At 65.9% G+C, this 55,761-nt stretch carries 55 protein-coding genes, 2 pseudogenes and 1 riboswitch (1 of these 58 only partly in view); of the genes and pseudogenes, 47 read left to right on the forward strand and 10 right to left on the reverse strand.

The genetic code is table 11. The features are described from left to right. The 3 genes from ccsA to msrQ form a co-directional block, all read left to right on the forward strand. A partial coding sequence (ccsA, locus tag U5A58_RS37225; protein WP_321965082.1) for a cytochrome c biogenesis protein CcsA occupies nucleotides 1-187 on the forward strand: 187 nt, incomplete at its 5' end. A gap of 208 nt (nucleotides 188-395) precedes the next feature. Beyond that, nucleotides 396-1,397, forward strand: a complete 1,002-nt coding sequence (msrP, locus tag U5A58_RS37230) for a protein-methionine-sulfoxide reductase catalytic subunit MsrP (RefSeq protein ID WP_321965083.1) — start codon at nucleotides 396-398, stop codon at nucleotides 1,395-1,397. A 12-nt stretch (nucleotides 1,398-1,409) separates the two neighbouring features. Continuing rightward, on the forward strand, nucleotides 1,410-2,135 hold the full coding sequence (gene msrQ / locus U5A58_RS37235; RefSeq protein ID WP_321965084.1) for a protein-methionine-sulfoxide reductase heme-binding subunit MsrQ: 726 nt from the start codon (nucleotides 1,410-1,412) through the stop codon (nucleotides 2,133-2,135). Nucleotides 2,136-2,212: 77 nt separating this feature from the next. Here the strand turns inward: msrQ and lysA are convergent, their stop codons facing one another. Continuing rightward, nucleotides 2,213-3,484, reverse strand: a complete 1,272-nt coding sequence (gene lysA, locus U5A58_RS37240) for a diaminopimelate decarboxylase (protein ID WP_321965085.1) — start codon at nucleotides 3,482-3,484, stop codon at nucleotides 2,213-2,215. On the opposite strand from lysA, the gene U5A58_RS37245 reads away from it, so the two are divergent. Beyond that, entirely contained in the window at nucleotides 3,483-3,722 is a 240-nt protein-coding gene (locus tag U5A58_RS37245) for a hypothetical protein (RefSeq protein ID WP_321949182.1), read from the forward strand. The two genes, lysA and U5A58_RS37245, sit on opposite strands and share 2 nt — an antisense overlap. A gap of 20 nt (nucleotides 3,723-3,742) precedes the next feature. Here U5A58_RS37245 and U5A58_RS40915 read toward each other — a convergent pair. Continuing rightward, a pseudogene (locus U5A58_RS40915) lies at nucleotides 3,743-3,841 on the reverse strand (hypothetical protein); the annotation flags it as partial. Between the two features lie 35 nt (nucleotides 3,842-3,876). Here U5A58_RS40915 and cyaY point away from each other — a divergent pair. Next, complete coding sequence (cyaY, locus tag U5A58_RS37250) at nucleotides 3,877-4,194, forward strand: iron donor protein CyaY (RefSeq protein WP_321915918.1); 318 nt, start codon at nucleotides 3,877-3,879, stop codon at nucleotides 4,192-4,194. 85 nt (nucleotides 4,195-4,279) lie between these two features. On the opposite strand, the gene U5A58_RS37255 is transcribed toward cyaY, so the two are convergent. Beyond that, entirely contained in the window at nucleotides 4,280-6,724 is a 2,445-nt protein-coding gene (locus U5A58_RS37255) for a penicillin-binding protein 1A (protein WP_321965086.1), read from the reverse strand. Nucleotides 6,725-6,997: 273 nt separating this feature from the next. Here U5A58_RS37255 and pilM point away from each other — a divergent pair, with 273 nt between their 5' ends. The 8 genes from pilM to ugpQ all read left to right on the forward strand — a co-directional run bounded on the left by pilM (nucleotide 6,998) and on the right by ugpQ (nucleotide 15,074). Then, on the forward strand, nucleotides 6,998-7,978 hold the full coding sequence (pilM, locus tag U5A58_RS37260) for a type IV pilus biogenesis protein PilM (protein WP_321915916.1): 981 nt from the start codon (nucleotides 6,998-7,000) through the stop codon (nucleotides 7,976-7,978). Then, nucleotides 7,975-8,664 (forward strand): PilN domain-containing protein, encoded by a 690-nt coding sequence (locus U5A58_RS37265; RefSeq protein ID WP_321965087.1) that lies wholly within the window; start codon nucleotides 7,975-7,977, stop codon nucleotides 8,662-8,664. Before pilM ends, U5A58_RS37265 begins: the two co-directional genes overlap by 4 nt. After that, nucleotides 8,661-9,551 (forward strand): hypothetical protein, encoded by an 891-nt coding sequence (locus U5A58_RS37270; protein ID WP_321965088.1) that lies wholly within the window; start codon nucleotides 8,661-8,663, stop codon nucleotides 9,549-9,551. Before U5A58_RS37265 ends, U5A58_RS37270 begins: the two co-directional genes overlap by 4 nt. Further along, on the forward strand, nucleotides 9,548-11,173 hold the full coding sequence (gene pilQ / locus U5A58_RS37275; protein ID WP_321965089.1) for a type IV pilus secretin PilQ: 1,626 nt from the start codon (nucleotides 9,548-9,550) through the stop codon (nucleotides 11,171-11,173). Before U5A58_RS37270 ends, pilQ begins: the two co-directional genes overlap by 4 nt. 131 nt (nucleotides 11,174-11,304) lie before the next feature. Continuing rightward, nucleotides 11,305-11,859: a shikimate kinase AroK gene (gene aroK, locus U5A58_RS37280; protein WP_321965106.1), complete on the forward strand. Its 555-nt coding sequence runs from the start codon at nucleotides 11,305-11,307 to the stop codon at nucleotides 11,857-11,859. 63 nt (nucleotides 11,860-11,922) lie between these two features. Next, nucleotides 11,923-13,005, forward strand: a complete 1,083-nt coding sequence (aroB, locus tag U5A58_RS37285) for a 3-dehydroquinate synthase (RefSeq protein WP_321915912.1) — start codon at nucleotides 11,923-11,925, stop codon at nucleotides 13,003-13,005. Between the two features lie 34 nt (nucleotides 13,006-13,039). Beyond that, entirely contained in the window at nucleotides 13,040-14,257 is a 1,218-nt protein-coding gene (locus U5A58_RS37290) for a deoxyguanosinetriphosphate triphosphohydrolase (protein WP_415774347.1), read from the forward strand. Nucleotides 14,258-14,309: 52 nt separating this feature from the next. After that, nucleotides 14,310-15,074: a glycerophosphodiester phosphodiesterase gene (ugpQ, locus tag U5A58_RS37295; protein WP_415774348.1), complete on the forward strand. Its 765-nt coding sequence runs from the start codon at nucleotides 14,310-14,312 to the stop codon at nucleotides 15,072-15,074. Between the two features lie 47 nt (nucleotides 15,075-15,121). Here the strand turns inward: ugpQ and U5A58_RS37300 are convergent, their stop codons facing one another. After that, complete coding sequence (locus U5A58_RS37300; RefSeq protein ID WP_321915910.1) at nucleotides 15,122-15,499, reverse strand: glycine zipper domain-containing protein; 378 nt, start codon at nucleotides 15,497-15,499, stop codon at nucleotides 15,122-15,124. Between the two features lie 375 nt (nucleotides 15,500-15,874). After that, nucleotides 15,875-16,594 carry an OmpW/AlkL family protein gene (locus U5A58_RS37305; protein ID WP_321915909.1) on the reverse strand — a complete coding sequence of 240 codons (720 nt, stop codon included), beginning with the start codon at nucleotides 16,592-16,594 and terminating at the stop codon, nucleotides 15,875-15,877. A 188-nt stretch (nucleotides 16,595-16,782) separates the two neighbouring features. Here U5A58_RS37305 and U5A58_RS37310 point away from each other — a divergent pair. From U5A58_RS37310 to thpR, 4 genes and pseudogenes are all read left to right on the forward strand, one after another. Continuing rightward, nucleotides 16,783-17,484, forward strand: a pseudogene (locus U5A58_RS37310) (transposase); the annotation flags it as partial. 613 nt (nucleotides 17,485-18,097) lie between these two features. Continuing rightward, nucleotides 18,098-22,798: a glutamate synthase-related protein gene (locus U5A58_RS37315; protein WP_321965091.1), complete on the forward strand. Its 4,701-nt coding sequence runs from the start codon at nucleotides 18,098-18,100 to the stop codon at nucleotides 22,796-22,798. 106 nt (nucleotides 22,799-22,904) lie between these two features. Next, on the forward strand, nucleotides 22,905-24,371 hold the full coding sequence (locus U5A58_RS37320) for a glutamate synthase subunit beta (RefSeq protein ID WP_321965092.1): 1,467 nt from the start codon (nucleotides 22,905-22,907) through the stop codon (nucleotides 24,369-24,371). Nucleotides 24,372-24,538: 167 nt separating this feature from the next. Further along, entirely contained in the window at nucleotides 24,539-25,099 is a 561-nt protein-coding gene (gene thpR / locus U5A58_RS37325; RefSeq protein WP_321965093.1) for an RNA 2',3'-cyclic phosphodiesterase, read from the forward strand. A 45-nt stretch (nucleotides 25,100-25,144) separates the two neighbouring features. Here the strand turns inward: thpR and U5A58_RS37330 are convergent, their stop codons facing one another. The 4 genes from U5A58_RS37330 to U5A58_RS37345 all read right to left on the reverse strand — a co-directional run bounded on the left by U5A58_RS37330 (nucleotide 25,145) and on the right by U5A58_RS37345 (nucleotide 30,650). Next, a complete protein-coding gene (locus U5A58_RS37330) occupies nucleotides 25,145-26,509 on the reverse strand; it encodes a D-amino acid dehydrogenase (RefSeq protein WP_321965094.1) in 1,365 nt (454 codons plus the stop codon). 49 nt (nucleotides 26,510-26,558) lie between these two features. Continuing rightward, on the reverse strand, nucleotides 26,559-27,854 hold the full coding sequence (locus U5A58_RS37335) for an MFS transporter (protein WP_321965095.1): 1,296 nt from the start codon (nucleotides 27,852-27,854) through the stop codon (nucleotides 26,559-26,561). A 274-nt stretch (nucleotides 27,855-28,128) separates the two neighbouring features. Continuing rightward, complete coding sequence (locus tag U5A58_RS37340; protein ID WP_321965096.1) at nucleotides 28,129-28,896, reverse strand: SDR family NAD(P)-dependent oxidoreductase; 768 nt, start codon at nucleotides 28,894-28,896, stop codon at nucleotides 28,129-28,131. Next, on the reverse strand, nucleotides 28,893-30,650 hold the full coding sequence (locus tag U5A58_RS37345; protein ID WP_321965097.1) for an ABC transporter ATP-binding protein/permease: 1,758 nt from the start codon (nucleotides 30,648-30,650) through the stop codon (nucleotides 28,893-28,895). The genes U5A58_RS37340 and U5A58_RS37345 overlap by 4 nt, the downstream gene beginning before the upstream one ends. A gap of 286 nt (nucleotides 30,651-30,936) precedes the next feature. Next, a riboswitch (TPP riboswitch) is annotated at nucleotides 30,937-31,050 on the forward strand. 248 nt (nucleotides 31,051-31,298) lie between these two features. On the opposite strand from U5A58_RS37345, the gene U5A58_RS37350 reads away from it, so the two are divergent. The 28 genes from U5A58_RS37350 (at nucleotide 31,299) to tatC (ending at nucleotide 53,240) form a co-directional block, all read left to right on the forward strand. Beyond that, nucleotides 31,299-32,447, forward strand: coding sequence for an FAD-dependent oxidoreductase (locus tag U5A58_RS37350; RefSeq protein ID WP_321915901.1), 1,149 nt, complete (start codon nucleotides 31,299-31,301; stop codon nucleotides 32,445-32,447). A 42-nt stretch (nucleotides 32,448-32,489) separates the two neighbouring features. Next, complete coding sequence (gene thiS / locus U5A58_RS37355) at nucleotides 32,490-32,687, forward strand: sulfur carrier protein ThiS (protein WP_158758760.1); 198 nt, start codon at nucleotides 32,490-32,492, stop codon at nucleotides 32,685-32,687. An 81-nt stretch (nucleotides 32,688-32,768) separates the two neighbouring features. Beyond that, complete coding sequence (locus U5A58_RS37360; protein WP_321965098.1) at nucleotides 32,769-33,584, forward strand: thiazole synthase; 816 nt, start codon at nucleotides 32,769-32,771, stop codon at nucleotides 33,582-33,584. Then, nucleotides 33,581-34,693, forward strand: coding sequence for a thiamine phosphate synthase (gene thiE / locus U5A58_RS37365; protein WP_321965099.1), 1,113 nt, complete (start codon nucleotides 33,581-33,583; stop codon nucleotides 34,691-34,693). The genes U5A58_RS37360 and thiE overlap by 4 nt, the downstream gene beginning before the upstream one ends. Before the next feature lie 168 nt (nucleotides 34,694-34,861). Then, entirely contained in the window at nucleotides 34,862-35,683 is an 822-nt protein-coding gene (locus tag U5A58_RS37370) for an ABC transporter ATP-binding protein (RefSeq protein ID WP_321965100.1), read from the forward strand. Continuing rightward, nucleotides 35,680-36,456 (forward strand): lipid asymmetry maintenance ABC transporter permease subunit MlaE, encoded by a 777-nt coding sequence (mlaE, locus tag U5A58_RS37375; protein ID WP_321915897.1) that lies wholly within the window; start codon nucleotides 35,680-35,682, stop codon nucleotides 36,454-36,456. The genes U5A58_RS37370 and mlaE overlap by 4 nt, the downstream gene beginning before the upstream one ends. A 73-nt stretch (nucleotides 36,457-36,529) precedes the next feature. Beyond that, nucleotides 36,530-37,099 carry an outer membrane lipid asymmetry maintenance protein MlaD gene (gene mlaD / locus U5A58_RS37380; protein WP_321965101.1) on the forward strand — a complete coding sequence of 190 codons (570 nt, stop codon included), beginning with the start codon at nucleotides 36,530-36,532 and terminating at the stop codon, nucleotides 37,097-37,099. 14 nt (nucleotides 37,100-37,113) lie between these two features. Continuing rightward, a complete protein-coding gene (locus U5A58_RS37385) occupies nucleotides 37,114-38,127 on the forward strand; it encodes a VacJ family lipoprotein (protein ID WP_321965102.1) in 1,014 nt (337 codons plus the stop codon). A gap of 188 nt (nucleotides 38,128-38,315) precedes the next feature. Continuing rightward, complete coding sequence (locus U5A58_RS37390; RefSeq protein WP_321965103.1) at nucleotides 38,316-38,948, forward strand: phospholipid-binding protein MlaC; 633 nt, start codon at nucleotides 38,316-38,318, stop codon at nucleotides 38,946-38,948. Then, nucleotides 38,945-39,217 (forward strand): lipid asymmetry maintenance protein MlaB, encoded by a 273-nt coding sequence (locus U5A58_RS37395; RefSeq protein WP_321915893.1) that lies wholly within the window; start codon nucleotides 38,945-38,947, stop codon nucleotides 39,215-39,217. Before U5A58_RS37390 ends, U5A58_RS37395 begins: the two co-directional genes overlap by 4 nt. A 289-nt stretch (nucleotides 39,218-39,506) precedes the next feature. After that, nucleotides 39,507-40,433, forward strand: a complete 927-nt coding sequence (locus U5A58_RS37400) for an ABC transporter ATP-binding protein (RefSeq protein WP_321915892.1) — start codon at nucleotides 39,507-39,509, stop codon at nucleotides 40,431-40,433. Then, the gene (locus U5A58_RS37405) at nucleotides 40,430-41,185 is read left to right on the forward strand and encodes an ABC transporter permease (protein ID WP_321915891.1); all 756 of its coding nucleotides are present in this window, start codon (nucleotides 40,430-40,432) and stop codon (nucleotides 41,183-41,185) included. Before U5A58_RS37400 ends, U5A58_RS37405 begins: the two co-directional genes overlap by 4 nt. Before the next feature lie 15 nt (nucleotides 41,186-41,200). Further along, a complete protein-coding gene (locus tag U5A58_RS37410) occupies nucleotides 41,201-41,440 on the forward strand; it encodes a BolA family protein (RefSeq protein WP_028206568.1) in 240 nt (79 codons plus the stop codon). Nucleotides 41,441-41,548: 108 nt separating this feature from the next. Then, nucleotides 41,549-42,811 carry a UDP-N-acetylglucosamine 1-carboxyvinyltransferase gene (murA, locus tag U5A58_RS37415; RefSeq protein WP_321915890.1) on the forward strand — a complete coding sequence of 421 codons (1,263 nt, stop codon included), beginning with the start codon at nucleotides 41,549-41,551 and terminating at the stop codon, nucleotides 42,809-42,811. After that, a complete protein-coding gene (hisG, locus tag U5A58_RS37420) occupies nucleotides 42,808-43,506 on the forward strand; it encodes an ATP phosphoribosyltransferase (protein ID WP_321915889.1) in 699 nt (232 codons plus the stop codon). The genes murA and hisG overlap by 4 nt, the downstream gene beginning before the upstream one ends. Before the next feature lie 116 nt (nucleotides 43,507-43,622). Beyond that, complete coding sequence (gene hisD / locus U5A58_RS37425; protein ID WP_321938269.1) at nucleotides 43,623-44,942, forward strand: histidinol dehydrogenase; 1,320 nt, start codon at nucleotides 43,623-43,625, stop codon at nucleotides 44,940-44,942. 221 nt (nucleotides 44,943-45,163) lie between these two features. Beyond that, on the forward strand, nucleotides 45,164-46,240 hold the full coding sequence (hisC, locus tag U5A58_RS37430; RefSeq protein WP_321965104.1) for a histidinol-phosphate transaminase: 1,077 nt from the start codon (nucleotides 45,164-45,166) through the stop codon (nucleotides 46,238-46,240). A 54-nt stretch (nucleotides 46,241-46,294) separates the two neighbouring features. Continuing rightward, nucleotides 46,295-46,882, forward strand: a complete 588-nt coding sequence (gene hisB, locus U5A58_RS37435; protein ID WP_133186218.1) for an imidazoleglycerol-phosphate dehydratase HisB — start codon at nucleotides 46,295-46,297, stop codon at nucleotides 46,880-46,882. A gap of 209 nt (nucleotides 46,883-47,091) precedes the next feature. Further along, nucleotides 47,092-47,733 (forward strand): imidazole glycerol phosphate synthase subunit HisH, encoded by a 642-nt coding sequence (gene hisH / locus U5A58_RS37440; RefSeq protein WP_158758746.1) that lies wholly within the window; start codon nucleotides 47,092-47,094, stop codon nucleotides 47,731-47,733. A 174-nt stretch (nucleotides 47,734-47,907) separates the two neighbouring features. After that, on the forward strand, nucleotides 47,908-48,660 hold the full coding sequence (gene hisA / locus U5A58_RS37445) for a 1-(5-phosphoribosyl)-5-[(5-phosphoribosylamino)methylideneamino]imidazole-4-carboxamide isomerase (protein WP_069268257.1): 753 nt from the start codon (nucleotides 47,908-47,910) through the stop codon (nucleotides 48,658-48,660). Nucleotides 48,661-48,882: 222 nt separating this feature from the next. Beyond that, entirely contained in the window at nucleotides 48,883-49,656 is a 774-nt protein-coding gene (hisF, locus tag U5A58_RS37450; RefSeq protein WP_321915886.1) for an imidazole glycerol phosphate synthase subunit HisF, read from the forward strand. Nucleotides 49,657-49,660: 4 nt separating this feature from the next. Then, nucleotides 49,661-50,086 carry a phosphoribosyl-AMP cyclohydrolase gene (gene hisI / locus U5A58_RS37455; protein WP_321965105.1) on the forward strand — a complete coding sequence of 142 codons (426 nt, stop codon included), beginning with the start codon at nucleotides 49,661-49,663 and terminating at the stop codon, nucleotides 50,084-50,086. Next, entirely contained in the window at nucleotides 50,083-50,451 is a 369-nt protein-coding gene (locus U5A58_RS37460; protein WP_110388464.1) for a phosphoribosyl-ATP diphosphatase, read from the forward strand. The genes hisI and U5A58_RS37460 overlap by 4 nt, the downstream gene beginning before the upstream one ends. A gap of 91 nt (nucleotides 50,452-50,542) precedes the next feature. Then, nucleotides 50,543-50,935 (forward strand): DUF4870 family protein, encoded by a 393-nt coding sequence (locus U5A58_RS37465; RefSeq protein WP_028206579.1) that lies wholly within the window; start codon nucleotides 50,543-50,545, stop codon nucleotides 50,933-50,935. Between the two features lie 42 nt (nucleotides 50,936-50,977). Further along, a complete protein-coding gene (locus U5A58_RS37470) occupies nucleotides 50,978-51,346 on the forward strand; it encodes a histidine triad nucleotide-binding protein (RefSeq protein WP_321915884.1) in 369 nt (122 codons plus the stop codon). 159 nt (nucleotides 51,347-51,505) lie between these two features. Further along, a complete protein-coding gene (gene tatA, locus U5A58_RS37475; RefSeq protein WP_321915883.1) occupies nucleotides 51,506-51,742 on the forward strand; it encodes a Sec-independent protein translocase subunit TatA in 237 nt (78 codons plus the stop codon). A gap of 109 nt (nucleotides 51,743-51,851) precedes the next feature. Beyond that, the gene (gene tatB / locus U5A58_RS37480; RefSeq protein WP_321938272.1) at nucleotides 51,852-52,412 is read left to right on the forward strand and encodes a Sec-independent protein translocase protein TatB; all 561 of its coding nucleotides are present in this window, start codon (nucleotides 51,852-51,854) and stop codon (nucleotides 52,410-52,412) included. 45 nt (nucleotides 52,413-52,457) lie between these two features. Continuing rightward, on the forward strand, nucleotides 52,458-53,240 hold the full coding sequence (tatC, locus tag U5A58_RS37485; protein ID WP_321915881.1) for a twin-arginine translocase subunit TatC: 783 nt from the start codon (nucleotides 52,458-52,460) through the stop codon (nucleotides 53,238-53,240). Nucleotides 53,241-53,354: 114 nt separating this feature from the next. Here tatC and U5A58_RS37490 read toward each other — a convergent pair whose 3' ends face one another. After that, nucleotides 53,355-54,572 carry a Do family serine endopeptidase gene (locus U5A58_RS37490; protein WP_321915880.1) on the reverse strand — a complete coding sequence of 406 codons (1,218 nt, stop codon included), beginning with the start codon at nucleotides 54,570-54,572 and terminating at the stop codon, nucleotides 53,355-53,357. Nucleotides 54,573-54,591: 19 nt separating this feature from the next. On the opposite strand from U5A58_RS37490, the gene U5A58_RS37495 reads away from it, so the two are divergent. Both U5A58_RS37495 and petA read left to right on the forward strand, forming a co-directional pair. Then, nucleotides 54,592-55,338: a Nif3-like dinuclear metal center hexameric protein gene (locus tag U5A58_RS37495; protein WP_321938274.1), complete on the forward strand. Its 747-nt coding sequence runs from the start codon at nucleotides 54,592-54,594 to the stop codon at nucleotides 55,336-55,338. 262 nt (nucleotides 55,339-55,600) lie between these two features. After that, on the forward strand, nucleotides 55,601-55,761 hold the beginning of the coding sequence (petA, locus tag U5A58_RS37500) for a ubiquinol-cytochrome c reductase iron-sulfur subunit (RefSeq protein WP_321915878.1). It continues 460 nt past the right edge of the window; only the first 161 of its 621 coding nucleotides appear in the window; the start codon lies at nucleotides 55,601-55,603; its stop codon lies off the right edge, out of view.

The raw sequence follows: 55,761 nt of genomic DNA on the forward strand, positions 1-55,761 counted from the left end.
TCCGAAGGAAACCTGGGCGCTGATCGTGTGGCTCAACTACGCGGCCTGGCTGCATATGCGCCTCATGAAGGGCCTGCGTGGCGGCGTGGCGGCCTGGTGGGCGCTCACGGGCCTGCTGGTGACGACCTTCGCGTTCCTTGGCGTCAACATGTTCCTTTCGGGCTTGCACAGCTACGGCAAGCTGTAACCGAATCGGCCTGCAAGACGAACTAACCGTCGGATGCCTCGTGCTCCGACGGTTTTTTTTCGTCCGTCGGGAAGTTTTCTGCGAATCGCGCGTTTGCCCGCTTGAGGCCATCCAGTCGATCCACTTCGTGCGAGGCACGGCAGGGCGGGTCGGGATACGATCAATGTGCTGGCGGCGCACGCCACGCGAGAAGCAGGAGCTAAGCGATATGTGGACCAAGCGGAGCAGCAGGATCTTGCTCAACGGCGACGACATTCCCGCGAGTGAAATCACGCCGCAAAAGGTGTACGAACAGCGTCGGCGCATTCTGCGGGCGGCGGGTGCGCTCGCGCTCGGTGGCATGGCGGGGCCGTTTGGCGCAACGAGGGCATTCGCGGAATACGCGCCCGGCGACCCGAAGGCGCAGAAGCTCGCCGCGCAAACGAACACGAAGTTCGTCGCGCTCGACAAGGTCACGCCCTACAAGGACGTGACGACCTATAACAACTTCTACGAGTTCGGCACCGACAAGGGCGATCCGGCGCAAAACGCGCACACGTTGCGGCCGCGTCCGTGGAAGCTGAGCGTCGAGGGCGAGGTGAAGAACCCGAAGGTCTATGACATCGACGAGATTCTCAAGCTCGCGCCGCTCGAAGAGCGCGTGTACCGCCACCGCTGCGTGGAGGGCTGGTCGATTGTCGTGCCGTGGATCGGTATTTCGCTCTCCGAACTGATCCGCCGTGCGCAGCCCACGGGCAACGCGCGCTACGTGCAGTTCATCACGCTCGCCGACCCCTCGCAAATGCCGGGCCTCGCCGAGCCGATCCTCGACTGGCCGTATTCCGAAGGCCTGCGCATGGACGAGGCGATGAATCCGCTCACGCTGCTCACGGTGGGCCTCTACGGCCAGGTTCTGCCGAACCAGAACGGCGCGCCGGTGCGTGTGATCGTGCCGTGGAAGTACGGCTTCAAGAGCGCGAAGTCGCTGGTGAAAATCCGCTTCGTCGCGAACCAGCCGCCCACGAGCTGGAACAAGTACGCACCGACCGAATACGGCTTTTATTCGAACGTGAACCCGACCGTCGATCACCCGCGCTGGAGCCAGGCTACGGAGCGTCGCATCGGTGAGGACGGTTTCTTCCAGCCCAAGCGCAAGACGCTCATGTACAACGGCTACGGCGACCTCGTCGCGTCGATGTATCAGGGCATGGATCTGCGCAAGAACTTCTGAGCAAAGCGCTTGATGGAGCGAGAGATGGAATCGACGACGACACCACAGGCCGCCGCGCGCGTGGGGCCGGTTCAGGCGCGTCCTGCGCGCAAGGCGGGGGTGGCGAGCGCGGCGGGCCCGCGCTGGCTGCCGTGGGCGAAGGTGGCGGTGTTCGTCGCAGCGTTGTATCCGCTCGCGCGTCTCGTGCTGTTCGGCTTCACGGATGGGCTCGGTGCGAATCCGATCGAGTTCATCACGCGTTCCACGGGGCTCTGGACGCTGGTGTTCCTGTGCATCACGCTTACTGTCACGCCGCTGCGCCGCCTGACCGGCTGGAATACGCTGGTGCGCTTTCGACGGATGCTGGGCCTCTTCGCGTTTTTCTACGCGACGCTGCACTTCACGACCTACATCTGGTTCGACAAGTGGTTCGACGTCGCGGCGATGTTCAAGGACGTCGGCAAGCGGCCGTTCATCACGGTGGGTTTCGCGGCGTTCGTGCTGCTGATTCCGCTTGCCGTGACGTCCACGCGCGCGATGGCACGCCGGCTCGGACGCCGTTGGCAGACGCTGCATCGGCTCGTCTACGCGATCGGCGTGCTGGCGATCCTGCACTTCTGGTGGATGAAGGCGGGCAAACACGACCTCGTGCTGCCCAAGCTTTACGGCGCGATCATGCTTGTGCTGCTGGGCTGGCGCGTGGGCGCATGGCTGCTTGCGCGATGGCGCGCCTCGCGCCCGGGTGCGGGCGCCGCATAGGCGAACACTCACACCTGAAGACAACAAAAAAGCGACGCCTTGGCGTCGCTTTTTTTATGGCCGAGCGAACGAAAAACTCAGTCCGGCAACACGCGCTCACTCGCGAACAACTGCGCCACGTTTTCGCGTTCGCGCGCGAGATGCACGCGCGTGCCGTCGACCATCACTTCGGCCGCGCGCGCACGCGTGTTGTAGTTCGAGCTCATCACGAAGCCGTATGCGCCTGCCGAGCGGATCGCGAGCACGTCGCCCGGTTCGATCGCGAGCGAGCGAGCGCGGCCCAGCCAGTCGCCGCTTTCGCACACCGGGCCGACCACGTCGTAGGTCTGTGGCGCCGACTGGCGTGCAACGACGGGTTCCATCGCGTGATACGCGTCATACATGGCGGGGCGCGCGAGGTCGTTCATCGCAGCGTCGACGATCGCGAAATTCTTTTCCGAGCCCGGCTTCAGGAACTCGACCGTCGTGAGCAGGATGCCGGCATTGCCCACGAGCGAGCGGCCCGGCTCGAAGTACACCTCGCGAGCCTTGCCCGTTTTCGCGCCATACGCCTCGATGCGGTCGAGCACCGTGCGCACGAATTCGCCGATGTCGGGCGGCGTTTCGTCGTCGTAGGTGATCCCGAGGCCGCCGCCCACGTCGACGTGGCGGATGCTCACGCCGTCGGCTTCGATCTGGTCGACGAGTTCGAGCAGTTTGTCGATGGCGTCGAGATACGGCGCGATTTCGGTGATCTGCGAGCCGATGTGGCAGTCGATGCCGACCACGTCCAGGTGCGCCATGGCCGCGGCGGCGCGATAGGTCGCGCGCGCCTCTTCGAATGCCACGCCGAACTTGTTCGCCTTCAGGCCGGTGGAAATGTACGGGTGCGTTTTCGGATCGACGTCCGGATTCACCCGCAGCGAAACCGGCGCCTTCTTGCCGAGCTTGCCTGCCACTTCGTTCAGGCGGTCGAGTTCGGGAATCGATTCGACGTTGAAGCACTTCACGCCCGCTTCGAGCGCTTCGCGCATTTCGCCGGCGGTCTTGCCGACGCCCGAGAACACGACGTCCTGCGCCTTGCCGCCTGCCGCGAGCACGCGGGCAAGCTCGCCCGCCGAAACGATGTCGAAGCCCGCACCTTCGCGCGCGAACACGTTGAGCACGGCGAGGTTGCTGTTCGCTTTAACCGCGACGTGGACCTTGGCGCGGCGGCCGGCGCAGGCGTCGGCGTAGGCGTGCCACGCGGCGGTGAGCGCCGCGCGCGAGTACACATAGAGCGGCGTGCCGTACTGTGCGGCGAGATCGGCGGCCGACACGCCTTCTACGAAGAGCGTACCGTTATCGCGGTGAAAAGCGGACTGGGTCATGCGAGCGTTTTACTGGGTTGGCGTAGCGTCGGAAGCCGTTTGCGGGCTACCGGTCGCGGGTGTGGTGCTGAGTTCGGAGTCGGGGGACAACGAGAGCGGCGTGCCCGAAGTGTCCGGAACGGTGCCGACCGGTGCCGAAGCCGACTCGGGCGCGCTGGCGGGCGTCGCCGCGCCGGTTTCCGGCTGGGCGGTTTCGAAATTGGGCTTGGGCGGAAGCGGCGGCACGTTGGGCATGTAGAGCGCGCCGCGCTGGCCGCAGCCTGCGAGCGCGACGGCGCTGATCGCAAAAGCCGCTAGAATCGCGCGGGGCGTCCATGCGCTGGGGGCCGCTGCGCGCGTCCGGGAAATGACACGCATAATTGTCCCTGAATGAATAACCGGTGGAGTTTAGCATGCCAGACAATGACTACCTGAGCCGCGCGGAGGCCGTGCTGGCGGCCGTGGAGCGGGCCGTAGACGATGCCGAAGCGGACATCGAACTCGAACGCAGCGGCAACGTTCTGACGCTCGAATTCGAGAATCGTACGAAGATCATCGTGAATCTGCAGCCGCCGATGCGCGAAATCTGGATCGCGGCGAAGGCTGGCGGTTTCCACTATCGCTTCATCGACGGCGAGTGGCGCGACACGCGCACGGGCACCGAATTCTTCTCGGCGCTCACGGCCTACGCGACGGAGCAGGCGGGCGAGCCGGTGCGGTTCGAGCCGTAAGCGCGCGACCGTGAGCACGTAAATAAAACGGGCGCCAGTTAAAAGCTGGCGCCCGTTTTTTTCATTGCCTTGGCTCCGGCGAGCTTCAGTGCCCGCGGAACAGATTCATGATGTCTTCCTTTTCCTTCGCGTTCACGTGCTCGGGCGTGGGCGCGGCGTCCGCGGAGTTAGCGCCACCCGCGCCCGATGCGCCGCTCGCTGAAGCCTCGAGCGCTGCCTGGCTGATGCCGACAGTCGAGACGAAACCGCGCCCCGGCGTGGCGTCGGCGTAGTAGAGCTCGTCGCCGAGCGTGACGACGCCGTCCGGCATCGCCATCTTGTACTCCGGCACGCCGTTGAGCGCCTTCTGCATATAGTCGATCCACACCGGTAGCGCGAGGCCGCCGCCCGTTTCCTTGTCGCCGAGGCTGCGCGGGTTGTCGTAGCCGATCCACGCAATCGCGGCCAGCGTGTGCTGGTAGCCCGCGAACCACGCGTCGCGCGAGTCGTTGGTTGTGCCGGTCTTGCCGCCCAGGTCCGTGCGCTTGAGGATGTTCGACTTCGCGCCCGTGCCGCGCTGCGCCACGCTCTGCAAGAGGCTGTTCATGATGTACGCGTTGCGCGGGTCGATCGCGCGCGGCGCGTTTTGTTCAGCCACGAGCGGCTGCGCCTGGGCGACGACCATGCCGCGCTGGTCGGTGACCTCGGCGATCAGGTACGGATTCACGCGATACCCGCCGTTGGCGAACACCGAGTAGCCGGCGGCCATTTGCAAAGGCGTGACGAGACCCGCGCCGAGCGCCATCGGCAGGTAGGCAGGATGGCGATCGGCGTCGAAGCCGAAATGCGTGATGTACTGCTGCGCGTACTTCGTGCCGATGTGGTTGAGGATGCGGATCGACACAAGGTTCTTCGACTTCATGAGCGCCGTGCGCATGCTCATGGGGCCGTCGAAACCGCCGCCATAGTTTTTCGGTTCCCACGCCTGACCGCCCGTTTCAGCGGCGCTGAAGAAGAGCGGCGCGTCGTTGATGACCGTCGCCGGCCCGAGCCCCTTGTCGAGCGACGCCGAGTAGATGAACGGCTTGAAGCTCGAACCCGGCTGGCGCCACGCCTGGGTGACGTGGTTGAACTTGTTCTTGTTGAAGTCGAAGCCGCCCACGAGCGCGCGGATCGCGCCGTCCTGCGGCACGATCGAGATGAATGCGCCTTCGATTTGCGGCAACTGCGTGATCGACCACTCGCCTGCATTGTTGCGCGCCAGACGGATGATTGCGCCCGGCCGGATTCTCTGCGACGGCTGGGCTCGCGTGCTCAGCGCAAACTGCGCGAAGCGCAGCCCGTCGCCGGTGATGCTCGTGGTGTTGCCGTCCATGAACGTGGCCCGCACTTCCTTCGGGCTTGCCGACGTCACGACGGCTGCCACGAGTTCGCCGTTGTCGGGGTGCTCGACGAGCGCGTCGTCGATGGCCTGCTCGCGCTCGTCGGTATCCGTGGGCAAGTCGATGAACGCCTCGGGCCCGCGATAGCCGTGGCGCCGCTCGTAGTCCATCAGCCCGCGGCGCAGCGCGCGATAGGCGACGTCCTGGTCGGCGGAGTCGATGGTCGTGACGACGTTCAGCCCGCGCGTGTACGCCTCTTCGTGGTACTGCGCGTACATCATCTGGCGCACCATTTCCGCAACGTACTCGGCGTGGACGCTGAACTCCTTGCCCTGACCCTTGACCACGAGCGGCTGCTGCGCCGCGTCGTCGTATTGCTGCTGGGTGATGTAGCGCAGCTCGAGCATGCGCTGGAGGATGTACTCCTGGCGTACCTTCGCCCGCTTCGGATTGACGACGGGGTTATACGCCGACGGCGCCTTCGGAAGTCCTGCCAGCATCGCGCATTCGGCGAGCGTGAGATCTTTCAGATCCTTTCCGAAGTACACGCGCGCGGCGCTCGCGAAACCATACGCGCGCTGTCCCAGATAGATCTGATTCATGTACACCTCGAGAATCTGATCCTTCGAGAGCTTCGACTCGATCTTGTAGGCGAGCAGCATCTCGTAAATCTTGCGCGTGTAGGTCTTTTCGCTCGAAAGGAAGAAGTTGCGCGCCACCTGCATGGTGATCGTGCTGGCGCCCTGGGTGGCGTGGCCGTTGGTCAGCGCGACGAATCCCGCGCGCGCGATGCCGGCGAGGTCGACGCCGCCGTGGTCGTAGAAGCGCGCGTCTTCGATGGCCAGAATGGCCTTCTTGAGGTTATCGGGCACGTCCCGGAAATGGACGACATCGCGCCGCTCCTCGCCGAATTCACCGATCAGGACGTGGTCGCGCGTGTAGATGCGCAGCGGCACCTTGGGGCGATAGTCGGTGAGCGCCTCGAGCGACGGAAGGTTGGGCGTGGCGACGACGAGCGCGTAGCCGAGCACGAGCGCCGCGCACACCACGCCCGCGAAGATGAGGCCGAAAAAGGCGATCAGCAGCGTGGCCCACCACGGGCGCTTGCGCCGCCGGGGCGGCTCGGGCGGCGTGGAAGGCGGTACGGACGAAGGAAGCTGATCTTGCATACGAACACCAGAAAAACGGTCCCGCGATTATAGCCGCCGCTCGCCCGCGGGCTTTCGAGATGCTTACATGGACGGCGCTAGCGAGCGCTCAACCCGCTGTTGCTGACGCTGTTTCCGATATTGGCACTGTAGTCGCGCCCCCCGCGCGTGGATAGCGCTGACATCGACCGTTGGCCGTTCGGTCGAGTATTCGAGCGCAGCCCCGGTTCGCACAATCTCCCCATCGACGCGCTGCGAACGGTTTGCGGCGCGCGCACGGACGGGAGGGATGCGATGGGTTTCGGGAATCCGGTGTTGTTGGGCGCGCGCCGCTTTGCAGCGGGCGTCGATCTGGGCGCGCGGGGCGTCACGCTGGTGGTGTTGAGCCAGCGCATTGTCGGGGCGGGGCCGGTTCGCCTCGAATGGCTGGCGAGCGCGCCGCTTGCACGCGAGGCGATGGCCGGCGCGGAGATCGTCGACCGGGCGGCCATCGTCGCCGCGCTTCGCAGTGTGTTTGGCGAGTTGCCGCGCGCCAGCGCCGCGGCGTCGCTGCGTTGCGCCATGGCGATGCCCACGAGCGCGACGCTCATCGCGACTGTGCCGCTTGCACGTCTTGCGCCGGCGGGCGCGGTGGACGAGTCCGGCATTCACGCGGCGCTCGAACCGCTCGTGCTGGCGGAGGCGGAGCGCGTGGCGGGCATGGAGCGCGGCGAGCTGGCGGTCGACTGGAGCGTGCTGCCGGCCACGCCACGCGGCCACGAAGCGCAGGTGACGATCGCCGCGACGGCGCGGCAGCATCTCGAAGCGCGCATCGAATGCGCGGCAATGGCGGGCGTCACGCTGTGCGCGGTCGACGACGAGGCGCACGCCGCGTTACGCGCCATGCGGCACGCGGCGGCATACGAGCTGCCGCCGCACGAGCCCTGGGTGGCGATCTGGGTCGGCCCGGAAGGCGTGCACGGCTGGTTGCTTGTCGACGACTCGGTCATGCGGCACATGCGCTTTCCTGCGCTAGAGCATGCCGATCTCGTGGAGGCGCTGCGCGACCTCGTCGACGGCGAGCAGCCCGGCTGCGTGCAGGTCGCGGGCGAGCTTGCCATGCTGCGCGGGGTGAACTTCACACTGGCCGACATTGGCGACGCGCTGGGCGCGCCGGTGCTGCCCTTCGAATGCGGACCGCTAGCCGATATCGAGTGGCCGCTCGCGGCAACGCTTTTGCACGATCCGGCGTGCGCGGTGGCGTTCGGACTCGCGTTGCGCGGGGTGGCGGAATGACGCTCGCGCGCGCCGTGCGCGTGTTGCCGCGCCGGGCCATAGGCGGATTCAATCTGCTTGCGTGGCGGCAGCGCGCCATACGCAGGCTGCGTCGCCGGCGCTTGCTCGAATGGGGCGCCGCGGCGCTCGGCGGCTGCGTGTGCTCGCTTGGCGTCGTGCTGTGGCAGCACGTCGAATGGCGCGGGCTCGAGGCTCGGCGCGAGGCGCTCGAGCAGCCGCTCGCGCAGTGGCGCGCGCCGCTCGCCGAGGCTCAGCGCCTTGCGCGCGAAAGCGAAGTGCGGCGCGTCGGCGATCAACAGGCCCGGCAATACGCACGGGCTACGACGCGCTTTTTTGCCCTCGCGGACGCGTTGGCGAGCGACGTGCCGCCTCGTGTCGGCTTGCAGCAGCTCTCGCAATCCGCCGACGAGACCGATCTGCAGGCGAGCGCGGCGGACGAAGCGGCAGCGGCGGCCTGGCTCGGCCGGCTACGCTCGCTGCCAGGTGTAGACGCTGTGAGCGTGCGCGAGCTCAAACGCGGCGCACCGGCGGGAGCCGCACGCGACAGTGCGTCCGACGCCGAACCGATACGCGTGGCGGCGCATCTCGTCTGGCAAGGCGCGAGCGCTGTGCCGCGCGCTGGCGTACCGCGTGCGCGCGAGGTGGCGCGAGCGTCGAGCAGTGCCACGGCGAAGGGGGCGACATGAGCACGCTCTCTACACACGGCGGTCAGGAACGGGGGCTTGTTTCGGCACAGGCAGGCGCGGGCAACGCGTTGCACGGATGGTCGCCGCTTCATGCGTGGAGCGCGCGCCGCCGGCTGGCTGTCGCGCTGACGATAGCCGTGCTCGCGTTCGCCGCGGCGAGCGGCGCTTGCGTCGTCGGAGATCCGCTTGGCGTGCATGCGGCACGCACCGCGCTGAAGGACGCTCAAAAGCGGTACGACGGCGCCCGGCAAGTCCTGGCGGGTCTGCCCGCGCTGCGCGAAGCCGCCGCGCGAACGCCTTCATCCGCGCCCCGCACCGGCAATTCCGCCGACGACATTCGCCGCATCTCGCAACTCGCCGCGCAATCGGGCCTCGTTCTGCATGCGCTAGAGCCAGGCGCCGCGGGCGGCGCGCAAACCGAGGCGTTCCGCTCGATCAAGCTGGTCGCACAAGGCAGCTTCGCGCAACTGCGCGGGCTGCTCGAAGGGTTGGTGCGCGAGCCGACGCTGACGGCGCCATCCGAGCTGGCCATCCGGCGCACGGGAAGCGGGTTGTCGGTCTCGGCTACGTTGCGTGTGTACGATGCGCTTCCCGCTGTGCCGCTGGCGGCGGCGTCTTCCGAAACGGCGTCTCCCTCAGCGCCGGCTCGCGATCCTTTCGCCCATGCGCCAGCGGCCGGCGGCGCGGAAGACGGGTGGCGCCTCGCCGGCATCCTCCAGGATCGGCAGCGCACTGTCGCGCTCGTGGAAACACCCGAGGGCGTCGTGACTGCGCGCTCGGGCGAGACGATCGGCGACGCTCGCGTGGTGGAAGTCGGGCCGGCGCGGGTCGTCGTCGCGGCAGGTGGGGTCACACGCGCGCTCGGCTGGGCGGAGGCAGTGAAATGAGCGCGCTAAAGTGGGGCGTTCGTGTCCTCGCCGCATTGACGGTGGGCGCTGCCGGATGTGTTGCATGGGCCGCGGTGCCGTTGCCACAACCCGCCTGGGCGCGTTCGCCGGTGTCGCTCGCGCGCTACGAAGCACCGCCGTTACCCGATGGGGCGGCCGAGCCCGCAGCAACCCAGTGGATCGCCAATCCGTTCACGGGAGGCGGCGATTCGCCTGCGCCGGAAGCCGCGCCCGAAGACGGTTTGCCCACGAACGCAGACGGCGCCCCCGACGTGACGCCGCCCGTCGCCCGGCCTTCGCGTGAACCCGCTAACGACGCGCCAGCGGCCGCGCCGCTTGAAGGACCGCCCGTACCCATGCACGCGCCGCTGCGCCTTGGCGACGCCCCGACAGCGAACGACGGATTGCCGCCGGATCGGCCGATCACGCTCGATTTCCAGCGCGCCGAGCTGACAGCCGTTCTGCACGCGTTCGCCCAGTTCACGAAGCTCAATATCGTCGCGAGCGAACGTGCGCGAGGCCAGGTGACGCTGCGCCTCGAACGTGTGCCGTGGCGCACTGCGTTCGACCTGCTGCTGGAGGCGAACGGCCTTGCGATGTCGCGTATCGGCGATGTGATCTGGGTCGCGCCCTCGGCCGAGGTGGCAGCACGCGAGCGGCAGCGTTACGAGGCGCACGCCAGGGCTGCGGAGCTGGAGCCGCTCGCAAGCCGCACGTTCGAGTTGCATTACGCGCGCGCCGAGGATTTGCGCCGGTTCCTGACGGGCTCGGGCACACAGCGCGCACTGTCGAAGCGCGGCACGGCGGTGGCGGACGCGCGCACGAACCTCCTGTTCGTCACCGACCTGCCGGCGCGGCTCGACCAGATTGGCGAGCTGGTGCGGCGACTCGATGCGCCGGCGCGCCAGGTGCTGATCGAGGCGCGTATCGTCGAGGGTGACGAGGGGCTCTCGCGCGAATTGGGCGTGCGTCTTGGCGTGACGGCGGTGAATGGGGACGGCACTCCGCCACGCGGCGTGACCACAAGAGCGGACGGCACGGTCTACGATCTCGCAGCGGGCCCGATCTCCGGCTTCGAGGCCGCGGGCCTTGGCCTCACGCTGCTGGCGGCGCGCGCCACGCGCTTGCTCGACATCCAGCTGAGTGCGCTCGAAGCCGAAGGGCGCGGGCGCGTGGTGTCGAGTCCACGCGTCGTCACCGCCGACCGCACGAAGGCCGTCGTCGAGCAGGGCACGGAGCTGCCCTATCAGGCCAAGGTCGGGCAAGGCGTGTCGGGCGTGCAGTTTCGGCGCGCAAGCCTGAAACTCGAAGTCGAACCGCAGATCACACCCGATGGCCGCGTGATTCTCGACCTCGACGTGGCGAAGGACAGCGTCGGCGAGCAAACGGCCGCCGGGCCTGCGATCAACACCAAACACGTGCAGACGCGCGTGGAAATCGAGGATGGCGGCACGGTCTCGATCGGCGGCATCGACGCGACGGATGACCGCGAAGATGTGACGCGTGTGCCACTCCTGGGCAAAATACCGGTTCTGGGTGTGCTTTTTTCGCATCGTGCGCACCGGGACAAGCGCAGCGAGCTGGTGGTTTTCATCACGCCGCGTATCGTGGAGTCGAATTGACCCTCATTCGCCGGGCGAGCCCGCCGCACGTGCGCAGGCAGGTGCTTGCGGGGCCGGAACGCCGGGGATGCAGGCTCGACAACGCCGCCGCTTTGCCAGTAAGCTGCGGCACCAACCTTTCGTAGGAAACGCTGCAAGTGCGGGACGCAAACGCCAATGTATTTTTCGTAGGGCTCATGGGCGCCGGCAAGACGACCGTGGGCCGGGCGGTCGCGCGCCGGCTGGAGCGTCCGTTCTTCGACTCCGATCACGAGATCGAGGCGCGCACGGGTGCGCGCATCCCGGTGATCTTCGAGCTCGAAGGCGAAGCGGGCTTTCGCGACCGCGAGGCCCAGGTGATCGAAGAGCTCACGGGCCGCGAAAACATCGTCCTCGCCACGGGCGGCGGCGCCGTGCTGCGGCCTGAAAATCGCGCGGCGCTCAAGGCGCGCGGCTTCGTCGTGTATTTGCGCGCGCATCCGCACGATCTGTGGCTGCGCACGCGGCGCGACAAGAACCGCCCGCTGCTGCAAACCGAAGACCCCAAGGGGCGGCTCGAAGCGCTCTACGAGATACGTGACCCGCTTTATCGCGAAGTCGCGGACTTCGTGATCGAAACCGGCCGGCCCTCCGTCAACGGACTCGTCAACATGGTGCTGATGCAGCTCGACATGGCCGGCGTCGCGCGGGCCACGGCGCGCGAGTAGGGCGCAGGTCGCGCAGTATCTCGCAGGCCAGGCAACCCATCGGAAACCCACAAGATTCAGAGCATGATTACCGTCAACGTTGAACTGGGCGACCGCGCCTACCCCATCCATATCGGCTCCGGCTTGATCGGTCAGACGGCGCTCTTCGCGCCCCATATCGCCGGCAAGTCGGTGACGATCGTGACCAACACCGTTGTCGACCCGCTCTATGGCGAGACGCTGCGCGCCGCGCTCGCGCCGCTCGGCAAAGACGTCAACACGGTCGTGCTGCCCGACGGCGAGGCGCACAAGAACTGGGAAACGCTCAACGAGATTTTCGACGCGTTGCTCACCTCGCGCGCCGACCGCAAGACCACGCTCATCGCGCTGGGCGGCGGCGTGACGGGCGACATGACGGGCTTCGCCGCCGCCTGCTACATGCGCGGCGTACCGTTCATCCAGGTGCCGACCACGTTGCTTTCGCAGGTCGACTCGTCGGTGGGCGGCAAAACGGGCATCAATCATCCGCTCGGCAAAAACATGATCGGCGCGTTCTACCAGCCGCAAGCCGTGATCGCCGATATCGGCGCACTCGCCACGCTGCCGGAGCGCGAACTGGCGGCGGGCATTGCCGAGGTCATCAAGACCGGCGCGATTGCCGACGCCGAATTCTTCGACTGGATCGAAGCCAACGTCGAGGCGCTCAACCGCTGCGAGCCGCAAGCGCTCGCGCACGCGGTCAAGCGCTCGTGCGAGATCAAGGCCTCGGTCGTGGCCGCCGACGAGCGCGAAGGCGGCCTGCGCGCCATCCTCAACTTCGGCCACACATTCGGCCATGCGATCGAGGCCGGGCTCGGCTACGGCGAGTGGCTGCACGGCGAGGCGGTGGGCTGCGGCATGGTGATGGCGGCCGATCTCTCGGTGCGCGTGGGCATGCTGGACGAAGCGTCGCGTGCGCGCCTCGTGCGCGTGGTCGAGGCTGCGAAGCTGCCGGTGCGCGCGCCCGCGCTCGGCGCGGACCGCTACGTCGAACTGATGCAAGTCGACAAGAAGGCCGAGGGCGGGGCGATCAAGTTCATCCTGCTCAAGCGCTTTGGCGAGACCCATATCGGCCGCGCGCCCGACGAAGCCGTGCAGGCCACGCTCGCCGCCACGACGCAGAGCTGACGCACCGCCGGCGATAACCCCTTGCGGAGGAACGGTGAGCGACACCCGCAGCGATAACCGTAGTGATCCCCGTAGTGATGTCCCTTCTCAAACCGCCGACGCGAGCGCCGCGCTAGTCGCGTCGTTCGAGGCGGGCCTTGCGCCTTACGCGGCGCACGCCTCGCGCTCGCGCGGGCGGCGCTATCCGGAGCCGCCGCCTGCCGCACGCAGCGAATTCCAGCGCGATCGCGACCGCATCGTCCATTCCACGGCGTTTCGCCGCCTCGAATACAAGACCCAGGTCTTCGTGAACCACGAGGGCGATCTCTTTCGCACGCGGCTCACGCACAGCCTGGAAGTGGCGCAGATCGCACGCTCGGTCGCCCGCAACCTGCGCGTGAACGAGGATCTGGTGGAGGCGATCTCGCTCGCGCACGACCTTGGCCATACGCCGTTCGGCCATGCGGGCCAGGACGCGCTCAACGAGTGCATGCGTGAGCACGGCGGCTTCGAACACAACCTGCAGAGCCTCGCGGTCGTGGATGAGCTCGAAGAGCACTACGGCGCGTTCGACGGCCTGAACCTGTGCTTCGAGACACGCGAAGGCATTCTCAAGCACTGCTCGCGTGAGCATGCGCGCCGGCTAGGCGATCTGGGCGAGCGCTTTCTGCTCGGCCGTCAGCCGTCTATCGAAGCGCAGATCGCCAACATCGCCGACGAGATCGCGTACAACAACCACGACGTCGACGACGGCTTGCGTTCGGGTCTGCTCACCATCGAGCAGCTCGCCGAGGTCGAGCTCTGGCAGACGCACTACGACGCCGCGCGCGACGAATATCCGCAGATCGAGGGCCGACGCCTCGTTCACGAGACGGTGCGGCGCATCATCAACACGCTGATCGTCGATCTGATCGGGCAGACGCGGCGCAATCTCGCCGAATACGCGCCGCAGTCGCTCGACGACGTGCGCGCAGCGCCGCCGCTCGTCGCGCACAGCGAGCGCGTGGCCGCGCAGGCCGCCGCGCTCAAGCGCTTCCTGTACCGCAACCTCTACCGCCACTATCGTGTGATGCGCATGGCCAACAAGGCGCGGCGCGTGGTGAAGGGGCTGTTCGATGCGTTCAGCGAAGACCCGCGCCTGTTGCCGCCCCCGTACCAGACGCAGGACGCGGCTTTGCAGCCGCGGCTGATCGCGCATTACATCGCAGGCATGACCGACCGCTATGCCCTGAAGGAGTACCGCCGCCTCTTCGTCGTCGCCGACGACGCTTGAGCGCGCGGCTCTCTCTACCTCACAGCCCCTGCCGATTTCGGGAGCCCATTTGATCAAGTCCTGGCCGTATCCGCGCGTGGCCGCGCACCGAGGGGGCGGCACGCTCGCGCCCGAAAACACGCTGGCGGGTCTGCGCACCGGCGCGAGCTTCGGCCACAAGCTGGTCGAGTTCGACGCCAAGCTGTCTGCCGACAACGTCGCTTTCCTGCTGCACGACGACACGGTCGAGCGCACGTCGAACGGTCGCGGCGCGGCGGCGCGCATGCGCTATGCGGAGCTTGCCGCGCTGGACGCGGGCAGCTGGCGGGACGCGCGTTTTGCCGGCGAGCCGATGCCAACGCTCGCGCAAGTCGCCGCGTGTTGTCATGAACTGGGGCTCGCGGCGAACGTGGAGATCAAGCCCTGCACGGGCCGCGACGTGGAGACGGGGCGCATCGTCGGCGCTGAAACGGCGCGCCTATGGATGCAAACGGGGCAAGCCGCGCAGGCGGGCATGCCGCCTTTGCTCTCGTCGTTCTCCTATGCGGCTCTCGAAGCGGCGTGCGAGAGCGCGCCGGACCTGCCGCGAGGCCTGCTGTTCGAGCACGTGCCCGCGGACTGGCGCGAGCAGACCGCCGCGCTCGACTGTGTCTCGCTCCACGCGAGCCATCGACACCTGGATGAGGCGCTGGTCAAGCGCATCAAATCGGCGGGGCTCTTCATCCTCGCCTATACGGTGAACGACCTCGACCGCGCGCGCCAGCTCGTGAGCTGGGGCGTCGATACGGTCTGCACGGACCGCATCGACCTGATCGGGCCGCACGCGCTCGACGCCTGAGGGGCGCCTGCGGTTCAGCCGGGCGGCCCTGCGCCCGGATACTTCGGTCAGCGGGCGCGTGCGAGCAGTGCGCCCGCCACCAGCGCCACGCCGCCGACGATCGCTATGGCCTGCCACGGGTTGCGGTGCACGTAGTCGTCCGCGCCGGCAATGGCCGCGTCGGTATGTTCGCGCGCGGCGGCGCGCGCCACTTCGAGCCGCTCGCGGGCGGCGTCGAGACGTTTGCGGATGTCGGCGCGCAGCGCGGCGGCATCGGCCTGGGTTCCTTCGCCCAGCGTGTTTTCCAGCTCGGCGAGCAGATCACGCAACTCGTCGGTGATATCGGCGGCGGCACTGCGGCCGCGGCGCGCAATGCGCCGCGCATGGCGGCTCGTGCGCGTCCAGGAATCTCCGAGGGCTTCTCGCGTGTTCGGAAAGGCGCTCATGTATGGCTCCGTCGTTGAAAAGTCACAGGTAAAGGGCTCGCCGTGGCGCGCACGAAAAAGGGCGCGGGAGGGCGAGGACCGGAGTGCAAGTATTGCGCAATTCCGATGCCCGGGACTTTTACGCGCGCAGCGAGCCGGGCGCAAACGCCCGCCAGGCGGGGCTTCGCTCTCTGGTGACAAAACAGGTGATTACGGGGACAGCACGCTTTTTCGCAGAGGCATAGAATCAGGATAAGCCCATGCGAAGGCGGGGAAAATTTGATGGAGACGCTAAGGCGGGAAGGGCGTGGCCGGGTGGAAAACGCCGCCCTTCGCCCGGTGCCGCAGGGGCGAGGCGAAGGGCCGGCGCGAGGTCGTGCGGGGCGCTGGAGCGCGTTAGAAGTTGTAGCCGACCTTCAGGTACGTCACGAGCGGGTTCAGGTGAATCTTCGATTCCGCGACTCGCTGGGTGCCGAGCTGGTTGTTGACCGTCGTGTTGTACGTGGCGGTCACGTTGATCGGAATGTACGAAAGCGAGAAACCGGCGAACCAGTGCTTCGTGAAGTTGTAGTTGAAGCCCAGGTTAAACACGGGTGCCCAGGAACGATCCGTCGAAACACTGGTCGGACCCCCAAGCACGCCCTGTTCGAAAGCGCCGTTGGTGATGTGAGCGTCGGTGAACCAGGCGTAGGTGACGCCAATGCCGAGGTAAGGACGGAATTTTGCTTCAGGGCTGTTGAAGTAGTACTTGAACAACAGCGCCGGGCTCCACAGTTTCGCCTCGCCGACCTTGCCGAAGCTGCTGAAGGTGCCGCCGCCGGAAATATCGAACTTCGGCGGGATGCCCAGTTCGGCTTCGGCGGCGAAGTGATCGGTAATGTAGTAGCCGATGGAGACGCCCAGGGTGTCGGCCGAGCCGACACTGGCGCCCGTGTTCGGAATGGACATGTTGACGGGCGTGCCGCCTGCGCTGTCGATCTTGAGCGGATCGCTGGTGTCCTGCGGCATGAAGCGGAACCAGCCGGTAGTGACGTAGAACGTATGTGCGGATTGTGCGTGTGCTGCCGTGAAACTGGCGAGCGCGGCGACCCCTGCCAGCGCCTGTTTTAATTTCATATTAATGCTCCTCCATGAAAGGCCCGCTCATTATGAACACAACGTTTGCAACAAACCATACGCGACCGTTAGAGCTTTTTTACTAGGCGCCGCGAGCTTTCCGCCGAAGCCGCATGCCAGCGAGAACTAGCGCTGGTGGGGCCTGGCGGGTCTGCGGGTATTCACCAACGGAACCAGGAAAATCGAGCATGGCACGGCTTGCACGTCTTTATGTTCCCGATCAGCCGCAGCATGTGATCCTGCGCGGACTCGATCAGCAGCCCGCGTTCGTCGATGACCAGGATTACGAACTGTTCATCGACTGCCTGAAGGCCGCGGCGCGCGATCATCATCTGGCGGTTCATGCGTGGGTTTTAATGCCCGGCGCGGTGCAACTGCTCGTCACGCCCTCCGACGAATCCAGCCTGCCTAAGGCAATGCAGGCGGTCGGCCGGCGCTACGTGGCGCATTTCAACCGGCGCTATGCGCGTCGCGGCACGCTCTGGGAGGGGCGCTACCGCGCGACGGTCATCGAGGGCGAGCGCTTCTTCCTGCTGGCGAGCCGCGTCGTCGAGCTCGCGCCAGTGCGCAACCATCTCGTCACGGCGCCCGAGGACTATCGGTGGTCGAGCTACCGCCATCACATCGGTCTCACCGTCGACAGCCTCATCACCGACCATCCCCTGTACTGGGCGCTCGGCAACACGCCGTTCGAGCGTCAGCGCGCGTATCGCGAACTCTGCGAGCAGGCGCTCGACGAACGCGAAACCACGCAGCTCATGCAGGCCACGCTCAAGGGCTGGGTGCTCGGCAGTGACACTTATCGCGATTGGGCGTCGCGCACAGCGAACCGGCGCGTCTCGCCGCTGCCGCGCGGGCGCCCGCGCAAGGTGCGCGAAGCGCCTGCCCCTGCGGCGGCTCCAGGCGCAATGGGTGCGGCGGCCACAGCGAGCGCGGCTTCGGCACCTGCGGCCGGATCGGGCGGCGGTGGAGGTGGCGGGCAATCTGTCCCCCATTCACCTTCGCACGCTAGTGTCAATCCGGCCGGCTCGACGTCGACGCATGGGAGTGGTCACGCCGGGAGTGGTTCAGCTACAACACCGGGTGCAAATCCTGGGGGACCGAGCAGCCATTCCGGTGGTTCGCAGGATTCCGGTGGCGGCGGTTCGGGAGGGCCGAGTTCGGAGCATGAGGAACGTAAGCCGGGCACCGGCACCCACTGATTGCTTTTCGGATCAAGTGTTTATGAGATAAACGGCATCTTCGGATGCCGTTTTCTTTTGCCCCAATTTGATATGGCACCATTAAAAAAATGTGCGGATGCACCAACTCGATAATTGGGGTTCGAACATCACGTTTTATTTGCATCCCCTTGATTCGTCGCGTATATTCGCCTTTCGGCTCTCCTGGGCGCATAACGCGGGAAGCACGTACTACCCCGCGCAACGCCGTACAGCGGTCACGCAAGCGGCGGGAATCAAAGAACACAACGGCTGGCAACAGCCTCACTCTGACGGTGTCCCCATGAACGATCACCAGCAGCGCGCCGCGGTGCCCGCCGCGCAAGGTCTCTATGACCCGCAAAACGAACACGACGCCTGTGGCGTCGGCTTCGTCGCCCATATCAAGGGCAAGAAGAGCCACGAAATCATTCAGCAAGGCCTGAAGATTCTCGAAAACCTCGACCACCGGGGCGCCGTGGGCGCCGATCCGCTGATGGGCGACGGCGCGGGCATCCTGATCCAGATTCCGGATGCGTTCTACCGTGAAGAGATGGCCAAGCAGGGCGTGACGCTGCCGCCGTTCGGCGAGTACGGCGTCGGCATGATCTTCCTGCCGAAGGAACACGCCTCGCGTCTCGCGTGCGAACAGGAACTCGAGCGCACGGTGCGCGCCGAAGGCCAGGTCGTGCTGGGCTGGCGCGACGTGCCGGTCGACCACACCATGCCGATTTCGCCGACGGTGAAGGCGAGCGAGCCGCTGATCCGTCAGATCTTCATCGGCCGCGGCAAGGACGTGATGGTCACGGACGCGCTCGAGCGCAAGCTGTACATCATCCGCAAGACCGCGAGCCACCGCATTCAGGCGCTCAAGCTCAAGCACGGCAAGGAATACTTCGTGCCGTCGTGCTCGGCGCGCACGGTCGTCTACAAGGGTCTGCTGCTGGCGGGTCAGGTCGGCGTGTACTACCGCGACCTGCAAGATGAGCGCGTCGTCTCGGCACTGGCGCTCGTGCACCAGCGCTTCTCGACGAACACGTTCCCGGCGTGGGAACTGGCTCACCCGTACCGCATGATCGCCCACAACGGTGAAATCAACACCGTGAAGGGCAACGTGAACTGGCTGAACGCCCGTACCGGCGCGATCGCCTCGCACGTGCTCGGCGACGACCTGCCCAAGCTCTGGCCGCTGATCTACCCGGGCCAGTCCGACACGGCCTCGTTCGACAACTGCCTCGAACTGCTGGTGATGGCAGGCTACCCGCTCGTCCACGCGATGATGATGATGATCCCGGAAGCCTGGGAACAGCACACGCTGATGGACGAGAACCGCAAGGCGTTCTACGAATACCACGCCGCGATGATGGAGCCGTGGGACGGCCCCGCTGCGATCGCCTTCACCGACGGCCGTCAGATCGGCGCGACGCTCGACCGTAACGGTCTGCGTCCGGCGCGCTATATCGTCACCGACGACGACCTGGTCATCATGGCGTCGGAAGCCGGCACGCTGCCGATTCCGGAGTCGAAGATCGTCAAGAAGTGGCGCCTGCAGCCGGGCAAGATGTTCCTGATCGACATGGAACACGGCCGCATCATCGACGACAAGGAACTCAAGGACAACCTCGCCAACGCCAAGCCGTACAAGAGCTGGATCGACGCCGTGCGCATCAAGCTCGACGAAATCGAGCCGAAGGCGGAAGACGTCGCGACCGCGCGCGCCGAAGCCGCCGCGCTGCTCGACCGTCAGCAGGCGTTCGGCTACACGCAGGAAGACCTCAAGTTCCTGATGGCGCCGATGGCGATGTCGGGTGAAGAGGCGGTTGGTTCGATGGGCAACGACTCGCCGCTGGCGGTCATGTCCAACAAGAACAAGACGCTCTACAACTACTTCAAGCAGCTGTTCGCGCAGGTCACGAACCCGCCGATCGACCCGATCCGTGAAAACATGGTGATGTCGCTCGTGTCGTTCATCGGCCCGAAGCCGAACCTGCTCGACACCAACAACATCAACCCGCCGATGCGTCTCGAAGTGTCGCAGCCGGTGCTCGACTTCAAGGACATCGCCAAGATCCGCGCGATCGAGCAGTACACGGGCGGCAAGTTCAGCAGCTACGAGCTGAACATCTGCTATCCGGTGGCCTGGGGCAAGGAAGGCATCGAAGCGCGTCTCGCGTCGCTGTGCGCGGAAGCCGTCGATGCGGTCAAGTCGGGCTACAACATCCTGATCGTGTCGGATCGCCGTGCGGACCGCGACAACGTCGCGATCCCGGCGCTGCTCGCCACCTCGGCAATCCACTCGCACCTCGTGCAGCACGGTCTGCGCACGAGCACGGGTCTCGTCGTGGAAACGGGTTCGGCGCGTGAAACGCACCACTTCGCGCTGCTCGCCGGTTTCGGCGCGGAAGCCGTGCACCCGTACCTCGCGATGGAAACGCTCGCGCAAATGGCGCAGGGCCTGAAGGGCGACCTGTCGGCGGACAAGGCCGTCTACAACTTCACCAAGGCGGTGGGCAAGGGCCTGCTCAAGGTGATGTCGAAGATGGGCATCTCGACGTACATGTCGTACACGGGCGCGCAGATTTTCGAAGCCGTGGGTCTGGCTGACGATCTCATCGCCAAGTACTTCAAGGGCACTGCCTCGAAGGTGGGCGGCATCGGCCTCTTCGAAGTGGCGGAAGAAGCGATCCGTCTGCACCGCGACGCATTCGGCGACAACCCGGTTCTCGCCAACATGCTCGACGCGGGCGGCGAGTACGCCTACCGCGTGCGCGGCGAAGACCACATGTGGACGCCGGACGCGATCGCCAAGCTCCAGCACTCGGCGCGCAGCAACTCGTATCAGACCTACAAGGAATACGCGCACCTGATCAACGATCAGACGAAGCGCCACATGACCTTCCGCGGTCTGTTCGAATTCCGTCTGGACCCGGCGCGCGCGATCTCGATCGACGACGTCGAGCCGGCCAAGGAAATCGTCAAGCGCTTTGCGACTGGCGCGATGTCGCTCGGCTCTATTTCGACCGAAGCGCACGCCACGCTGGCGGTTGCGATGAACCGCATCGGCGGCAAGTCGAACACGGGTGAGGGCGGCGAAGACGAGAAGCGCTACCGGAACGAGCTGCGTGGCATTCCGATCAAGAACGGCGACACGATGCGTTCGATCATCGGCGAAGAAGTCGTCAAGGACATCCCGCTGAAGGATGGCGACTCGCTGCGCTCGAAGATCAAGCAGGTCGCGTCGGGCCGCTTCGGCGTGTCGGCGGAGTACCTGTCGTCGGCTGATCAAATCCAGATCAAGATGGCGCAGGGCGCGAAGCCGGGCGAAGGCGGTCAGCTGCCGGGCCACAAGGTTTCGGAGTACATCGGCAAGCTGCGTTACTCGGTGCCGGGCGTGGGCCTCATCTCGCCGCCGCCGCACCACGACATCTACTCGATCGAAGACCTGGCGCAGCTCATTCACGATCTGAAGAACGTGAACCCGGTTTCGTCGATCTCGGTGAAGCTGGTGTCGGAAGTGGGCGTGGGCACGGTGGCAGCCGGTGTGGCGAAGGCCAAGGCCGACCACGTCGTGATCGCCGGTCACGACGGCGGCACGGGCGCTTCGCCGCTCTCGTCGCTCAAGCACGCTGGCACGCCTTGGGAACTCGGTCTGGCCGAAACCCAGCAAACGCTGGTGCTGAACCAGTTGCGCGGCCGTATCCGCGTGCAGGCCGACGGTCAGATGAAGACGGGCCGCGACGTGGTGATCGGCGCGCTGCTCGGCGCGGACGAATTCGGCTTTGCGACGGCGCCGCTCGTCGTCCAGGGCTGCATCATGATGCGCAAGTGCCACCTGAACACCTGCCCGGTCGGCGTCGCGACGCAAGATCCGGTGCTGCGCGCGAAGTTCTCGGGCCAGCCCGAGCACGTCGTCAACTTCTTCTTCTTCATCGCTGAAGAAGTGCGCGAAATCATGGCGCAACTCGGTATCCGCAAGTTCGACGACCTGGTCGGCCGCGCGGATCTGCTCGACACGCGCCGTGGCGTGGAACACTGGAAGGCGAAGGGTCTGGACTTCTCGCGCGTGTTCTATCAGCCGTCGGTTGGCGAGGAAGTCGCCCGTAAGCACGTGGATACGCAAGACCACGGCCTGGACCGCGCGCTCGATCACACGCTGATCGAGAAGGCCAAGGCCGCGATCGAAACGGGCGAGCATGTGTCGTTCATTCAGCCGGTGCGCAACGTGAACCGCACGGTCGGCGCGATGCTTTCGGGCGTTGTCGCGAAGAAGTACGGCCACGACGGTCTGCCGGAAGACACGATCCATATCCAGTTGAAGGGTACGGCGGGTCAGAGCTTCGGCGCGTTCCTCGCACGCGGCATCACGCTGGATCTCGTGGGCGACGGCAACGACTACGTTGGCAAGGGCCTGTCGGGCGGCCGCATCATCATCCGTCCGACCAACGACTTCCGCGGCAAGTCCGAAGAAAACATCATCTGCGGCAATACGGTGATGTACGGCGCACTCGAAGGCGAAGCCTTCCTGCGCGGCGTGGCGGGCGAGCGTTTCGCGGTGCGTAACTCGGGCGCGACGGCGGTTGTCGAAGGCACGGGCGACCACGGCTGCGAATACATGACGGGCGGCACGGTGGTCGTGCTCGGCGAAACGGGTCGTAACTTCGCGGCAGGCATGTCGGGCGGTATCGCCTACGTGTACGACGCGGACGGTACCTTCGCCGGCAAGTGCAACAAGTCGATGGTCGCGCTCGACCCGGTCCTGCAACAGGCCGAACAGGAACGCACCGTGGACCGCGCACTGTGGCACACGGGCCAGACCGACGAAGCGCTGCTCAAGGGACTCGTCGAGCGTCACTTCCAGTTCACGGGCTCGCCGCGTGCGAAGGCGCTGCTCGAAAACTGGGATGCGGCGCGACGCCAGTTCGTGAAGGTGTTCCCGACGGAATACAAGCGCGCACTGGGCGAACTCGGCGCGAAGAAGGCAAGCCAGGAAGAACTGGCCGCTTAAGCCGCGACGAAGCGATTCCAAGACGACGAAGCGCCCGCCGCGCGACAAGGTACGCGGCGGCGGGCGCGGTCCCCTCACCGAATAGATAGAGATAGACGAGAACCCTATGGGTAAGGCAACCGGTTTTCTCGAGTTCGAGCGCCAGCATGAGGCGTACGAAGCACCGCTCACGCGCGTGAAGCACTACAAGGAATTCGTGGCGGCGCTCTCCGACGCCGACGCGAAGGTCCAGGGCGCGCGCTGCATGGACTGCGGCATCCCGTTCTGCAACAACGGCTGCCCGGTCAACAACATCATTCCGGACTTCAACGACCTCGTGTTCCGCCAGGACTGGAAGAGCGCGATCGATGTCCTGCATTCCACGAACAATTTCCCCGAGTTTACGGGCCGCATTTGCCCGGCGCCCTGCGAAGCGGCGTGCACGCTCGGCATCAACGACGATCCCGTCGGCATCAAGTCGATCGAGCACGCGATCATCGACAAGGCCTGGACCGAAGGCTGGGTCGAGCCGCAAGTCGCGAAGCACAAGACGGGCAAGAAGGTCGCCGTGGTCGGTTCGGGCCCCGCAGGCCTCGCCGCCGCGCAGCAACTCGCGCGCGCCGGCCATGACGTGACGGTGTTCGAGAAGAACGACCGCGTCGGCGGCCTGCTGCGCTACGGCATCCCCGACTTCAAGCTGGAAAAGTGGCTGATCGACCGCCGCATGCGCCAGATGGAAGCCGAAGGCGTGACGTTCCGCACCAACGTGTTCATCGGCAAGGGCGAACTGCCTGCCTGGATCGGCAACACGGCGAAGGAAACCGTCTCGCCGGACGAGCTGAAGGAACAGTTCGACGCGGTCGTGATCGCGGGCGGTTCGGAAACGCCGCGCGACCTGCCGGTGCCGGGCCGCGAACTCGAAGGCATCTACTACGCCATGGAGTTCCTGCCGCAGCAGAACAAGGTCAACGCCGGCGACAAGCTGCCGAACCAGCTCGTCGCGAAGGGCAAGCACGTCGTGGTGATCGGCGGTGGCGATACGGGCTCCGACTGCGTGGGCACCTCGAACCGTCACGGCGCGAAGAGCGTCACGCAGTTCGAACTGCTGCCGCAGCCGCCCGAGGAAGAGAACAAGCCGCTCGTGTGGCCGTACTGGCCGATCAAGCTGCGCACGTCGTCGTCGCACGAGGAGGGCTGCTCGCGCGACTGGGCGGTCGCGACCAAGCGCCTTGAAGGCAAGAACGGCAAGGTCGAGAAGCTGATCGCCGCGCGCGTGGAGTGGAAGGACGGCAAGATGGTCGAAGTGCCGGGTTCGGAATTCGAAATGAAGGCCGATCTCGTGCTGCTCGCCATGGGCTTCACGCAGCCGGTTTCGCCGGTGCTCGAAGCATTCGGCGTCGAGAAGGATGCGCGCGGCAACGTGCGTGCCGCGACCGAAGGCGAGAAGGCCTACTACACGTCGGTCGACAAGGTCTTCACCGCCGGCGACATGCGCCGTGGCCAGTCGCTCGTGGTGTGGGCGATCCGCGAGGGCCGTCAGTGCGCACGTTCCGTCGACGCCTACCTGATGGGTAGCTCGGAGCTGCCGCGCTAAATCCGGTGTGCCCCGCAATAGACGGGACACACGGGAGACGGCAGGAGACGCAACGACAGAAGCCGGGCACCCGCGAGGGTGACCCGGCTTTTTTACGTGCGTGCCACTCAGCCTGACAGACAGGGTTACCATGACGCGATTGCCTGACCGAACGAGGCCCGCCGATCATGTCCGAAGCCCGCGAGACCGATCGTGACACGCAGCAATGGCGGCGCTGCTTCATCGCGCTTGCGCCCACTGCGGCGTCGCGCGATGCGCTCGCCGCGCTGGACGTGCCGTCCAACGCACGGCGCGTGCCTTACGCCCAGCTCCATCTGACGGTGACGTTCATCGGCGCGATGTCGTTCGACCAGGGCGACGTGCTCTCGCGGCGGCTCGCGGAGCACGCGCTGCTCATTCCGCCCGCGCCGGTCACGCATATCGAATGCTGGCCGGGACGCGCGCATCCGCGCCTCATGGTGGCCGTGCTCGCGATGTCGGATGCATTCACGGCGCTCGACTGGGGCGTGCGCTCGCTAATGGGAGACGTGGGATTGCCGCTCGACGCGCGAGCGTTCCGGCCGCACGTGACGCTTGCGCGTTTCGCTCGCGACGCCGTGGGTGCACCTGCGGTAAGTGGCGGCGAAGCGCTGCCGCCGTTGTGCTTCGAGTCGCTGGTGCTGTATTCGAGCACGCTCGCGAAGCAGGGCGCGCGCTACGAGGCGTTGGCGAGCGTTGCGCTCGAGTGAGCGCGCAGCCGCGCGTTGGCGTGCCTGCCGCCGCTTGGTGGCGACTTATTGACGATACCGCGCCAGCGTCAAACCATCGAGATCGATTTCCGGCGAGCGCTGCGTGACGAGGTCCGCGAGTACGCGGCCCGAGCCCATCGACATCGCCCAGCCGGTCGAGCCGTGGCCGACGTTCAGCCACAGGCCATCGACGCCCGACGTGCCCAAGAGCGGCGCGCCGTCCGGCACCATGGGCCGCCTTCCCACCCAGAATTGCGCCGACGACGGCGTTGCCGCGTGCGGGAACCAGTCGTCGAGCACTTTCATGAGCGTCTGCAGCGCCTGCTCGCGCAGCGTCGCGCGGTGGTCGCCCAGCTCCGCAGTGCCCGCCACGCGCAGGTACGGGCCGAAGCGCGTGATCGCCGTCTTGAGCGATTCGTCCATGAGCGCGGCGCGCGGAGCCTTTTGTTCGTCGACCACGGGCAGCGTGGCTGAATACCCTTTCACCGGATACAGCGGCACGCGCACGCCCAGCGGCGCGACCAGCGCCGCGCTCTCCACGCCCAGCGCGACCACTACGGCGTCCGCGGCGAGCGTGTAGGGCGTATCGTCGGCGGGCTCGTTGCGCTCGGCCGGGCGCAGGACCTCGGCCGGCGCGCGGCGCTGCTCGCGCCGGTCCTTGCGGTTGTTCGCCTTGCGGCGGCCGGGCACCGCCCGCACGCGCACGCCGTTCACCCTGCCGCCCGCGGCTTCGAGCGCGAGCACCTCGGTATCGAACAGAAACGTCACGCCGCGCGCTTCGCATACGGAGCGCAGTTCGCGCGTGAAGCGTGCGCAGTCGCCGGCCTCGTCTTCCGGGAGATAGACGCCCGCCACCGGTTTCACGCGCGACCACGCGAGCCCCGGCTCGACCTGCGCGCAGGCGGCGGCATCGAGCTCGCGATAGACGATGCCTGCATCGCGCAGCACGCCGAGCGCCGGTTGCGCGAGTTCGAGGTCGTACTCGCTGCGAAAGAGCTGCAGATAGCCCTGGCTGCGCCCGTACTCGAACGCGTGTGTGGCGCGAAACGCGTGCAGGCATTCGCGGCTGTAATAGGCGATGCGCTGCATGCGCTGCTTGTTCACGCGAAAGCGCGCGAGATCGCATTCGCGCAGCCAGCGCGCGATCCAGCGCCACTGCGCGGCGTCGAGCGTCGGCCGGAAGATGAGCGGCGAGGTGGGCTTGAGCAGATATTTGATGAGCTTTGCGGGCATGCCCGGCGCGGCCCACGGCGTGACATAGCCGGGCGCGATGACGCCGGCGTTGCCGAAGCTCGTGCCGAGCGCGACGCCCGGCTCCCGTTCGACGACGGTGACGTCGCAGCCTCGTTCGCTCAAATAATACGCAGTAGCGACGCCGATCACACCGGCGCCGAGGACGATCGTTTTCATGCCGGTCGCACAACAGGGAGGGACGGTCGGTATTGCAGCATGTTCGCGCTCATCGTGCAGTGGACTCCGCAGCCGGGCGCTCGCCCGCAGCAGCAGGCACTTCCTCGGTCAGCACTTTGCCCTTCGTTTCCGGCAGACACAGCGCCGCGACGATCACGAGCAGATAGCCTGCGCCGGCCACCGCGCCGATCGCTTTCACGAGCGAGGTGGTTTGCGCGAACACGCCCACCAGAATGGGGAAAAACGAGCCGAGGCCGCGCCCGAGGTTGTAGCAGAAGCCCTGACCCGAGCCGCGGATCGCGTTCGGGTAGAGCTCGGAGAGATACGCGCCCACGCCCGCGAAAATGCCTTGCACGACGATGCCGAGCGGAAAGCCGAGCAGGAGCATGGCGGTGTCGGTAATGGGCAGCATCGTATAGGCCATGCCGAGCGCAAACGAGCCGATGGCGAACAGGACGAACGAGGCGCGCCGCCCGATCTTGTCGCAGAGAATCGCGCCGACGATATAGCCCGTGAACGAGCCGACGATCAGCACGATCAGATAGCCACTCGTGTTGAACACCGAGAGGTGGCGCACCGTCTTGAGGTAGGTGGGCAGCCACGTGGTGATCGCGTAGTAGCCGCCGAGCATGCCGGTGCACAGCGCGCTGCCGAGCATGGTGGTGGCCAGATGCGCGGGCGAAAAGATCTGCATGAAGTGGCTGTGCGTCGCGCCGCTTTCGCGCGCGCGGCGCGTGGCGACGAACACGTCGGGATCGCTCACGTTGCGGCGCACGTAGAGAATCCACAGCGCCGGCAAGATGCCGATCCAGAAACACGCGCGCCATGCGTATTCCTCGGGGAGCAGGGCGAAGAAGGCCCAGTAGAGGATGGCGGCCGCGCCCCAGCCGACCGACCAGCTGCTCTGCACCGTGCCCACGGCTTTGGCGCGATGCTGCGGCGAGCGGATCGTTTCGGCCATCATCATCGTGACGACCGTCCATTCGCCGCCAAAGCCGATGCCCTGCAGCGTGCGCGTGGCGAGCAGTTGCCAGAACGAATGCGTGAAGCCGGAGAGGCAGGTGAAGACCGCGAAGGTGGCGATGGTCCACTGCAGCACGCGCACGCGGCCGTAGCGGTCGGCGAGGATGCCGGCGAGCCAGCCGCCGACGGCCGAGGAGATCAGCGAGCTGGTCGCGATCATGCCGGCCTCGCTCTTGGTCATGCCCCAGGTCGCGATGAGCGTCGGGATCAGGAACGAGTAGATCATGAAGTCGAACGCGTCGACGGCGTAGCCGCCGAAACCCGCGTAGAGCGTGCGCCGCTCGCGCGCGTTCAACTCGGTGAACCATTGAAAGTAGCCCATCGCGTGTCTTCCCCCATATTTGTTGTGCGCGCAACGAGCTGCGTGAGCGGCGCGTGCGGCGCTTGCGACCCGGCTGGCGCAAACGCCCTGGGTGACGTGTGCGCTCGACGCTGGCGGGCTGCGCGGTGCGACGCCGCCCGTCTCCGGTGTGCTGGATGGGTATTTTACGGTGCGAAAGCGTACTGAGGCGAGGGGCAATTTGGGGCGCCCGCCATCGTCTCGTTCCGATGTTTAGTTCGATAGCAAGCGAACGATGGCGGCGCGCCGCACGCCGCTACAGCGTGAGCCCGCCATCGACGTGGATCACCTGGCCTGTGACGTGGCGCGCGGCATCCGAAAGCAGGAAGGCGATAAGTTCGGCAACATCGGCGGGGTCGGCCACGTGGCCGAGCGGCGTTTCCTGCGCCGCGCGCTCCCACACCGGCGCGTTTTCTGGCGTAGGGCCTTTGTCCTTGCGCGTATAGCCGGGCGCGACGCAGTTCACGGTCACACCGTGCGGCGCCAGCTCCGCGGCGGCGGTTTTCGCCAGCGACTCAAGCGCGGCCTTCGCTGCGGCAGTCGCAGCGAACGGCGCGCCGGCGCGGTAGCGGTGCGCGACGAACGAACTGAGCGCGACCACGCGGGCACGGGCCGAGCGTTCCAGCGCCGGCTGCGCGCGTTGCACGAGCGCAGCGAACGCGGCGGGCATGGCCGCGAATGCGCCTTCGAGCGACGCGGCGTCGAGCGCGGCGAGCGTCTGGCGCTGCGCATGCCCGGCGTTGGCCACGATTTGGTCGAGCGCGCCGAAGTGCGCAAGCGTGGCATCAACGAGTGCCGCTGCGTTGCCGCGCTCCGCGAGATCGCCGCAGGTTGTGGCGCAGATCGCGCCCCGCTGCTCACAGTCCGCCATGACGGTCATGAGACGGGCGCGCGACGCCTCGTCCGCGCCGCGCGCGTGCAGCATCAACGAAACATCTGGCGCTGCGATGCGACGCGCGAGCGCCGCACCGATACCCGAGCCCGCGCCCGTGATCAGCACGACGCGCGCCGCGCTTGCGCTCACGCGGCAACCCGCTCTTCAGGCATACGCTCGATCTCGAGCGTTTCGTGGTGGTACGCCGCAAGCGACTCGCGGTGCGCCACGCTCACGATCGCTGCCTTCGGCAGGCGCTCCACGAACAGCTTGTAGAGACGGCTTTCGTTGTCGGGGTCGAGCGCGCTCGTTGCTTCGTCGAGGAACAGATAGTCGGGTTTGTGCAGCAGCACGCGCGCGCCCGCAAGGCGTTGCTGCTCGCCCGGCGAGAGCACGCGCGTCCAGTGCGCCGATTCGCCGAGACGATCCGCATATTCTTCGAGGCGGCAGGCGCGCAGCGCTTCGCGGCAATCTTCGTCGCTATAGTCGTCGGCGGGCGAGGGGTAGGTGAGCGCTGCCTTGAGCGTGCCGATGGGCAGATAGCTCTGCTGCGGGATGAACATCATGCGTGCATCGACAGGCGCGTCGATCGAGCCTTCACCGAACGGCCAGAGGCCCGCGAGCGCGCGCATGAGCGTGCTCTTGCCTGCGCCCGAGGGGCCACGCACGAGCCAGCGCGAACCTGGCTTGATGGCGATGTCGCGCACTTCGGAAAGCGGCATGCCGTTGGGCAGCGCGAGCTTGAGGTGCTCGGTGGCGAGCTCGTTGCTGTCGATGAAGTGCAGGTTGATGCCGCCGTGCTCGGTGGCGGGCGAGACCGATTCCTTCAGGCGCGGCGAGTGCACCACACGCACGAATTCGCGCAGACGATTCACGGTGGCGCGCCATTCGACCAGCGTGGAGTAACTGTTGATGAACCACGAGAACGAATCGCTCACGGTGCCGAATGCCTGCGAAATCTGCATGAGCACGCCGAACGTGAAGGCGCCCGCGAAGTAGCGCGGCGCGGCCACCACGAGCGGGAAGATGATGGCGATCTGGCCGTAGAAGCTCAGCACGAAGGTGAGGCGCTTCGTGTACTTCATCACGCGCCACCAGTTCTCTCGGATGTGCTGGAAGAGGCCTTGCGCGTTGCCGCGCTCCGTGTCCATGCCGTCGTAGAGGGCGATCTGCTCGGCGTTCTCGCGCAGGCGGATCAGGCCGAAGCGGAAGTCCGCCTCCACCTTTTGTTGCTGGTAGTTGATCGACACGAGCGGGTGGCCGACCTTCTGGATCACGAGCGAGCCGAACACGGCGTAGAGCGCGGCGGCCCAGACCATGTAGCCGGGAATCGCGAGCGGCGTGCCGCCCAGCGTGATCGTGAGCGCACCCGCGAGCGTCCACAGGATCGTGATGAACGAGATCAGCGTGACGACCGTGGAGAGCAGGTCGAGCGTGAGCGAGAGCGTGGTCGTGGCGAACGACTGGAGGTCGTCGCTGATCCGCTGGTCGGGGTTATCGGCGAGGCGGTCGCGCTCGATGCGGTAGAACGCGCCCTTGCCGAGCCAGTCGCTCAGAAAGCGCGTGGTGAGCCACTGGCGCCAGCGAAACCCGAGCATCTGGCGCAGATACCGGCCATACACCGCGAGGATGATGAAGCCGAACGCCAGTTCGGTGAAGGTCATCAACAGCGGCGGAAAGCGCTTGACGTCCTTGGCCTGCAACGCGTTGTAGAACTCCGCGCTCCAGCCGTTGAGCCGCACGTTGATCCACACGACGAGCAGGTTCATCACGATGATCGCGACGAGCAGCCCCCAGGCGATCCAGCGTTCCTCGGAGACCCAGTAGGGCTTGATCAGGCTCCACGCGGTGATCTTCTGGTGCTCGTTCTGATCGGGCGTGGCGCGGGCAGGTTGATTGGTCATGTGCATCCTGAAGGTGTGGCCGCCCGCTGGGGGCATGCGCTGCGTGCCGCATGGCGGCTGCGGTGCAGCGATTTTTGCAGCGATTCTGTCGCCGGGCGCTTAAGTGAGTCTTAATGAGCAAAAAGCGGAGACAAAAGCGCACGCCGGCGCCGCCGTAGCGTGGCGCTCATTGTCTCACCGCGCGGGCTCGTGAGGCGAAAGCGGCGGGTTCAGGCCATTGTGCCAGAGCAGGAGGCCCGTTCCGCCGAGGTTTGCGGGCCGCGCGCCTTTTGTGGTCTAATCGACCTTGACGAAACAGGGGTGCTTCACCGGTATGCGGGGCATGCCGTACTGAGGCTGAGAGAGACCCTTCGCACCCGATCCGGGTAATACCGGCGCGGGAAGTTTCCAGAAAGTCTTACCGGAGCGCCCAGCATTTGCTCGGGCGCCAGGATTCCCGCCGGGCTGCGCTTTGGGCGCACGGGTTCGTACGAATTCCTTATCGGGACGTACGGGCCGTCTGCGCCGCATAGCCTCCACGGTCGGCCTTGCCAGCCGGTTTCGTCCTTGGGTACGTCTGCTGCTGCCGTACGGAAAGGATACGATGACCGCCTATTCTCTTTGTTCCCCGATTTTTATCGCGTTCGCGCTGCGTGACGGAGCGTCGTCATGAGTCGCGCCCATCACCGTAGTGCGGGCAGCGTGCCCGACTTCGCCGTGCTCGGCGGCGGTCTGAGCGGCCGGCTCGTCGCATGGCGGCTCGCTGGCTCCGGCCATCGCGTCGCGCTCTACGAGCGTGGCGGCCCCGAAGGCGGCGAGGCCGCGGCCTGGGTCGCGGCGGCCATGCTCGCGCCGCTCGCGGAGGCCGCCGTGGCCGAGTTGCTCATCACCGAGCTTGGTGTCGCGTCGCTCGAAACCTGGCCGCGCATCCTGGCCGAGTTGCCGGAGCCCGTGTTCTTCCAGCGCAATGGCACGCTCGTGGTCTGGCATACCGCCGATCGCACCGAAGCCCCGCTCTTCGAGCGCCGCGTGCGCGCCAACGCGCCGCGTTCGCTGGCCGACGCGAACTTCGTCGCGCTCGCCGGCGCGCAGCTCGACGCCGCCGAACCGGCGCTCGCCGGGCGCTTCGCGCGCGGCTGGCTGCTCGAAGGCGAGGGCCAGCTCGACAATCGCCAGGCGTTGGCCGCGCTGGCGGCGGGGCTGGCCGAGCGCGGCGTGCAAACGCACTGGCACACCACGGTCGACGAGGCTAATCCGCCGCCCGCGCGCGTGACGATCGACTGTCGCGGGCTAGGCGCCAAACCTGTGCTGCCGGGTTTGCGCGGCATTCGCGGCGAGGTCGCGCGCGTGCACGCGCCGGGCATCACGCTCACGCGCCCCGTGCGGCTTTTGCATCCGCGCTATCCGCTCTATATCGCGCCCAAGGAGAACGACGTCTTCGTGATCGGCGCGACCGAGATCGAAGGCGAGGACCGTTCGCCCGTGAGCGTGCGCTCGGCGCTCGAGCTGCTGAGCGCGGCGTTTGCGGTGCATCCGGCGTTCGGCGAGGCGCGCATCCTCGAATTGAACACGCAGTGCCGCCCGACGCTGCCCGACCACCGCCCGGCGCTCATCTGGGACGGCAAGACCACGCTGCGCGTGAACGGTCTCTACCGTCACGGCTTCATGATCGCGCCGGAAGTCGCCGACGAAGCCGCGCGCATTGCGCAAGCGCTGCTCGACGCGCGCGTGAACGACGCCGAGTCCTTCGAGTCGCTGCGCCGCGCGTCGCGCTGGAGCGAGATGCTGCACGCGCAGGGCGCACACGAGCCGGCGTGACGCATCGCCAGAATCAAACCGTAGTCTGAGAACGTATTTGCCATGGACATTCATATCAACCAGAAGCCGATCACGCTGCCCGAGGGCGCGACTGTCGCCGATGCGCTCGCTGCATTCGGCGCGCGTCCGCCGTTCGCCGTCGCGTTGAATGGCGATTTCGTGGCGCGCGCCCAGCATGGCGCTCGCTCGCTCCAGGCGGGCGACCGCCTCGACGTCGTGAGCCCCGTGGCCGGTGGCTGAGCCTCGCTCGCCCAGGCCACCGGTCGCGCGCATCGCATGTATCGCGAGCGCTTTCACGACACCGCCCAAGGATTCCAACCCATGACCATCACACCCACCGCCGACGCGCTCACGCTCTACGGCGAAACCTTCGCGAGCCGCGTGCTGCTTGGCACGTCGCGCTATCCGTCGCTGCAGTCGCTCGCCGACTCGATGGCGGCCGCGCGCCCCGGCATGATCACCGTCGCGCTGCGCCGCCAGATGAACGAGGGCACCGCCGAAGCGGGCTTTTTCGATCTGCTCAAGCGCCAGGGCGTGCCGCTCCTGCCGAACACGGCTGGCTGCCTCACCGTCAACGAGGCGGTCACGACCGCACATATGGCGCGCGAAGTCTTCGAAACCGACTGGATCAAGCTCGAACTGATCGGCGACGACTACACGCTGCAGCCCGACCCGGTCGGCCTGATCGAGGCCGCAGCGCGCCTCGTGAAGGACAGCTTCAAGGTGCTGCCGTACTGCACCGAGGACCTCGTGATCGGCCGCCGTCTGCTCGACGCGGGCTGCGAAGCGCTCATGCCATGGGGCGCCCCGATCGGCACCGGCAAGGGCGTGATCAATCCGTACGGTCTGCGCGTGCTGCGCGAGCGCTTGCCTGATGTGCCGCTGATCGTCGATGCGGGTCTCGGCGTGCCGTCGCATGCCTGCCAGGTGATGGAGTGGGGCTTCGACGGCGTGCTGCTCAATACGGCCGTTTCGCAGGCCACGCACCCCGAGGCGATGGCGCGTGCGTTCGCGCTGGGGGTCGAGGCGGGGCGCGCCGCGTTTCTAGCCGGGCCGATGGCCGAGCGCGAGGCGGCGGTTGCGAGCACGCCCGTGGTTGGCATGCCGTTCTGGCACCAGGATGGAGACAAGCGATGACTGAAACGCTGCGACTGCAGGACCGCGAACTGTTCTGGCCGCCCGCCGACGAACTGACCGAAACGGCGGAGCGCATCCGCGCACGCCTCGGCGACTGGCAGCCCACGCATGCGCCGTGGCGCATCTGTCTCACGCCGCCTGACGCGCCCAACGGCGGCGATCTCATCATCGTCACCGACGCGGCGCCGCATCTGACCCACATCGCGCGCTGGATGACCGACGGCGCGGGCGTGATCGAAGCCGCCGGCGAGAACCCGAAGGCCGCGCGCGCCACGTTGCATCTGGGCGGCGAGCGCTACGCGCTCGAAGGCGAGCTGGCGGAAGACTGGATCCCCGCGCTGGCGGCGTTCCTCGACTGCGGGTTCGACCCGCACGACGCGCTCGTGCTCGCGCTCGCCTGGCGCGACGGCGACGAAGAGCGGGCCGACGCCTGGCCCGTCGACATCAAGCGCTTTCCGCGCGTGCTGGGCCTGCCTGCCGCGCCTGCGCAGCCGTTCGCACCGTGCCCCGCGAAGCTTGGCCTGTATCCGGTGCTGCCGACGGCCGACTGGGTCGAGCGCGTGCTCGACTACGGCGTGAAGACGGTGCAGTTGCGCAGCAAGCAACCGAAATCCCCTGCGCTCGCGAACGAAATCGAGCGCTGCGTCGCGGCGGGCCGCAAGCACGACGCGCAGCTTTTCATCAACGATCACTGGCAGGAGGCCGTCGCGGCCGGCGCCTACGGCGTGCACCTCGGCCAGGAAGACCTGCGCGAAGCCGACCTCGGCGCGATCGCGGCGGCAGGCGTGCGCCTTGGCCTGTCGACGCACGGCTACTTCGAAATGCTCACGGCGCTCCATTTCCGTCCGAGCTACCTCGCATGCGGCGCCGTCTTCGCCACCACGACCAAGGCGATGCCCACGGCGCCCCAGGGCCTCGCGCGTCTCGCCCGCTACGTGAAACTGCTGGACGGCGTCGTGCCGATGGTGGCGATCGGCGGCATCGACGGCAATGTGCTGCCGGAAGTGCTCGCCACGGGCGCGGGCAGCGCGGCGGTGGTGCGCGCGGTGACCGAGGCGGCCGATCCGGCTGCCGCGGTTGCTGCATTGCGCAACGCGTTTACGCAATAATGGTCCGCCCTGGCTTGGAGGCTGCGCCGCGTGCGCACCCTCCGGCCAGGGGGCCGCAACCCGCAGTAGCGGGTGGCGCGGCTTACATCAACGGATCAGGGTGCGTCACGGCAGGTTTTACACGATGGCCCTATAATCCCGCCTTCGTGTAAATGGACAGTCAGCCACGTGCCCTCAACCTCTGAGACCCTACTGGAACTGCGCGACGTCGACTTCGGCTACGGCGATCGGCTCGTCCTGTCCGGCCTGAACATGCGCTTCCCGCGCGGTCAGGTGGTGGCAGTCATGGGCGGTTCCGGTGGCGGAAAAACGACAGTGCTGCGCTTGATCGGCGGCCTCGTTCGCGCCCAGCGCGGCCAGGTGCTGTTCGGCGGGCAGGACGTCGGCGCGCAATCGCGCGACGGCCTCTACGCCCTGCGCCGCAAGATGGGCATGCTCTTCCAGTTCGGCGCGCTCTTCACCGACATGTCGGTATTCGAGAACGTGGCTTTCGCGCTGCGCGAGCACACCGATCTTCCCGAAGAGCTGATCCGCGACCTCGTGCTCATGAAGCTCAACGCCGTCGGCCTGCGCGGCGCGCGCGACCTCGCGCCGTCGGAAATCTCGGGCGGCATGGCGCGCCGCGTCGCGCTCGCCCGCGCCATCGCGCTCGACCCCGAACTCATGATGTACGACGAGCCGTTCGCGGGTCTCGACCCGATTTCGCTCGGCATCACCGCGAACCTCATCCGCACGCTCAACGACGCGCTCGGCGCGACCTCGATCCTCGTCACGCACGACGTGCCCGAGTCGTTCGCGATCGCCGACTACGTATATTTCGTCGCGAACGGCCGCGTGCAGGCCGAGGGCACGCCCGACGAACTGCGCGCCTCGACCGATCCGATCGTGCGCCAGTTTATCGACGGCGCGCCGGACGGCCCGTTCCGGTTCCATTACCCGTCGAACCAGCCGCTCGCAGCGGACTTCGGCATCGGCGGAGGCCACTCATGATCGGCGCCATCAGCTCGATCGGGCGTACGGTGCTCGAAACCATCGCGCGTGCGGGGCACGCCACGCGCTTTTTCGTGCGCCTCGTCCTCGAATTCTTTCCGCTGCTGCGCCGGCCGCGCCTTGTCACGAAGCAGATCCACTTCGTCGGTAATTATTCGCTGTTGATCATTGCCGTGTCGGGCCTGTTCGTGGGCTTCGTGCTTGGCCTGCAGGGCTACTACACGCTCAACCGCTACGGCTCCGAGCAGGCGCTCGGGCTGCTGGTCGCGCTCTCGCTCGTGCGTGAACTCGGGCCCGTCGTCACCGCGCTGTTGTTCGCGGGCCGCGCAGGCACGTCGCTCACGGCCGAGATCGGCCTCATGAAAGCGGGCGAGCAGCTCACGGCCATGGAAATGATGGCCGTGGACCCCGTGCGCGTGGTGGTCGCGCCGCGCATGTGGGCGGGCGTGATCGCCATGCCGATCCTCGCGGCTATCTTCAGCGCGGTCGGCATTCTGGGCGGCTACGTGGTCGGCGTGCTGCTGATCGGCGTGGACGCCGGCGCGTTCTGGTCGCAAATGCAGGGCGGCGTGGACGTCTGGGCAGACGTGGGCAACGGCGTGATGAAGAGCATCGTGTTCGGCTTCGCCGTGACCTTCACCGCGCTCTATCAGGGCTACGAGGCGAAGCCCACGCCTGAAGGCGTGTCGCGCGCGACCACGAAGACGGTCGTGTACGCGTCGCTCGCGGTGCTCGGCCTCGACTTCCTGCTCACCGCGCTGATGTTCAGCTAAAGACGCCGGGCAGTGACCCGGCCGCGCGGCGTGCGTATCAGCGTCGCCGCAACGGATTCTCATTGGGATGACGATGAAAAAGAATGCTCTCGACTTTTGGGTCGGCCTGTTTGTGGTGCTGGGCTTTATCGCGCTGCTGTTTCTTGCGCTGAAGGCCGGCAACATGAGTTCGCTGTCGTTCCAGTCCACCTACCCGGTGAAGCTCAAGTTCGACAATATCGGCGGACTCAAGCCGCGTGCTCCGGTGAAGAGCGCCGGCGTGACCGTGGGCCGCGTGGCCTCGATCGGCTTCGACTCGAACACCTATCAGGCGCTGGTGACGATCAACCTCGACCAGCAATACCAGTTTCCGAAGGACACGTCGGCGAAGATCCTGACGTCCGGCCTGCTCGGCGAGCAGTACATCGGACTCGAGCCGGGCGGCGACTCGGAAATGCTCAAGGCCGGCGACACCATTTCGATGACGCAGTCGGCCATCGTGCTCGAAAACCTGATCGGCCAGTTCCTCTATAGCAAGGCGGCCGATTCGGGCGCCGCCAAGCCGTCCAGCGGCGCGAGCACGGATGCGGCGCCTGCTGCGGCACCCGCGCCGGCCCCGGCGTCGGCACCGGCGTCGGCACCGGCGGCTTCGGCGGCCCAATAAGAAGGAGAACAAGAATGACGACCATACGCATGCGCGCCATTACGATTGGCGTCGCAGCGCTTGCACTCGGGGGCTGTTCGACAGTGCAGACGCCGTCCAAGGACGATCCGTGGGAAGGCTTCAACCGCACGATCTACACGTTCAACGACAAGGTTGATACCTACGCGCTTAAGCCGGTGGCGCAGGGCTATGTGAAGGTCACGCCGCAACCTGTGCGTGACAGCGTGACGAACTTCTTCGCGAACATTGGTGACGTTTACAACGCGGCGAACAACTTCCTGCAGTTGAAGATCACCGATGGTGTCGAGGACATCATGCGGATCGTGATCAACACGGTCTTCGGCCTGGGCGGCCTGTTCGACGTCGCGACGCTCGCGAAGCTGCCCAAGCACAACCAGGACTTCGGCCTCACACTCGGTCACTATGGCGTGCCGCCGGGCCCGTACCTCGTGCTGCCGCTGTTCGGTCCGAGCACGGTGCGTGACGGCGTGGGCCTCGTGCCCAACTACTTCATCAATCCGCTCACCTACGTGGATCCGGCCGCGCTCTCGTGGGGCCTTTACGGCCTGAACGTGGTGAGCACGCGCGCCAACCTGCTGGGCGCGAGCGACCTGCTTGAAGGCGCGGCGATCGACAAGTATTCGTTCATCCGCAACGCCTATTTGCAGCGCCGCCGCTATCTGCTGTCGGATGGCCGTGCGTCTGACAACAATCTGCCGGACTACGGCGATGGCGCGCCGCTGCCGAAGTACGACGACACCGACGAAGGCGCGGCGCCTGGCGCGGCGACGCCCGCCTCGGGCGCGGCTGCCGGTGCAGCGGTTCCCGCTTCGGGCACCCGTGCGGCTACGCCGAGCGCGGCGAGCATGGCGCCCGCGTACCCCAACGGCGAGACGACCGCTCCGGCCACGCCGGAAAGTCCGGCCGGCGCCTCGGCGCCGGTGGGCGCGTCGGGAACCACCGTGCCCGGCGACCAGATGATCCCTCCGGCGCGCATCGGCTTCCCGAGCATGCTGCGTCTGCATTGAGCGCCGCGCTCCGGCCGGGCGTTGCGCAATGCACCGCCTCGCCGGAGCGTTCGTCTGGCATAAACGTCTGACGTAACAAGCAGAAACGCTTGTCGCACTTTGCTGGCAGTTTTTGACATAGCGAGATACAACTCGCGTGCTATCGTTGGCTCCAACGGGGCGATGTCCCCCAACTAGCAGGACTGGATATGAAGAAATTCTTTCTGTACCCGTTTTTCGCCATGTTTTTTTCGTTTGCCGGCGGCGCGTTCGCCCAGACGGTAGACACCAGCAATCCCGACGCGATGATCCAGACGGTCACGCAGCAGGTCATGAGCCAGATCAAGGGTGACAAGTCCATCCAGTCCGGCGACATCAGCAAGATCACGCAGCTCGTCAACGACAAGATCCTGCCGTACACCGACTTCCGCCGCACCACGCAACTTGCGATGGGCCGCAATTGGCGCACTGCCACGCCGGAGCAGCAGCAACAGGTCGTCGAGCAGTTCAAGACGCTGCTCATCCGCACGTACTCGGGCGCGCTCGCCCAGGTGCGCGACCAGCAGATCCAGTACAAGCCGTTCCGCGCGAACCCGGACGACACCGACGTCGTGGTCCGTTCGACGGTCGTGAACGGCGGCCAGCCGATCGAGCTTGACTATCGCCTGTACAAGACGCCGCAAGGCTGGCGCGTGTATGACATCAACGTGCTTGGCGCATGGCTCATTCAGGCGTACCAGCAGCAGTTCCAGGAGAAGATCCAGCAGGGCGGCGTGGACGGCCTGATCCAGTTCCTCACGCAGCGTAACCAGCAACTCGCATCGGGCAAGGCGACCTCGTGAGCGAGCGCTTCGCCACCGGCGCAAACCTGACCCACGAGAGCGCGAAGGCCGCGCTCTCGGCCGGGTTCGCGCAAATCTCGGCGGGCGCAACCGCCGTGGACTGTGCCGCGCTCACGCAGTTCGATTCGTCGGCGCTCGCCGTGCTGATCGCCTGGCAGCGTGCCGCGCATGAGCGCGGTGCTTCGCTTGCCGTGCTCAATTTGCCCCCCGCGCTCGCGTCCCTCGCGCGCGCCTACGGCGTCGATTCGCTTCTCGACGAGCGACATTGACCCGCGTCGCCTGGCCGGACGATTGCGTTCGAGCGGCATAGCGCCACACTGCTGCCGCACAGCCAGGCTGACGCACTTCCCCCTCCAGGGCCAGGCCGCGCTTTCCGACTTGGCCTATAATCAACCGTTTTTTGGGCGCTGCCTCGGCGCAAAAAGCACGGCTTCGCAGGTAAAAAGCGTGCACTGAGACAGCAAAGCCGGCCTCGTAAGCCGTCCCCAATTCCGGTCTTCCCCGCAGCATTGATGCACTCTTGAGCCGCGCCGTTCGCAAACGGGCGGCGTATTAGTCATGCCAGCCATAGAAATCCGTAACGTCAAGAAGCGCTACAAATCGCTTCAGGCGCTCAAGGGCGTCAGCTTCACGGTCGAAGACGGCGAGTTCTTCGGGCTGCTCGGCCCGAACGGCGCGGGCAAGACGACGCTTATCAGCATTCTTGCCGGCCTCGCGCGCGCGGACGAGGGCTCGATCGCCGTGCGCGGTCACGATGTCGTCGCCGACTACCGCAACGCACGCCGCAATCTGGGCGTCGTGCCGCAGGAACTGGTGTTCGATCCGTTCTTCACCGTGCGCGAGACGCTGCGCATCCAGTCCGGCTACTTCGGTCTGCGCAATAACGACGCGTGGATCGACGAAGTCATGGCCAATCTCGACCTCACCGAGAAAGCCGACGTGAACATGCGCGCGCTGTCGGGCGGCATGAAGCGCCGCGTGCTGGTTGCGCAAGCGCTCGTGCATCGTCCGCCCGTGATCGTGCTCGACGAGCCCACCGCCGGCGTGGACGTGGAACTGCGCCAGACGCTCTGGAAGTTCATCGCGCGCCTGAACCGCGAAGGGCACACCATCGTGCTCACCACGCACTATCTCGAAGAAGCAGAGCAGTTGTGCGACCGCATCGCCATGCTGCGGCGCGGCGAGATGGTCGCGCTCGAGCGCACGACGGCGCTGCTGCAGCGCTTCGCGGGCACGCAGCTTTTCCTGCGTTTCTCGGAAGGCGTGCTGCCGAGCGATCTGCGCGCGCTCGAAGTCGATCCGTCCAACGCCAGCGCACACCAGCACCTCCTGCGCCTCGCGAGTTACGACGACGTGGAGCGCATTCTCGCGAAGTGCCGCGCGAATGGCTGCAAGCTCGAAGAAGTGGAAGTGCGCAAGGCCGATCTGGAGGATGTCTTTGTGCAGGTGATGAACGGTCCTGAAGTGCTCGAGGGTCTCGCATGAGCGGTTTCCGTACGCTGTTCTACAAGGAAGTGCTGCGCTTCTGGAAGGTCGCTTTCCAGACCGTGCTCGCACCCGTCATTACCGCGCTGCTCTATCTCACGATCTTCGGCCACGCGCTGCGCGGCCACGTGGAGGTGTACCCGGGCGTAGAGTACACGAGCTTCCTGATTCCCGGCCTCGTGATGATGAGCGTGCTGCAGAACGCCTTCGCGAATAGCTCGTCGTCGCTGATCCAGTCGAAGATCACGGGCAATCTCGTATTCGTTCTATTGCCGCCGCTCGCCGCCTGGGAGATGTTTGGAGCCTACGTGCTCGCCTCGATCGTGCGCGGCCTCGCCGTTGGCGCGGGCGTGTTCGTCGTGACGATCTGGTTCATTCCGATGAGCTTCGCTGCGCCGTTCTACATCATCGCTTTCGCGGTGCTCGGCTCGGCGATCCTCGGCACGCTCGGCCTGATCGCCGGGATCTGGGCCGAGAAGTTCGACCAGCTCGCGGCGTTTCAGAACTTTCTCATCATGCCGCTCACGTTTCTTTCGGGCGTGTTTTATTCGACGCATACGCTGCCGCCCGTGTGGCGCGAGGTGTCGCGGCTCAATCCGTTCTTCTACATGATCGATGGCTTTCGCTTTGGGTTCTTCGGCCTGTCCGACATCAACCCGCTCGTGAGCCTTTCGATCGTTTTCGTGTTTTTCGTGGCGCTTGCCACGCTCGCCATGCGTTTGCTCGCGAGCGGGTACAAGCTGCGTCACTAAGCAGGAGCCATACTCATGTTGCCGACTCCGGAACAGATCAAGCAGTACATCTCGGCAGGGCTCGCGTGCGAGCACCTCGAAGTCGAAGGCGATGGCCAGCACTTCTTCGCGACGATCGTCTCCTCAGCATTCGACGGCAAGCGCTTGATCCAGCGCCATCAGCTCGTCTACGCGGCGCTCGGCGACCGCATGCGCGAGGAAATCCACGCGCTCAGCATGAAGACGCTCACGCCCGCCGAATGGCAGAACGCATAATCTGGAATCTCAGTGCGAATTACCCAGGACAAAGACGCCGCCGCGAGCGGCGCAGCTCAACATCAAGCGACCCAGCAAGCCGGCCGCACCGATCAGGAAACCTCAGGCATGGATAAACTCGTCATCGTCGGCGGGCAGAAGCTCGCAGGGGAAGTGGTTGTTTCCGGTGCGAAGAATGCGGCGCTGCCCATCCTCTGCGCAGGCCTTCTGAGCGCCGAGCCCGTTCATCTCGACAACGTGCCTGACCTCCAGGACGTGCGCACCACGCTCAAGCTGCTCAATCAGATGGGCGTGCGCACCGAGCAGGACGGCCACCGCGTGCAGCTCGACGCCTCGAAGGTGAACAACCTCGTGGCGCCGTATGAGCTCGTGAAGACCATGCGCGCGTCGATCCTCGTGCTCGGGCCGCTCGTCGCGCGTTTTGGCGAGGCGAAGGTGTCGCTGCCGGGCGGCTGCGCGATCGGCGCGCGCCCCGTGGATCAGCACATCAAGGGCCTGCAGGCAATGGGCGCCGAGATCAACATCGAGCACGGCTTCATCGAGGCGCGCGCGAAGCGCCTGAAGGGCGCGCGCATCGTCACCGACATGATCACGGTCACCGGCACGGAAAACCTGCTGATGGCCGCCGTGCTCGCCGAGGGCGAAACGGTGATCGAGAACGCCGCGCGCGAACCCGAAGTGGGCGACCTCGCGCACCTGCTCGTGGCAATGGGCGCGAAGATCGAAGGCATCGGCACCGACCGCCTCGTCATTCAGGGCGTGGACAAGCTCCACGGCGCGCACCACACCGTCATTCCCGACCGGATCGAAGCGGGCACGTTCCTGTGCGCGGTCGCGGCCGCGGGCGGCGACGTCACGCTGCGTCACGTGCGTCCGCACATTCTCGATGCCGTCACCGACAAGCTGCGCGAAGCGGGCGTGACGATCGAAGAGGGCGACGACTGGATGCGCGTGCGCATGCACGAGCGCGCGCGTGCCGTGAACCTGCGCACGTCCGAATACCCGGCGTTCCCGACCGACATGCAGGCGCAGTTCATGGCGCTCAACACGATCGCGGACGGCACCTCGCAGGTCGTCGAGACGATCTTCGAGAACCGCTTCATGCACGTGCAGGAACTGAACCGCCTCGGCGCTCACATCACGATCGACGGCAAGACGGCGCTCGTCGCCGGCGTCGAAAAGCTCTCGGGCGCGAAGGTGATGGCAACCGACCTGCGCGCATCGGCGAGCCTCGTGATCGCGGGCCTGTGCGCCGACGGCGAAACGCTGATCGACCGCATCTATCACCTCGACCGCGGTTATGACCGCATGGAGGCGAAGCTCACGAAGATCGGCGCGAACGTGAAGCGGATCAAGGGGAGCGCGGCATGAGCACCGTCGAGTCCAAGCCCACGCCGGCGGCCGCGGCCAGCGCGCCGTTGACGCTTGCGCTCTCGAAGGGCCGCATCTTCGAAGAGACGATGCCGCTGCTCGCCGCGGCCGGCGTGCATGTGACCGAAGACCCGGAAACCTCGCGCAAGCTGATCCTGCCGACCACCGACCCGAACCTGCGCGTGATCATCGTGCGCGCCACCGACGTGCCCACCTACGTGGAGTACGGTGCGGCCGACTTCGGCGTGGCGGGCAAGGACGTGCTCAACGAGCACGGCGGCGGCGGGCTGTATCAGCCGATCGATCTCGACATCGCGCGCTGCCGTCTTTCGGTGGCCGTGAAGGCGGGCTTCGATTACGCGAATGCGGTGCGCCAGGGCGCGCGCCTGCGCGTGGCGACCAAGTACACGGAAGCCGCGCGCGAGCACTTCGCGGCCAAGGGCGTGCACGTCGACCTCATCAAGCTGTACGGCTCGATGGAACTCGCGCCGCTCGTGGGTCTCGCGGATGCGATCGTCGACCTCGTCAGCACGGGCGGCACGCTGCGCGCGAACAATCTGGTCGAGGTGGAAGAGATCATGGAGATCTCGTCGCGCCTCGTCGTGAATCAGGCGGCGCTCAAGCTCAAGCGCGCCGCGCTGCGGCCCATCATCGACGCGTTCGAACGCGCGTCGCGCGGCGCGCAGTCGGCCTGAACAGGCTGGCCGAGTCGAAAGCAACGAGCACCAAGGGCAGGCGCAATGACGCGCCGCCTCGCGCGCAGCGCATCTCAAAAGGCGTGGCGCGCACAACGTAACGGATGGATACCAGCATGGCTATCACGATGCGCAAACTCGATTCCAGCGCCGAAGGCTTCAAGAAGGCGCTGCACGCGGTGCTCGCCTTCGAGGCGAGCGAGGACGAGGCCATCGAGCGCTCCGTCGCGCAGATTCTCGCCGATGTGAAGGCGCGCGGCGACGCCGCCGTGCTCGACTACACGAACCGCTTCGACCGCCTTTCCGCCACCAGCGTCGCGGCGCTCGAACTGCCGTTTTCCGAACTCGAAGCAGCGCTGGAGAGCCTCGAGCCCAAGCAGCGCGCGGCGCTCGAAGCGGCGGCGGCGCGCGTGCGCGGCTACCACGAGAAGCAGCGCATCGAGTGCGGCTCGCATAGCTGGCAGTACACCGAAGCCGACGGCACGGTGCTCGGCCAAAAGGTCACGCCGCTCGACCGCGTGGGCCTGTATGTTCCCGGCGGCAAGGCCGCGTATCCGTCGTCCGTGCTGATGAATGCGATTCCCGCGCGGGTGGCGGGCGTGCGCGAAATCATCATGGTCGTGCCCACGCCCGACGGCGTGAAGAACCCGCTCGTGCTGGCGGCGGCGCTGCTCGGCGGCGTCGATCGCGTGTTCACGATCGGCGGTGCGCAGGCCGTGGCCGCGCTCGCGTACGGCACGAACACGATTCCGCCCGTCGACAAGATCTGCGGGCCGGGCAACGCCTACGTCGCTTCGGCCAAGCGCCGCGTGTTCGGCACGGTCGGCATCGACATGATCGCGGGCCCCTCGGAAATCCTCGTGATCTGCGACGGCACGACCGATCCGCGCTGGGTGGCCATGGACCTGTTCTCGCAGGCCGAGCACGACGAGCTTGCGCAGTCCATCTTGCTGTGCCCGGACGAAGGCTTCATCAAGCGCGTCGAAGACGCCATCGCCGAATTGCTGCCCAGCATGCCGCGCGCCGAAGTCATTGCCACGTCGCTCACGAACCGCGGCGCGCTCGTGAAGGTGCGCGACATGGCGGAGGCCTGCGCCATCGCCAACGAGATCGCGCCGGAGCACCTCGAAATCTCGGCGCTGGAGCCGCAGAAGTGGGGCGCCGAAATCCGCCACGCGGGCGCGATCTTCCTTGGCCGCTACACGAGCGAAAGCCTCGGCGACTACTGCGCGGGGCCGAATCACGTGCTGCCTACGTCTCGTACCGCACGTTTCTCCTCGCCGCTCGGCGTCTATGATTTCATCAAGCGTTCGAGCCTCATTGAAGTCAGTGCGGAAGGCGCGCAGACGCTCGGTGAGATTGCGGCCGAACTCGCCTATGGCGAGGGCCTGCAAGCGCACGCGCGCAGCGCCGAATTTCGCATGAAGCCGGTGTGAAGCACGCCTCACAACTTGCAGAAGCGGGTTGAATGAGCCGCCGCGCGGCATGGAGACGTTGCGCGATGGCAGGCCCCGCAAGTGTGCGGGTGCCGCAGTTTGCACCCGCCGTTCGACCCGTAGTGACCCACACGCAGCAGAGACCACGACGATAACCAGGGCCGCCGGCTTGCCGAGCGGTCCGTGCCGGCGGCCTCGCTTTTCGCGAGCCGCTTTTCGACATGACGACACCACAAGACATCATCCGTCGCGACGTGCTCGCGATGACGAGTTACCCCGTGCCCGACGCTTCCGGTTTTGTGAAGCTCGATGCCATGGAGAACCCGTTTGCACTGCCCGCCGACCTTGCAGAGCAACTGGGCGAACGCCTCGCGGCAGTCGCGCTGAACCGTTATCCCGCACCGCGTCCCGAAGCGCTGATCGCCAAGCTCAAGCAGGTCATGCGCGTGCCGTCCGACTGCGACGTCCTGCTCGGCAACGGCTCGGACGAGATCATCAGCATGGTCACCACGGCGTGCGCGAAGCCGGGCGCCAAAGTGCTCGCACCGGTGCCGGGTTTCGTCATGTACGCGATGTCGGCTAAGTTCGCGCAGGTCGAGTTCGTCGGCGTGCCGCTCAAGGCCGATTTCACGCTCGACCTCGAAGCGACGCTCGCGGCCATCGCGGAGCACACGCCGGCCGTGATCTGGCTGGCATATCCGAACAACCCCACGGGCACGCTGTTCGCCGACGCCGACATCGAGCGCGTGATCGCGGCCGCTGCGACGGCGAAGAGCCTCGTGGTGATCGACGAGGCCTACCAGCCGTTCGCGATGCAAAGCTGGATGCCGCGCGTGGGCGAGTTCGACAACGTGGTCGTAATGCGCACGATGTCGAAGCTTGGGCTCGCAGGCATCCGCCTCGGCTATCTGGCCGGGCGTCCGACGTGGCTCAACGAGTTCGACAAGGTGCGTCCGCCGTATAACGTGAACGTGCTCACGCAGGCGGCCGCAGATCTGTTGCTCGACCATGTCGATGTGCTCGACGCGCAGGCCGCGCAACTGCGCGCGCAGCGTGCGGCGCTCGCGGCCGAAGTGGCGAAGCTGCCGGGCGCCGAGGTGTTCGAAAGCGCGGGCAATTTCCTGCTTGTACGCGTGCCCGACGCGGCGGCGGTTTTTGACACGCTGCTGTCTGCCCGGATTCTGATCAAAAACGTGGGTAAAATGCACCCATTGCTTGCGAACTGTGTGCGCCTGACCGTTGGCACCCCCGACGAAAACGCGCAATTGCTCGCTGCCCTGAAGCTCGTGCTCCGTTAAGCCGCAGCTTCGTTCTCCCACTCTCCTGTTACGGGCTGTTTGAAGGAAATTGCCATGCGCGTCGCGCAAGTCGTTCGCAACACCAGCGAAACGCAAATCCGTGTGAAACTCAATCTGGACGGCACCGGCGAGCAAAAGCTCGCGACCGGCGTGCCGTTTCTCGACCATATGCTCGACCAGATTGCACGACACGGTCTGATCGATCTGGAGATCGAGGCGCATGGCGACACGCATATCGACGACCACCATACGGTGGAAGACGTCGGTATCACGCTCGGCCAGGCGGTGGCGCAGGCCATCGGCGACAAGAAGGGCATTCGCCGCTACGGCCACGCCTATGTGCCGCTCGACGAAGCGCTTTCGCGCGTCGTGATCGACTTCTCGGGCCGTCCGGGCCTCGAATTCCACGTGCCGTTCACGCGTGCGCGCATCGGCACGTTCGATGTCGACCTGTCGATCGAATTCTTCCGCGGCTTCGTGAACCACGCCGGCGTGACGCTGCACATCGACAATCTGCGCGGACTCAACGCGCACCATCAGATGGAAACCGTGTTCAAGGCATTTGGCCGCGCGCTGCGCCAGGCCGCCGAACTGGACGAACGTCAGGCGGGCAAGATTCCGTCGACGAAGGGCAGCCTCTAAGCGGCGCCTTTCACCGACCAGCAGGCGGGCAGCGCCGCGCGGAAGGCGCAGGCGCATGCAGCATGCGCGCCACATTAGCCGTTCGGCTTATGGGCTTGCACGCGCCAGGTGGCGTACATTGACGGCTTCGAAGGCAGATCAGGGCACATCGCGGCGCACTGGCGCCCACACAGCCAAGGGCAGGGCCTGCTGAGCAGGCCGGATTCGAGATGAAAACTTCAATTGCGATTGTGGATTATGGGATGGGCAACCTGCGTTCGGTGGCCCAGGCGCTGAGGCAGGCCGCACCGGAAGCCGACGTGGCTATCGTCGAGCGTCCCGAAGCAATCCGCGCGGCCGACCGCGTGGTGCTGCCGGGCCAGGGCGCGATGCCCGACTGCATGCGCAGCCTGGCGGAGTCGGGCCTGCAGGACGCCGTGCTCGAAGCCTCGCGCACGAAGCCGCTCATGGGCGTATGCGTGGGCGAGCAAATGCTGTTCGACTGGAGTGCGGAAGGCGACACGAAGGGCCTGGGCCTGTTGCCCGGCAAGGTCGTGCGCTTCGATCTGGAAGGCCAGTTGCAGGACGACGGCTCGCGCTTCAAGGTCCCGCAAATGGGCTGGAACCGCGTGCGCCAGGCGCGCGCGCACGCCCTGTGGGACGGCGTGCCCGACGAAAGCTTCTTTTACTTCGTGCACAGCTACTATGTGGTTCCGGCGGATGCGGCGCACACCGTGGGCGAAACGCCATACGGCGCGGCCTTTACCTCGGCAGTGGCGCGGGATAACATCTTCGCCACCCAATTCCACCCGGAAAAGAGCGCCGCTGCGGGCTTGCGCGTTTATCGCAACTTCGTCCACTGGAACCCCTGAATTCCTGCGGCGCTGACGCTCGCAGCCGCCTTCGCGCACGAGCGCCGCGGCATACGACTTGCGTCAGCAAGGCCGCCGAAAGAGTTGTACTAAACTAGCGAAACGGCGTCGGATCGGGCCTTTTTTCCGCCGGCGCCGCAGACTTCAACCCCATTCCCAGACACACCCGAAGCTATGCTGCTGATTCCGGCCATCGATCTCAAAGACGGTCACTGCGTGCGCCTCAAACAAGGCGATATGGACCAGGCGACGATTTTCTCCGAGGAACCGGCGGCTATGGCCCGACATTGGGTCGAGCGCGGCGCGCGGCGCCTGCACCTCGTCGACCTGAACGGCGCGTTTGCCGGCAAGCCGAAGAACGAAGACGCGATTCGCGAGATCATCCGCGAAGTCGGCGACGAGATCCCCGTGCAGCTCGGCGGCGGTATCCGCGACCTCGACACCATCGAGCGTTATCTCGACGACGGCCTGTCCTATGTGATCATCGGTACCGCCGCCGTGAAGAATCCGGGCTTCCTCCAGGAAGCGTGCACGGCATTCGGGGGCCATATCATCGTCGGCCTCGACGCCAAGGACGGCAAGGTCGCGACCGACGGCTGGAGCAAGCTCACGGGCCACGAAGTCGTGGACCTCGCGCGCAAGTTCGAGGACTACGGCGTCGAGTCGATCATCTACACCGACATCGGCCGTGACGGCATGCTTCAGGGCATCAACATCGAAGCGACGGTGCGCCTCGCGCGTGCGGTGAAGATTCCGATCATCGCGAGCGGCGGTCTTTCCAACCTCGGCGACATCGACGCACTGTGCGAAGTCGAGGACGAAGGCGTGGAAGGCGTGATCTGCGGTCGCGCGATCTACTCGGGCGACCTCGATTTCGCCGCCGCGCAAACGCGCGCAGACAGCCTGCGCGAATCGGACGACGCGTAACGCGTCGAACGCCGGCCTCCGTTACAGGAGGCCTTTGTTTTTGGTGCTGCGCCGCCATCTCCATTGGAACTGGCGCCCGCGCGGGATAATTTCGCCTAAAGGCGCAAGGCAAGCCGCAAAGCGCGCGACAATGGGCTGCGTGCCAGGCCCCAACCGGGGTCGGCAGCGTTCTCGCGAAAGCCGCTCGCCGCACTCACACCGACTCGCAACTTCGGCAAGATCATGGCTCTACCCAAACGCATCATCCCCTGCCTCGACGTGACCGCCGGGCGCGTCGTGAAGGGCGTCAATTTCGTCGAACTGCGCGACGCGGGAGATCCCGTCGAAATCGCGCGCCGCTACGACGACCAGGGCGCCGACGAACTGACGTTCCTCGACATCACCGCGACCTCCGACCAGCGCGACCTGATCCTGCCGATCATCGAGGCGGTGGCTTCGCAGGTCTTCATTCCGCTCACCGTGGGCGGCGGCGTGCGTGCCGTGGCGGACGTGCGGCGCCTGCTCAACGCCGGGGCGGACAAGGTCAGCATGAACTCGTCGGCCGTCGCCAATCCGCAGCTTGTGCGCGATTCCGCCGACAAATACGGCTCGCAGTGCATCGTCGTCGCCATCGACGCGAAGCGGACGTCCGCGCCGGGCGAACCCGCGCGCTGGGAAGTGTTCACGCACGGCGGCCGCAAGGCCACGGGCATCGACGCCGTGGAATGGGCGCGCAAGATGGCCGAGCTGGGCGCGGGCGAAATCCTGCTCACGAGCATGGACCGCGACGGCACGAAGAGCGGCTTCGACCTCGCCCTCACGAGCGCGGTGTCCGACGCTGTGCCGATTCCCGTGATCGCCTCGGGCGGCGTGGGCGGCCTGCAGGACCTCGCAGACGGCATCGTCAAGGGCCGTGCTGACGCCGTGCTGGCGGCGAGCATCTTCCACTACGGCGAGCACACGGTGGGCGAGGCGAAGCGCTTCATGGCCGACCAGGGCATCTCGGTGAGGATGTGACGCGATGAGCAACGAACCAACCAACGACCTTGCCAACGCCAACTGGCTCGACAAGGTCAACTGGGACGCGAGCGGCCTCGTGCCGGTGATCGCGCAGGAAGCCACCACTGGCGACGTGCTGATGTTCGCTTGGATGAACCGCGAAGCGCTCGCCAAGACGGTGGAGCTGCGCCGCGCCGTGTACTTCTCGCGCTCGCGTCAGCGCCTGTGGTTCAAGGGCGAGGAGTCGGGCCACGTGCAGCAGGTGCGCGACATCCGCCTCGACTGCGACGAAGACGTCGTGCTGCTCAAGATCGAGCAGGTGTCGGGCATTGCGTGCCACACGGGCCGCCACTCGTGCTTTTTCCAGCAATTCGAAGGCACCGTCGACGAGGGCCGCTGGGTCGCCGTCGACCCTGTGCTGAAAGACCCCGAACACATCTACAAATGACGCAACTGAACACCAATGACACCCTGCTGCGCCTCGCAGCGGTGATCGACAGCCGCAAGGGCGGCGATCCGGACGCCTCCTACGTCGCGCGCCTGTTTCACAAGGGCGACGACGCGGTGCTCAAGAAGGTCGGCGAAGAAGCAACGGAAGTCGTGCTGGCCGCGAAGGACGTGCGCCAGGGCGGCGCACCGAAGGCGCTGGTCGGCGAGATGGCCGACCTGTGGTTCCATTGCCTCGTCACGCTTTCGCATTTCGATCTGAGTCCCGCCGACGTGCTCGCGGAACTGGAACGCCGCGAAGGTCTTTCGGGTCTTGAGGAAAAGGCGCTGCGCAAGAGCCGCGAGCGCGAAGAGAACGGCGACTGAGGCCGGCGCGCAGCGCAACCCACCCCACGTTCTGCATGGGACCAGAGTAAGCGCTAAAGCGCTAACTCTGGATCGACAGGAGATGAACGACATGTCCACGTCTGGCGACTATCCGCCCCCTTCGTACCGCAACGGCGTTGACGCGGACCGTTTGCGCAGCCTGCGCACTTTCACGCACGTGCTGTACGCGCTCTACGCGGTGTACTGGCTCACCGGCGGCATTTCGGTGCTGGTGGCCATCATTCTCAATTACCTCAAGCGCGACGAAGCGCTCGGCACGCCCTACGAGCAGCACTTCACCTGGCAAATCCGCACATTCTGGCTTGGCCTCGCTGGCCATCTGATCGGCGGCGTGCTCATCTTCGTGCTGGTCGGCATTCCAATTTTGTGGGCTGTCGCAATCTGGACGTTGTACCGTATCATCAAAGGCTGGCTGTACTTGTACGACAACAAGCCGCTGCACAATCCGCGCGCCTGGTTTTGAGGGCAGCCGGGTGCGTGTGCGGCGCTGCTCACCAGGAGCACCATGAGTCACGACCGCAGCACCTGTCTTTTCTGCAAGATCGCCGATGGCCAGATTCCCAGCACCCGGGTGTATGAAGACGACGAATTCGTCGCCTTCCGCGACATCCGGCCCGCAGCCGAAACGCACGTCCTCGTCATTCCGCGCCAGCATATTTCCACCCTTGCCGACTGCGGTGAAAACGACGCACCGCTGCTTGGTAGAATGTTTGTATTGGTCGCGCGGCTCGCCAAGGAGCTGGGCGTCTCGTACACGGGCGGCGACACCGGATTTCGCACGGTCGTGAATACGGGGCCGGGCGGCGGGCAGGAGGTCTACCATCTGCACGCGCATTTGCTGGCCGGCCCGCGTCCGTGGCACCGCATGGGCTGAGTGCCGAGGGCGGTGAAAGTCGGTATAAATGATGGATGGCGTGGGGCGAACCTCGTGTTTCGCTAAAGGGTCGCACGCCACGTTGGTGCAACATCAAACAGGCACAATTTATCGCGTCGCGTACATCGCGCGGCGACGGGGTTAAGGAGAGAGTGAATCATGGGTTCGTTGAGCATTTGGCACTGGCTGATCGTCTTGTTGATCGTTGCGCTCGTCTTCGGCACCAAGAAGCTGCGCAATATCGGTAGCGATCTGGGCGGTGCGGTAAAGGGTTTCAAGGAAGGCATGCGCGAGAGCGAAGGCGCCGACGCGCCAAAGCGTGAGCTGCCGGCCGACGGCGGCGCAGTCGACGTCGAAGCCAAGGACAAGACGCAGCGCTCGAACGACTACCGCTAAAGCGCGTGGCGGCCTTTTTCTCGCCGCCACCTGTTTTCCAGCTTGAATCCCGCTCGTGACCACAGCTTGTGACTAACAAGACAGCCAAGGCTGACGGAAAACTCCATTCATGCTCGATCTCGGTTTAACCAAGATGGCGCTGATCGGCGTCGTCGCGCTGGTCGTTCTCGGACCGGAGCGGCTGCCGCGTGTCGCACGCACGGCGGGCGCGCTGTTCGGGCGCGCGCAGCGTTATATCAACGACGTCAAGGCGGAAGTCACGCGCGAGATCGAACTCGACGAGTTGCGCCGCATGAAGACCGAGTTCGAGGAGGCGGCGCAGAACGTCGAAAAGAACGTTCAGGACAACCTGCGCAAGCATGAAACCGAGTTGAACGACGCCTGGAACGCGGGCACGTCGGTGTCGCCGAGCATCGCGGGCGGCGCGGATCCTGCGAGCCTGGAAGGCGCCGCAGCCAACGTGATGGACGGCGCCGCAACGCAATCGGGATGGCGCTCCGGCAACGCGGGCGCGAGCGGTGCGAAGCGCAAGAACTGGCGCGTGAAGCAGAGCGCCGCGCCTGTCTGGTACAAACGCGCCACGCTGCGCCGTACGCGAGTGCAATCCGGCGCTGCGCGCGTGGCACAGCACACGCCGGCAAGCCTGCGCCGGCCCACGCGGTTCTTCTGACGCGGATTCGCATTTGCGCACGACCATTTCCAACAGAGGGCCGGTGTGAGCGACCCCCAGCAAAAACTGGACGAAGGCTCCGAAGAGACCTTCATTTCCCATCTCGTCGAACTGCGCGACCGCATCATTCGCGCGGGCCTTGCCGTGATCGTCGTGTTCATCGGGCTCGTGTACTGGGCGCCCGACATATTCCGTCTGCTTGCACGTCCGCTCATGCAGAATCTGCCGCGCGACGGCAAGATGATCGTCACCGACGTGACCGGCTCGTTCTTCGTGCCCATGAAGGTCACGATGCTCGTGGCCTTCGTGATCGCGCTGCCGGTCGTGCTCTACCAGATCTGGGCGTTCGTCGCTCCCGGTCTTTACCAGCACGAAAAGAAGCTCGTCGCGCCGCTCGTGGCGAGCAGCTACACGCTCTTCCTGTGCGGCATGGCGTTCGCATATTTCGTGGTGTTCCCGACCATCTTCCGCGTAATGGCGCATTACAACGCGCCACTTGGCGCGGAGATGACGACCGATATCGACAATTACCTGAGCTTCGTGCTCACCATGTTCATTGCGTTCGGCGTGACCTTCGAGGTGCCGATCATCGTGGTGCTGCTCGTGCGCATGGGCGTGGTCACCGTGAAGAAGCTCAAGCAGGTCCGGCCCTACGTGATCGTTGGCGCGTTCATCGTCGCGGCCGTCGTGACGCCGCCAGACGTGTTCTCGCAGCTCATTCTCGCGTTGCCGCTCATCGTGCTGTACGAGCTGGGCATCATCGCGGCGCGTATCTTCATTGGCACCGGCGAGAAGAAACCCGCGGACGAGAGTCAGCCGGCGAGCTAACCTCGCTGGCGCTGCGCAGAAAAACCGCAGGCAAACGAAAAGGCCGCGAACTTAAGTTCGCGGCCTTTTCGCATTCTGGATACGGGCAGGGCGCGACGCCCGGCCTGTGACGGATCAGCCTCCGTCGTCGTCGCCTTCGCCGTCTTCCTGGGCCGGCTGCTTCGGCGGCGGCGGGCGCTTGCCGATCAGCACGTCGAGATCCATGTCCTTGTTCTTGCGCACGAGGTGGATCTTCGCGTCGGTGCCCGGTTTGATCTGCGCGATCACGTTCAGAAGGCGTGTGGTGTCCGTGATGGCCTCGCCGTTCACCGAGGTCAGAACGTCGCCGGGCTTGATGCCGGCCTTGTCGGCGGGGCCGCCCTGCAGCACGCCTGCGACGATCGCGCCAGACTTCTCCTTGAGCCCAAACGAGTCGGCGATCTCGGGCGTCACGTCCTGCGGTTCTACGCCGATCCAGCCGCGCGTGACCGAACCCGAGGTGATGATGCTCTCCAGCACGCTGCGCGCCGTGGAGACGGGAATCGCGAAGCCGATGCCGAGCGAGCCGCCCGAGCGCGAGTAGATGGCCGTGTTGATGCCGAGCAGGTTGCCGTTCACGTCGACGAGCGCGCCGCCCGAGTTGCCCGGATTGATCGGCGCGTCGGTCTGAATGAAGTTTTCGAACGTGTTGATGCCGAGGTGGTTGCGGCCCAGCGCGCTGATGATGCCCATCGTGACCGTTTGTCCCACCCCGAACGGGTTGCCGATGGCGAGCACGACGTCGCCCACGCGCGTCTGGTCCATGCGGCCGAGCGTGATGGTGGGCAGGTTCGGCAGGTTGATCTTGAGCACCGCGAGATCGGTTTCCGGGTCGATGCCGATCACCTTCGCGTTGGTGGTGCGGCCGTCGGAAAGCGCAATTTCGATCTGGTCCGCGCCGTCGATCACGTGCTGGTTCGTTAGAATGTAACCGTCCGGACTGACAATGACGCCCGAACCGAGGTTGGCGGCAGGCTGCTCCTGCTGCTTGTGGTTTTTGTTGCGATCGCCGAAGAAGTAGCGAAATAGCGGGTCGTTCTGGCGGGGGTCGGGCGGCAGCGACCCATCCTTGCTCGAGAACACGTTGACGACCGCGGGCATTGCCTTCTGGGCGGCGTCCGCATAGGAGCCCTGGGTGGTGCCTCCACCGATGCCTGGCGCCACCTCCCGCAGTGCGACGATCGGTTCGGCAAGTTGCTTGCCGAACTGCCCCTGGTGCTGCAGCCACTGCGGTTTGAGCGTGGCGATGATGAACATCAACGCCAGCAGAACCGTCACCGCCTGGGCGAAGAACAGCCAAAAGCGTCTAAGCATCTGAAGATTAGAGGATTATATGGATCGGATCGAACTGGAATTGTATCTGAACAATCTTCTGGAATCCGCGCGGTTCAAGGACTACTGCCCCAATGGTTTGCAGGTCGAAGGGCGGCGTCGGGTGGAGAAGATCGCCACGGGCGTGACCGCTTCACTCGCCTTCCTGGAAGCCGCGCTCGAGTGGGGCGCCGACGCGGTGCTCGTGCATCACGGCTACTTCTGGAAGAACGAAGCGCCGCAAATCACCGGCCGCAAATACCGGCGCCTGAAGACCTTGCTCGCGAACGATATCAACCTGTTCGCGTACCACTTGCCGCTCGATAGCCATCCGGAACTGGGCAATAACGCGCAGTTGGGCGCCAGATTCGGCTGGATCGGCGAACAACGCTTCGGCGAGCAGGATCTCGGCTGGATGGCCACGCTGCCCATGCCGATCACGCTTGCGCACTTCACCGCCGAGGTCACGCAAACGCTCGGCCGCGCGCCGCTCGTGCTGGGCGACCCCGACTGGCAGCTGCGCCGCGTGGCCTGGTGCACGGGCGCCGCGCAAAGTTACTTCGACGCCGCGATCGAGGCCGGCGCCGACGTCTTCCTCACCGGCGAGATTTCCGAGCAGACCACGCACACGTCGGCGGAAAGCGGGGTGGCGTTTCTCGCGGCGGGCCACCACGCAACCGAGCGTTTTGGCGTGCAGGCGGTGGGCGCGCATCTCTCGGAAGCGTTCAACATCGAGCATCTTTTCATCGACATCGACAATCCCGTTTAAGCGAACTTTTCCATGCACATGCCTGGCGTTCGCATGGCGAAAATTGTCGTGGTGCAGCATCGTTTTATTCATCGGGCATTTACAAGCTGAAAAGAAAGTGGCCCTCTTTTCTGCGGGAAAACCCCGAGATATCAAGGACTTCCGAAGCTTTTTCGAGAACGCCCCTTGTAAATGCCAACTCCATTCGAGCAAACTAGCGTTCGGCAGCACCGCGGGTAAGCTGGCGTGACGGAAAAATCCAACTCAGAAGTGGGGCGATGTGATGCGAGACAACGAGAATGACCGCGTCGATGGCAGCCGCCGAACCTGGCTGATTGCGACGTCCGTAGCAGGTGGCATAGGAGGCGTGGCCACTGTCGTACCCTTCGTAGGTTCTTTTGCACCATCCGAAAAAGCCCGCGCCGCCGGCGCGCCTGTCGTAGC

Source organism: Paraburkholderia sp. J7, assembly GCF_905220155.1.
In the GTDB taxonomy this organism is placed as follows: domain Bacteria; phylum Pseudomonadota; class Gammaproteobacteria; order Burkholderiales; family Burkholderiaceae; genus Paraburkholderia.

Excerpts from the sequence above, each read along its gene's own strand:
- thiS (WP_158758760.1), top strand. The coding sequence starts at position 32,490 with ATGGACATTCATATCAACCAGAAGCCGATCACGCTGCCCGAGGGCGCG.
- tatB (WP_321938272.1), top strand. The coding sequence starts at position 51,852 with ATGCTCGATCTCGGTTTAACCAAGATGGCGCTGATCGGCGTCGTCGCG.
- msrQ (WP_321965084.1), top strand. The coding sequence starts at position 1,410 with ATGGAGCGAGAGATGGAATCGACGACGACACCACAGGCCGCCGCGCGC.
- U5A58_RS37255 (WP_321965086.1), bottom strand. The coding sequence starts at position 6,724 with ATGCAAGATCAGCTTCCTTCGTCCGTACCGCCTTCCACGCCGCCCGAG.
- U5A58_RS37460 (WP_110388464.1), top strand. The coding sequence starts at position 50,083 with ATGACGCAACTGAACACCAATGACACCCTGCTGCGCCTCGCAGCGGTG.
- aroB (WP_321915912.1), top strand. The coding sequence starts at position 11,923 with ATGATTACCGTCAACGTTGAACTGGGCGACCGCGCCTACCCCATCCAT.
- murA (WP_321915890.1), top strand. The coding sequence starts at position 41,549 with ATGGATAAACTCGTCATCGTCGGCGGGCAGAAGCTCGCAGGGGAAGTG.
- mlaE (WP_321915897.1), top strand. The coding sequence starts at position 35,680 with ATGATCGGCGCCATCAGCTCGATCGGGCGTACGGTGCTCGAAACCATC.
- pilM (WP_321915916.1), top strand. The coding sequence starts at position 6,998 with ATGGGTTTCGGGAATCCGGTGTTGTTGGGCGCGCGCCGCTTTGCAGCG.
- U5A58_RS37335 (WP_321965095.1), bottom strand. The coding sequence starts at position 27,854 with ATGGGCTACTTTCAATGGTTCACCGAGTTGAACGCGCGCGAGCGGCGC.
- pilQ (WP_321965089.1), top strand. The coding sequence starts at position 9,548 with ATGAGCGCGCTAAAGTGGGGCGTTCGTGTCCTCGCCGCATTGACGGTG.
- hisG (WP_321915889.1), top strand. The coding sequence starts at position 42,808 with ATGAGCACCGTCGAGTCCAAGCCCACGCCGGCGGCCGCGGCCAGCGCG.
- U5A58_RS37400 (WP_321915892.1), top strand. The coding sequence starts at position 39,507 with ATGCCAGCCATAGAAATCCGTAACGTCAAGAAGCGCTACAAATCGCTT.
- U5A58_RS37320 (WP_321965092.1), top strand. The coding sequence starts at position 22,905 with ATGGGTAAGGCAACCGGTTTTCTCGAGTTCGAGCGCCAGCATGAGGCG.
- hisB (WP_133186218.1), top strand. The coding sequence starts at position 46,295 with ATGCGCGTCGCGCAAGTCGTTCGCAACACCAGCGAAACGCAAATCCGT.
- U5A58_RS37345 (WP_321965097.1), bottom strand. The coding sequence starts at position 30,650 with ATGACCAATCAACCTGCCCGCGCCACGCCCGATCAGAACGAGCACCAG.
- U5A58_RS37470 (WP_321915884.1), top strand. The coding sequence starts at position 50,978 with ATGAGTCACGACCGCAGCACCTGTCTTTTCTGCAAGATCGCCGATGGC.
- U5A58_RS37270 (WP_321965088.1), top strand. The coding sequence starts at position 8,661 with ATGAGCACGCTCTCTACACACGGCGGTCAGGAACGGGGGCTTGTTTCG.
- hisI (WP_321965105.1), top strand. The coding sequence starts at position 49,661 with ATGAGCAACGAACCAACCAACGACCTTGCCAACGCCAACTGGCTCGAC.
- lysA (WP_321965085.1), bottom strand. The coding sequence starts at position 3,484 with ATGACCCAGTCCGCTTTTCACCGCGATAACGGTACGCTCTTCGTAGAA.
- U5A58_RS37315 (WP_321965091.1), top strand. The coding sequence starts at position 18,098 with ATGAACGATCACCAGCAGCGCGCCGCGGTGCCCGCCGCGCAAGGTCTC.
- U5A58_RS37330 (WP_321965094.1), bottom strand. The coding sequence starts at position 26,509 with ATGAAAACGATCGTCCTCGGCGCCGGTGTGATCGGCGTCGCTACTGCG.
- thpR (WP_321965093.1), top strand. The coding sequence starts at position 24,539 with ATGTCCGAAGCCCGCGAGACCGATCGTGACACGCAGCAATGGCGGCGC.
- U5A58_RS37410 (WP_028206568.1), top strand. The coding sequence starts at position 41,201 with ATGTTGCCGACTCCGGAACAGATCAAGCAGTACATCTCGGCAGGGCTC.
- hisC (WP_321965104.1), top strand. The coding sequence starts at position 45,164 with ATGACGACACCACAAGACATCATCCGTCGCGACGTGCTCGCGATGACG.
- thiE (WP_321965099.1), top strand. The coding sequence starts at position 33,581 with ATGACTGAAACGCTGCGACTGCAGGACCGCGAACTGTTCTGGCCGCCC.
- U5A58_RS37465 (WP_028206579.1), top strand. The coding sequence starts at position 50,543 with ATGTCCACGTCTGGCGACTATCCGCCCCCTTCGTACCGCAACGGCGTT.
- tatA (WP_321915883.1), top strand. The coding sequence starts at position 51,506 with ATGGGTTCGTTGAGCATTTGGCACTGGCTGATCGTCTTGTTGATCGTT.
- U5A58_RS37245 (WP_321949182.1), top strand. The coding sequence starts at position 3,483 with ATGCGAGCGTTTTACTGGGTTGGCGTAGCGTCGGAAGCCGTTTGCGGG.
- U5A58_RS37305 (WP_321915909.1), bottom strand. The coding sequence starts at position 16,594 with ATGAAATTAAAACAGGCGCTGGCAGGGGTCGCCGCGCTCGCCAGTTTC.
- U5A58_RS37385 (WP_321965102.1), top strand. The coding sequence starts at position 37,114 with ATGACGACCATACGCATGCGCGCCATTACGATTGGCGTCGCAGCGCTT.
- U5A58_RS37360 (WP_321965098.1), top strand. The coding sequence starts at position 32,769 with ATGACCATCACACCCACCGCCGACGCGCTCACGCTCTACGGCGAAACC.
- hisF (WP_321915886.1), top strand. The coding sequence starts at position 48,883 with ATGGCTCTACCCAAACGCATCATCCCCTGCCTCGACGTGACCGCCGGG.
- hisH (WP_158758746.1), top strand. The coding sequence starts at position 47,092 with ATGAAAACTTCAATTGCGATTGTGGATTATGGGATGGGCAACCTGCGT.
- U5A58_RS37405 (WP_321915891.1), top strand. The coding sequence starts at position 40,430 with ATGAGCGGTTTCCGTACGCTGTTCTACAAGGAAGTGCTGCGCTTCTGG.
- U5A58_RS37490 (WP_321915880.1), bottom strand. The coding sequence starts at position 54,572 with ATGCTTAGACGCTTTTGGCTGTTCTTCGCCCAGGCGGTGACGGTTCTG.
- cyaY (WP_321915918.1), top strand. The coding sequence starts at position 3,877 with ATGCCAGACAATGACTACCTGAGCCGCGCGGAGGCCGTGCTGGCGGCC.
- U5A58_RS37495 (WP_321938274.1), top strand. The coding sequence starts at position 54,592 with ATGGATCGGATCGAACTGGAATTGTATCTGAACAATCTTCTGGAATCC.
- mlaD (WP_321965101.1), top strand. The coding sequence starts at position 36,530 with ATGAAAAAGAATGCTCTCGACTTTTGGGTCGGCCTGTTTGTGGTGCTG.
- U5A58_RS37265 (WP_321965087.1), top strand. The coding sequence starts at position 7,975 with ATGACGCTCGCGCGCGCCGTGCGCGTGTTGCCGCGCCGGGCCATAGGC.
- U5A58_RS37350 (WP_321915901.1), top strand. The coding sequence starts at position 31,299 with ATGAGTCGCGCCCATCACCGTAGTGCGGGCAGCGTGCCCGACTTCGCC.
- U5A58_RS37390 (WP_321965103.1), top strand. The coding sequence starts at position 38,316 with ATGAAGAAATTCTTTCTGTACCCGTTTTTCGCCATGTTTTTTTCGTTT.
- hisA (WP_069268257.1), top strand. The coding sequence starts at position 47,908 with ATGCTGCTGATTCCGGCCATCGATCTCAAAGACGGTCACTGCGTGCGC.
- U5A58_RS37300 (WP_321915910.1), bottom strand. The coding sequence starts at position 15,499 with ATGAGCGCCTTTCCGAACACGCGAGAAGCCCTCGGAGATTCCTGGACG.
- hisD (WP_321938269.1), top strand. The coding sequence starts at position 43,623 with ATGGCTATCACGATGCGCAAACTCGATTCCAGCGCCGAAGGCTTCAAG.
- msrP (WP_321965083.1), top strand. The coding sequence starts at position 396 with ATGTGGACCAAGCGGAGCAGCAGGATCTTGCTCAACGGCGACGACATT.